The sequence below is a fragment of the Spiroplasma endosymbiont of Halictus nicosiae genome (genome assembly GCF_978018445.1).
This window is the reverse complement of record NZ_OZ389573.1, coordinates 1,557,130-1,614,800: the sequence shown is the minus strand read 5'-3', so window position 1 is coordinate 1,614,800 and position 57,671 is coordinate 1,557,130. Positions and strand designations below refer to the sequence as shown.

Annotated in this window: 82 protein-coding genes, 2 pseudogenes and 1 riboswitch (2 of these 85 only partly in view); of the genes and pseudogenes, 75 read left to right on the top strand and 9 right to left on the bottom strand. The window is 28.0% G+C overall.

Annotation, left to right across the window (positions count from 1 at the left end; genetic code table 4):
- The 14 genes from dnaB to ACZ91P_RS10960 form a co-directional block, all read left to right on the top strand.
- On the top strand, nucleotides 1-522 hold the end of the coding sequence (gene dnaB / locus ACZ91P_RS11025; protein WP_465156089.1) for a replicative DNA helicase. Its footprint begins 855 nt before the window's first position; only the last 522 of its 1,377 coding nucleotides appear in the window; its start codon lies off the left edge, out of view; it ends in the stop codon at nucleotides 520-522.
- A gap of 54 nt (nucleotides 523-576) precedes the next feature.
- On the top strand, nucleotides 577-1,797 hold the full coding sequence (locus ACZ91P_RS11020; RefSeq protein WP_465156086.1) for a lipoprotein: 1,221 nt from the start codon (nucleotides 577-579) through the stop codon (nucleotides 1,795-1,797).
- The gene (locus ACZ91P_RS11015; RefSeq protein WP_465156083.1) at nucleotides 1,797-2,267 is read left to right on the top strand and encodes a 23S rRNA (pseudouridine(1915)-N(3))-methyltransferase RlmH; all 471 of its coding nucleotides are present in this window, start codon (nucleotides 1,797-1,799) and stop codon (nucleotides 2,265-2,267) included. Before ACZ91P_RS11020 ends, ACZ91P_RS11015 begins: the two co-directional genes overlap by 1 nt.
- A gap of 416 nt (nucleotides 2,268-2,683) precedes the next feature.
- On the top strand, nucleotides 2,684-2,827 hold the full coding sequence (locus ACZ91P_RS11010) for a hypothetical protein (protein ID WP_465156081.1): 144 nt from the start codon (nucleotides 2,684-2,686) through the stop codon (nucleotides 2,825-2,827).
- A 663-nt stretch (nucleotides 2,828-3,490) separates the two neighbouring features.
- Entirely contained in the window at nucleotides 3,491-3,631 is a 141-nt protein-coding gene (locus ACZ91P_RS11005) for a hypothetical protein (protein ID WP_465156078.1), read from the top strand.
- Between the two features lie 127 nt (nucleotides 3,632-3,758).
- Nucleotides 3,759-3,917 carry a hypothetical protein gene (locus ACZ91P_RS11000; RefSeq protein ID WP_465156074.1) on the top strand — a complete coding sequence of 53 codons (159 nt, stop codon included), beginning with the start codon at nucleotides 3,759-3,761 and terminating at the stop codon, nucleotides 3,915-3,917.
- A 13-nt stretch (nucleotides 3,918-3,930) separates the two neighbouring features.
- Complete coding sequence (locus ACZ91P_RS10995) at nucleotides 3,931-4,062, top strand: hypothetical protein (protein WP_465156070.1); 132 nt, start codon at nucleotides 3,931-3,933, stop codon at nucleotides 4,060-4,062.
- 60 nt (nucleotides 4,063-4,122) lie between these two features.
- Nucleotides 4,123-4,284 carry a hypothetical protein gene (locus ACZ91P_RS10990; RefSeq protein WP_465156066.1) on the top strand — a complete coding sequence of 54 codons (162 nt, stop codon included), beginning with the start codon at nucleotides 4,123-4,125 and terminating at the stop codon, nucleotides 4,282-4,284.
- 1 nt (nucleotide 4,285) lies between these two features.
- The gene (locus tag ACZ91P_RS10985; RefSeq protein WP_465156062.1) at nucleotides 4,286-4,423 is read left to right on the top strand and encodes a hypothetical protein; all 138 of its coding nucleotides are present in this window, start codon (nucleotides 4,286-4,288) and stop codon (nucleotides 4,421-4,423) included.
- Between the two features lie 47 nt (nucleotides 4,424-4,470).
- The gene (locus ACZ91P_RS10980) at nucleotides 4,471-4,632 is read left to right on the top strand and encodes a hypothetical protein (RefSeq protein WP_465156058.1); all 162 of its coding nucleotides are present in this window, start codon (nucleotides 4,471-4,473) and stop codon (nucleotides 4,630-4,632) included.
- On the top strand, nucleotides 4,632-4,883 hold the full coding sequence (locus ACZ91P_RS10975; RefSeq protein ID WP_465156054.1) for a hypothetical protein: 252 nt from the start codon (nucleotides 4,632-4,634) through the stop codon (nucleotides 4,881-4,883). The genes ACZ91P_RS10980 and ACZ91P_RS10975 overlap by 1 nt, the downstream gene beginning before the upstream one ends.
- Before the next feature lie 20 nt (nucleotides 4,884-4,903).
- A complete protein-coding gene (locus ACZ91P_RS10970) occupies nucleotides 4,904-5,053 on the top strand; it encodes a hypothetical protein (RefSeq protein ID WP_465156049.1) in 150 nt (49 codons plus the stop codon).
- A 748-nt stretch (nucleotides 5,054-5,801) separates the two neighbouring features.
- Nucleotides 5,802-7,148, top strand: a complete 1,347-nt coding sequence (locus ACZ91P_RS10965) for a hypothetical protein (protein WP_465156045.1) — start codon at nucleotides 5,802-5,804, stop codon at nucleotides 7,146-7,148.
- 302 nt (nucleotides 7,149-7,450) lie between these two features.
- Nucleotides 7,451-7,657, top strand: a complete 207-nt coding sequence (locus ACZ91P_RS10960) for a hypothetical protein (RefSeq protein ID WP_465156041.1) — start codon at nucleotides 7,451-7,453, stop codon at nucleotides 7,655-7,657.
- Nucleotides 7,658-7,691: 34 nt separating this feature from the next.
- Here the strand turns inward: ACZ91P_RS10960 and ACZ91P_RS10955 are convergent, their stop codons facing one another.
- The 3 genes from ACZ91P_RS10955 to ACZ91P_RS10945 all read right to left on the bottom strand — a co-directional run bounded on the left by ACZ91P_RS10955 (nucleotide 7,692) and on the right by ACZ91P_RS10945 (nucleotide 9,267).
- Nucleotides 7,692-8,219, bottom strand: coding sequence for a lipoprotein (locus tag ACZ91P_RS10955; protein ID WP_465156037.1), 528 nt, complete (start codon nucleotides 8,217-8,219; stop codon nucleotides 7,692-7,694).
- Nucleotides 8,220-8,651 (bottom strand): hypothetical protein, encoded by a 432-nt coding sequence (locus ACZ91P_RS10950; RefSeq protein WP_465156033.1) that lies wholly within the window; start codon nucleotides 8,649-8,651, stop codon nucleotides 8,220-8,222. It lies immediately after the preceding gene.
- 175 nt (nucleotides 8,652-8,826) lie between these two features.
- Nucleotides 8,827-9,267: a hypothetical protein gene (locus tag ACZ91P_RS10945; RefSeq protein ID WP_465156026.1), complete on the bottom strand. Its 441-nt coding sequence runs from the start codon at nucleotides 9,265-9,267 to the stop codon at nucleotides 8,827-8,829.
- A gap of 412 nt (nucleotides 9,268-9,679) precedes the next feature.
- Between ACZ91P_RS10945 and ACZ91P_RS10940 the strand changes: the two are divergent.
- Nucleotides 9,680-10,211, top strand: a pseudogene (locus tag ACZ91P_RS10940) (hypothetical protein).
- Between the two features lie 143 nt (nucleotides 10,212-10,354).
- Here the strand turns inward: ACZ91P_RS10940 and ACZ91P_RS10935 are convergent.
- Nucleotides 10,355-10,576, bottom strand: a complete 222-nt coding sequence (locus tag ACZ91P_RS10935) for a hypothetical protein (protein WP_465156022.1) — start codon at nucleotides 10,574-10,576, stop codon at nucleotides 10,355-10,357.
- A gap of 289 nt (nucleotides 10,577-10,865) precedes the next feature.
- Between ACZ91P_RS10935 and rpsJ the strand changes: the two genes are divergently transcribed.
- From rpsJ to ACZ91P_RS10785, 30 genes are all read left to right on the top strand, one after another.
- Nucleotides 10,866-11,174: a 30S ribosomal protein S10 gene (gene rpsJ / locus ACZ91P_RS10930; protein WP_465156018.1), complete on the top strand. Its 309-nt coding sequence runs from the start codon at nucleotides 10,866-10,868 to the stop codon at nucleotides 11,172-11,174.
- Between the two features lie 64 nt (nucleotides 11,175-11,238).
- Entirely contained in the window at nucleotides 11,239-12,015 is a 777-nt protein-coding gene (gene rplC, locus ACZ91P_RS10925; RefSeq protein WP_465156013.1) for a 50S ribosomal protein L3, read from the top strand.
- Nucleotides 12,016-12,037: 22 nt separating this feature from the next.
- Nucleotides 12,038-12,664, top strand: coding sequence for a 50S ribosomal protein L4 (gene rplD, locus ACZ91P_RS10920; protein WP_465156009.1), 627 nt, complete (start codon nucleotides 12,038-12,040; stop codon nucleotides 12,662-12,664).
- The gene (rplW, locus tag ACZ91P_RS10915; protein WP_114564653.1) at nucleotides 12,664-12,951 is read left to right on the top strand and encodes a 50S ribosomal protein L23; all 288 of its coding nucleotides are present in this window, start codon (nucleotides 12,664-12,666) and stop codon (nucleotides 12,949-12,951) included. Before rplD ends, rplW begins: the two co-directional genes overlap by 1 nt.
- A gap of 55 nt (nucleotides 12,952-13,006) precedes the next feature.
- On the top strand, nucleotides 13,007-13,843 hold the full coding sequence (rplB, locus tag ACZ91P_RS10910) for a 50S ribosomal protein L2 (RefSeq protein ID WP_465156005.1): 837 nt from the start codon (nucleotides 13,007-13,009) through the stop codon (nucleotides 13,841-13,843).
- Between the two features lie 83 nt (nucleotides 13,844-13,926).
- Entirely contained in the window at nucleotides 13,927-14,202 is a 276-nt protein-coding gene (gene rpsS / locus ACZ91P_RS10905) for a 30S ribosomal protein S19 (protein ID WP_114564651.1), read from the top strand.
- A 28-nt stretch (nucleotides 14,203-14,230) separates the two neighbouring features.
- Nucleotides 14,231-14,569: a 50S ribosomal protein L22 gene (gene rplV, locus ACZ91P_RS10900; RefSeq protein WP_465156001.1), complete on the top strand. Its 339-nt coding sequence runs from the start codon at nucleotides 14,231-14,233 to the stop codon at nucleotides 14,567-14,569.
- 19 nt (nucleotides 14,570-14,588) lie between these two features.
- Nucleotides 14,589-15,347, top strand: coding sequence for a 30S ribosomal protein S3 (gene rpsC, locus ACZ91P_RS10895; RefSeq protein WP_465155997.1), 759 nt, complete (start codon nucleotides 14,589-14,591; stop codon nucleotides 15,345-15,347).
- On the top strand, nucleotides 15,347-15,760 hold the full coding sequence (rplP, locus tag ACZ91P_RS10890; protein WP_004028429.1) for a 50S ribosomal protein L16: 414 nt from the start codon (nucleotides 15,347-15,349) through the stop codon (nucleotides 15,758-15,760). Before rpsC ends, rplP begins: the two co-directional genes overlap by 1 nt.
- A 3-nt stretch (nucleotides 15,761-15,763) precedes the next feature.
- Nucleotides 15,764-16,600 (top strand): 50S ribosomal protein L29, encoded by an 837-nt coding sequence (rpmC, locus tag ACZ91P_RS10885; protein ID WP_465155992.1) that lies wholly within the window; start codon nucleotides 15,764-15,766, stop codon nucleotides 16,598-16,600.
- Nucleotides 16,584-16,844 carry a 30S ribosomal protein S17 gene (gene rpsQ, locus ACZ91P_RS10880; RefSeq protein WP_465158988.1) on the top strand — a complete coding sequence of 87 codons (261 nt, stop codon included), beginning with the start codon at nucleotides 16,584-16,586 and terminating at the stop codon, nucleotides 16,842-16,844. Before rpmC ends, rpsQ begins: the two co-directional genes overlap by 17 nt.
- A 21-nt stretch (nucleotides 16,845-16,865) precedes the next feature.
- On the top strand, nucleotides 16,866-17,234 hold the full coding sequence (gene rplN, locus ACZ91P_RS10875; protein ID WP_465155988.1) for a 50S ribosomal protein L14: 369 nt from the start codon (nucleotides 16,866-16,868) through the stop codon (nucleotides 17,232-17,234).
- 10 nt (nucleotides 17,235-17,244) lie between these two features.
- Nucleotides 17,245-17,565: a 50S ribosomal protein L24 gene (gene rplX, locus ACZ91P_RS10870; RefSeq protein ID WP_465155984.1), complete on the top strand. Its 321-nt coding sequence runs from the start codon at nucleotides 17,245-17,247 to the stop codon at nucleotides 17,563-17,565.
- Between the two features lie 19 nt (nucleotides 17,566-17,584).
- Nucleotides 17,585-18,127: a 50S ribosomal protein L5 gene (gene rplE, locus ACZ91P_RS10865; protein ID WP_465155980.1), complete on the top strand. Its 543-nt coding sequence runs from the start codon at nucleotides 17,585-17,587 to the stop codon at nucleotides 18,125-18,127.
- A gap of 13 nt (nucleotides 18,128-18,140) precedes the next feature.
- Nucleotides 18,141-18,326 carry a type Z 30S ribosomal protein S14 gene (locus ACZ91P_RS10860; RefSeq protein ID WP_465155976.1) on the top strand — a complete coding sequence of 62 codons (186 nt, stop codon included), beginning with the start codon at nucleotides 18,141-18,143 and terminating at the stop codon, nucleotides 18,324-18,326.
- 19 nt (nucleotides 18,327-18,345) lie between these two features.
- Entirely contained in the window at nucleotides 18,346-18,735 is a 390-nt protein-coding gene (gene rpsH / locus ACZ91P_RS10855; protein ID WP_422397489.1) for a 30S ribosomal protein S8, read from the top strand.
- Nucleotides 18,736-18,759: 24 nt separating this feature from the next.
- On the top strand, nucleotides 18,760-19,299 hold the full coding sequence (gene rplF / locus ACZ91P_RS10850; RefSeq protein ID WP_465155972.1) for a 50S ribosomal protein L6: 540 nt from the start codon (nucleotides 18,760-18,762) through the stop codon (nucleotides 19,297-19,299).
- A gap of 21 nt (nucleotides 19,300-19,320) precedes the next feature.
- On the top strand, nucleotides 19,321-19,686 hold the full coding sequence (gene rplR / locus ACZ91P_RS10845) for a 50S ribosomal protein L18 (RefSeq protein WP_465155967.1): 366 nt from the start codon (nucleotides 19,321-19,323) through the stop codon (nucleotides 19,684-19,686).
- A gap of 159 nt (nucleotides 19,687-19,845) precedes the next feature.
- The gene (gene rpsE, locus ACZ91P_RS10840) at nucleotides 19,846-20,319 is read left to right on the top strand and encodes a 30S ribosomal protein S5 (protein ID WP_465158987.1); all 474 of its coding nucleotides are present in this window, start codon (nucleotides 19,846-19,848) and stop codon (nucleotides 20,317-20,319) included.
- 12 nt (nucleotides 20,320-20,331) lie between these two features.
- The gene (rplO, locus tag ACZ91P_RS10835; RefSeq protein ID WP_465155963.1) at nucleotides 20,332-20,769 is read left to right on the top strand and encodes a 50S ribosomal protein L15; all 438 of its coding nucleotides are present in this window, start codon (nucleotides 20,332-20,334) and stop codon (nucleotides 20,767-20,769) included.
- A gap of 26 nt (nucleotides 20,770-20,795) precedes the next feature.
- On the top strand, nucleotides 20,796-22,196 hold the full coding sequence (secY, locus tag ACZ91P_RS10830) for a preprotein translocase subunit SecY (protein ID WP_465158985.1): 1,401 nt from the start codon (nucleotides 20,796-20,798) through the stop codon (nucleotides 22,194-22,196).
- Between the two features lie 18 nt (nucleotides 22,197-22,214).
- Nucleotides 22,215-22,853 carry an adenylate kinase gene (locus ACZ91P_RS10825; RefSeq protein ID WP_465155959.1) on the top strand — a complete coding sequence of 213 codons (639 nt, stop codon included), beginning with the start codon at nucleotides 22,215-22,217 and terminating at the stop codon, nucleotides 22,851-22,853.
- Nucleotides 22,854-22,877: 24 nt separating this feature from the next.
- On the top strand, nucleotides 22,878-23,096 hold the full coding sequence (gene infA, locus ACZ91P_RS10820) for a translation initiation factor IF-1 (protein ID WP_004028446.1): 219 nt from the start codon (nucleotides 22,878-22,880) through the stop codon (nucleotides 23,094-23,096).
- Nucleotides 23,097-23,133: 37 nt separating this feature from the next.
- Nucleotides 23,134-23,247 (top strand): 50S ribosomal protein L36, encoded by a 114-nt coding sequence (gene rpmJ, locus ACZ91P_RS10815; protein WP_465155954.1) that lies wholly within the window; start codon nucleotides 23,134-23,136, stop codon nucleotides 23,245-23,247.
- 17 nt (nucleotides 23,248-23,264) lie between these two features.
- Entirely contained in the window at nucleotides 23,265-23,630 is a 366-nt protein-coding gene (gene rpsM, locus ACZ91P_RS10810) for a 30S ribosomal protein S13 (RefSeq protein ID WP_465155950.1), read from the top strand.
- Nucleotides 23,631-23,648: 18 nt separating this feature from the next.
- Nucleotides 23,649-24,038 (top strand): 30S ribosomal protein S11, encoded by a 390-nt coding sequence (rpsK, locus tag ACZ91P_RS10805; protein ID WP_348736319.1) that lies wholly within the window; start codon nucleotides 23,649-23,651, stop codon nucleotides 24,036-24,038.
- Between the two features lie 15 nt (nucleotides 24,039-24,053).
- A complete protein-coding gene (locus ACZ91P_RS10800; RefSeq protein ID WP_465155945.1) occupies nucleotides 24,054-25,007 on the top strand; it encodes a DNA-directed RNA polymerase subunit alpha in 954 nt (317 codons plus the stop codon).
- A gap of 15 nt (nucleotides 25,008-25,022) precedes the next feature.
- Entirely contained in the window at nucleotides 25,023-25,382 is a 360-nt protein-coding gene (gene rplQ, locus ACZ91P_RS10795; protein ID WP_465155940.1) for a 50S ribosomal protein L17, read from the top strand.
- A 76-nt stretch (nucleotides 25,383-25,458) separates the two neighbouring features.
- Nucleotides 25,459-26,202 (top strand): type I methionyl aminopeptidase, encoded by a 744-nt coding sequence (map, locus tag ACZ91P_RS10790; protein ID WP_465155936.1) that lies wholly within the window; start codon nucleotides 25,459-25,461, stop codon nucleotides 26,200-26,202.
- Nucleotides 26,203-26,347: 145 nt separating this feature from the next.
- Nucleotides 26,348-26,527, top strand: coding sequence for a hypothetical protein (locus ACZ91P_RS10785; protein WP_465155933.1), 180 nt, complete (start codon nucleotides 26,348-26,350; stop codon nucleotides 26,525-26,527).
- Between the two features lie 32 nt (nucleotides 26,528-26,559).
- Here ACZ91P_RS10785 and ACZ91P_RS10780 read toward each other — a convergent pair whose 3' ends face one another.
- A complete protein-coding gene (locus ACZ91P_RS10780) occupies nucleotides 26,560-26,835 on the bottom strand; it encodes a hypothetical protein (protein WP_465158983.1) in 276 nt (91 codons plus the stop codon).
- Between the two features lie 319 nt (nucleotides 26,836-27,154).
- On the opposite strand from ACZ91P_RS10780, the gene ACZ91P_RS10775 reads away from it, so the two are divergent.
- From ACZ91P_RS10775 to ACZ91P_RS10645, 27 genes and pseudogenes are all read left to right on the top strand, one after another.
- On the top strand, nucleotides 27,155-28,129 hold the full coding sequence (locus ACZ91P_RS10775) for a glycosyltransferase (protein ID WP_465155929.1): 975 nt from the start codon (nucleotides 27,155-27,157) through the stop codon (nucleotides 28,127-28,129).
- A gap of 3 nt (nucleotides 28,130-28,132) precedes the next feature.
- Nucleotides 28,133-28,867 (top strand): RDD family protein, encoded by a 735-nt coding sequence (locus ACZ91P_RS10770; RefSeq protein WP_465155925.1) that lies wholly within the window; start codon nucleotides 28,133-28,135, stop codon nucleotides 28,865-28,867.
- Nucleotides 28,868-28,905: 38 nt separating this feature from the next.
- Nucleotides 28,906-31,110, top strand: coding sequence for an ATP-dependent helicase (locus tag ACZ91P_RS10765; protein WP_465155921.1), 2,205 nt, complete (start codon nucleotides 28,906-28,908; stop codon nucleotides 31,108-31,110).
- 126 nt (nucleotides 31,111-31,236) lie between these two features.
- Nucleotides 31,237-31,500 (top strand): HPr family phosphocarrier protein, encoded by a 264-nt coding sequence (locus tag ACZ91P_RS10760; protein WP_465155917.1) that lies wholly within the window; start codon nucleotides 31,237-31,239, stop codon nucleotides 31,498-31,500.
- A 136-nt stretch (nucleotides 31,501-31,636) separates the two neighbouring features.
- Nucleotides 31,637-32,593, top strand: coding sequence for a tRNA (adenosine(37)-N6)-threonylcarbamoyltransferase complex transferase subunit TsaD (tsaD, locus tag ACZ91P_RS10755; protein WP_465155913.1), 957 nt, complete (start codon nucleotides 31,637-31,639; stop codon nucleotides 32,591-32,593).
- A 5-nt stretch (nucleotides 32,594-32,598) separates the two neighbouring features.
- Nucleotides 32,599-33,414 (top strand): MurR/RpiR family transcriptional regulator, encoded by an 816-nt coding sequence (locus tag ACZ91P_RS10750; protein WP_465155909.1) that lies wholly within the window; start codon nucleotides 32,599-32,601, stop codon nucleotides 33,412-33,414.
- A gap of 4 nt (nucleotides 33,415-33,418) precedes the next feature.
- Nucleotides 33,419-33,802: a MurR/RpiR family transcriptional regulator gene (locus ACZ91P_RS10745; RefSeq protein WP_465155905.1), complete on the top strand. Its 384-nt coding sequence runs from the start codon at nucleotides 33,419-33,421 to the stop codon at nucleotides 33,800-33,802.
- Nucleotides 33,803-33,969: 167 nt separating this feature from the next.
- Complete coding sequence (locus ACZ91P_RS10740) at nucleotides 33,970-34,284, top strand: phosphoheptose isomerase family protein (protein ID WP_465155901.1); 315 nt, start codon at nucleotides 33,970-33,972, stop codon at nucleotides 34,282-34,284.
- A gap of 43 nt (nucleotides 34,285-34,327) precedes the next feature.
- Nucleotides 34,328-35,006 (top strand): annotated as a pseudogene (deoD, locus tag ACZ91P_RS10735) (purine-nucleoside phosphorylase).
- A gap of 50 nt (nucleotides 35,007-35,056) precedes the next feature.
- The gene (gene asnS, locus ACZ91P_RS10730) at nucleotides 35,057-36,424 is read left to right on the top strand and encodes an asparagine--tRNA ligase (RefSeq protein WP_465155897.1); all 1,368 of its coding nucleotides are present in this window, start codon (nucleotides 35,057-35,059) and stop codon (nucleotides 36,422-36,424) included.
- Nucleotides 36,425-37,031: 607 nt separating this feature from the next.
- A complete protein-coding gene (locus tag ACZ91P_RS10725; RefSeq protein ID WP_465155893.1) occupies nucleotides 37,032-37,280 on the top strand; it encodes a hypothetical protein in 249 nt (82 codons plus the stop codon).
- A gap of 69 nt (nucleotides 37,281-37,349) precedes the next feature.
- On the top strand, nucleotides 37,350-37,520 hold the full coding sequence (locus tag ACZ91P_RS10720) for a hypothetical protein (RefSeq protein WP_465155889.1): 171 nt from the start codon (nucleotides 37,350-37,352) through the stop codon (nucleotides 37,518-37,520).
- Nucleotides 37,520-37,690, top strand: coding sequence for a hypothetical protein (locus ACZ91P_RS10715; protein ID WP_465155884.1), 171 nt, complete (start codon nucleotides 37,520-37,522; stop codon nucleotides 37,688-37,690). The genes ACZ91P_RS10720 and ACZ91P_RS10715 overlap by 1 nt, the downstream gene beginning before the upstream one ends.
- A gap of 639 nt (nucleotides 37,691-38,329) precedes the next feature.
- Nucleotides 38,330-38,647, top strand: coding sequence for a hypothetical protein (locus ACZ91P_RS10710; RefSeq protein WP_465155881.1), 318 nt, complete (start codon nucleotides 38,330-38,332; stop codon nucleotides 38,645-38,647).
- A gap of 289 nt (nucleotides 38,648-38,936) precedes the next feature.
- Nucleotides 38,937-39,248, top strand: a complete 312-nt coding sequence (gene rpsP / locus ACZ91P_RS10705; RefSeq protein ID WP_465155878.1) for a 30S ribosomal protein S16 — start codon at nucleotides 38,937-38,939, stop codon at nucleotides 39,246-39,248.
- A 25-nt stretch (nucleotides 39,249-39,273) separates the two neighbouring features.
- Nucleotides 39,274-39,525 (top strand): KH domain-containing protein, encoded by a 252-nt coding sequence (locus tag ACZ91P_RS10700; protein WP_465155875.1) that lies wholly within the window; start codon nucleotides 39,274-39,276, stop codon nucleotides 39,523-39,525.
- A complete protein-coding gene (locus ACZ91P_RS10695) occupies nucleotides 39,526-40,017 on the top strand; it encodes a ribosome maturation factor RimM (RefSeq protein ID WP_465155872.1) in 492 nt (163 codons plus the stop codon). It begins immediately after the preceding gene.
- Nucleotide 40,018: 1 nt separating this feature from the next.
- The gene (gene trmD / locus ACZ91P_RS10690; protein WP_465155870.1) at nucleotides 40,019-40,750 is read left to right on the top strand and encodes a tRNA (guanosine(37)-N1)-methyltransferase TrmD; all 732 of its coding nucleotides are present in this window, start codon (nucleotides 40,019-40,021) and stop codon (nucleotides 40,748-40,750) included.
- 25 nt (nucleotides 40,751-40,775) lie between these two features.
- Nucleotides 40,776-41,132: a 50S ribosomal protein L19 gene (gene rplS / locus ACZ91P_RS10685; RefSeq protein WP_465155868.1), complete on the top strand. Its 357-nt coding sequence runs from the start codon at nucleotides 40,776-40,778 to the stop codon at nucleotides 41,130-41,132.
- Between the two features lie 66 nt (nucleotides 41,133-41,198).
- Nucleotides 41,199-42,047, top strand: a complete 849-nt coding sequence (locus ACZ91P_RS10680) for a ribosome biogenesis GTPase RsgA (RefSeq protein ID WP_465155866.1) — start codon at nucleotides 41,199-41,201, stop codon at nucleotides 42,045-42,047.
- 55 nt (nucleotides 42,048-42,102) lie between these two features.
- Nucleotides 42,103-42,993 (top strand): ribosome biogenesis GTPase YlqF, encoded by an 891-nt coding sequence (gene ylqF / locus ACZ91P_RS10675; RefSeq protein WP_465155863.1) that lies wholly within the window; start codon nucleotides 42,103-42,105, stop codon nucleotides 42,991-42,993.
- A complete protein-coding gene (locus ACZ91P_RS10670) occupies nucleotides 42,986-43,609 on the top strand; it encodes a ribonuclease HII (protein ID WP_465155860.1) in 624 nt (207 codons plus the stop codon). The genes ylqF and ACZ91P_RS10670 overlap by 8 nt, the downstream gene beginning before the upstream one ends.
- Nucleotides 43,610-43,664: 55 nt before the next feature.
- The gene (locus tag ACZ91P_RS10665) at nucleotides 43,665-44,426 is read left to right on the top strand and encodes a DNA-processing protein DprA (protein ID WP_465158981.1); all 762 of its coding nucleotides are present in this window, start codon (nucleotides 43,665-43,667) and stop codon (nucleotides 44,424-44,426) included.
- A 259-nt stretch (nucleotides 44,427-44,685) separates the two neighbouring features.
- A riboswitch (purine riboswitch) is annotated at nucleotides 44,686-44,783 on the top strand.
- Between the two features lie 106 nt (nucleotides 44,784-44,889).
- Nucleotides 44,890-45,414 (top strand): phosphoribosyltransferase, encoded by a 525-nt coding sequence (locus ACZ91P_RS10660; protein ID WP_465155858.1) that lies wholly within the window; start codon nucleotides 44,890-44,892, stop codon nucleotides 45,412-45,414.
- Complete coding sequence (gene guaA, locus ACZ91P_RS10655; protein WP_465155855.1) at nucleotides 45,415-46,953, top strand: glutamine-hydrolyzing GMP synthase; 1,539 nt, start codon at nucleotides 45,415-45,417, stop codon at nucleotides 46,951-46,953.
- Between the two features lie 252 nt (nucleotides 46,954-47,205).
- Complete coding sequence (locus ACZ91P_RS10650; protein WP_465155853.1) at nucleotides 47,206-47,631, top strand: solute carrier family 23 protein; 426 nt, start codon at nucleotides 47,206-47,208, stop codon at nucleotides 47,629-47,631.
- A 29-nt stretch (nucleotides 47,632-47,660) separates the two neighbouring features.
- Complete coding sequence (locus ACZ91P_RS10645) at nucleotides 47,661-48,377, top strand: uracil-xanthine permease family protein (RefSeq protein WP_465155851.1); 717 nt, start codon at nucleotides 47,661-47,663, stop codon at nucleotides 48,375-48,377.
- A 170-nt stretch (nucleotides 48,378-48,547) separates the two neighbouring features.
- Here the strand turns inward: ACZ91P_RS10645 and ACZ91P_RS10640 are convergent, their stop codons facing one another.
- Nucleotides 48,548-49,528 (bottom strand): IS30 family transposase, encoded by a 981-nt coding sequence (locus ACZ91P_RS10640; RefSeq protein ID WP_465155849.1) that lies wholly within the window; start codon nucleotides 49,526-49,528, stop codon nucleotides 48,548-48,550.
- 66 nt (nucleotides 49,529-49,594) lie between these two features.
- Here ACZ91P_RS10640 and ACZ91P_RS10635 point away from each other — a divergent pair, with 66 nt between their 5' ends.
- From ACZ91P_RS10635 to ACZ91P_RS10625, 3 genes are all read left to right on the top strand, one after another.
- Nucleotides 49,595-51,331 carry a hypothetical protein gene (locus ACZ91P_RS10635; RefSeq protein WP_465155847.1) on the top strand — a complete coding sequence of 579 codons (1,737 nt, stop codon included), beginning with the start codon at nucleotides 49,595-49,597 and terminating at the stop codon, nucleotides 51,329-51,331.
- A gap of 372 nt (nucleotides 51,332-51,703) precedes the next feature.
- A complete protein-coding gene (locus ACZ91P_RS10630) occupies nucleotides 51,704-53,698 on the top strand; it encodes an outer membrane protein assembly factor BamB family protein (RefSeq protein WP_465155845.1) in 1,995 nt (664 codons plus the stop codon).
- 2 nt (nucleotides 53,699-53,700) lie between these two features.
- Nucleotides 53,701-54,183 (top strand): hypothetical protein, encoded by a 483-nt coding sequence (locus tag ACZ91P_RS10625; RefSeq protein WP_465155842.1) that lies wholly within the window; start codon nucleotides 53,701-53,703, stop codon nucleotides 54,181-54,183.
- Between the two features lie 24 nt (nucleotides 54,184-54,207).
- On the opposite strand, the gene ACZ91P_RS10620 is transcribed toward ACZ91P_RS10625, so the two are convergent.
- The 3 genes in view from ACZ91P_RS10620 to ACZ91P_RS10610 are tightly spaced (at most 13 nt apart) and all read right to left on the bottom strand, a layout consistent with a single transcriptional unit that may run on beyond the window.
- A complete protein-coding gene (locus ACZ91P_RS10620; RefSeq protein ID WP_465155840.1) occupies nucleotides 54,208-56,397 on the bottom strand; it encodes a hypothetical protein in 2,190 nt (729 codons plus the stop codon).
- The gene (locus tag ACZ91P_RS10615) at nucleotides 56,397-57,650 is read right to left on the bottom strand and encodes a hypothetical protein (RefSeq protein ID WP_465155838.1); all 1,254 of its coding nucleotides are present in this window, start codon (nucleotides 57,648-57,650) and stop codon (nucleotides 56,397-56,399) included. Before ACZ91P_RS10615 ends, ACZ91P_RS10620 begins: the two co-directional genes overlap by 1 nt.
- A 13-nt stretch (nucleotides 57,651-57,663) precedes the next feature.
- Nucleotides 57,664-57,671, bottom strand: partial view of a hypothetical protein gene (locus ACZ91P_RS10610; protein ID WP_465155836.1) — the end only. 262 nt of this gene lie beyond the right edge of the window; only the last 8 of its 270 coding nucleotides appear in the window; the start codon falls outside the window, past its right edge — the gene reads right to left on this strand; the stop codon is at nucleotides 57,664-57,666.

Sequence of the window (57,671 nt, the reverse complement as noted above, 5' to 3'; positions counted from 1 at the left end):
AAACAAACAAAATTATTTATTGATGATACACCAGGTTTGAAAGTCATTGAATTACAGTCAAAGTTAAGAAAATTATGTCGTGAAAACGAAGTTGGTTTAGTTGTTATTGATTATTTACAATTACTTAGCACTGGAACTCATTTTGGTGATTCACGTCAACAAGAAGTTTCAACAATTTCGCGGCAACTTAAAGCATTAGCACGTGAATTAGAGGTTCCGATTATTTGTTTATCCCAATTATCACGGTCAGTTGAAAAACGAGAAGACAAAAGGCCAATTATGTCTGATTTACGTGATTCAGGAGCAATTGAACAAGATGCGGATATTATTATGTTTTTATTTCGAGAAGAATATTATACTGCTCACGATTCAAATAATATGGAAGGACCAATGTTAGAAACGGAAAAAGCACAATTAATTTTATCAAAGCATCGAAATGGTCCAACTGGGAGTGTTGAATTATTATTTGTAAAAAAACACGGTTCATTTGCTGATTATGGTTTGCAAAATACAAAAATTTAGGATACTATATTAATTAGTGAAAAATAAATTAGTGTTTAAGAAAAGAGGACTATAATGCGTAAGTTATTATCAATTTTTGCAGCAACAACTTTGGTTACAACATCATCAGCATCAGTTGTTGCTTGTGGTGGTGCACCACAAGGAAATCCTATTCCTACTTTTATGTATAATAAAAATCAAAAATTTAGTCATGCTCCAACAGCAACTGGTAAATCAACAAATGGAATTGATGATGTAACACAATCAGGAAAAGATGAAAATGGTGCTCCTTATGAATACAGTTTAAAGGAAGGGCAATTGGGTTTAATTAATAATGCAATTAACCCTATTTTACATGGTATAAATTTAACAAAAGATAATAGTGTAACAACTGGTAAAGGAGCAAAGTGAACTGATGAACAAATTGCAGCTGGTTTAAAAGGACAAAAGGATGAACTAATTAAAACTGCAAAAACTGATGCGCAGGATCCTTTTGATAATAGTAAAAAAATTAATCAAAAAGTATTATGAGAAGAATTTTTTAACAATTATTCAACTAGTTATGACTCATACTATAGTCAAGTTGCTTTCCTAGCAAATGAAAATAAAACAATCTTAAATAAAACAAATTATAATTTGGTTACAATGACTGGAAATGCAGAAAAGACAAAAAATAAAGATTGAGTTAAAGAACAAACTTGACCAGATGGCAAAAAAACTCCTTATACACCTTCATCATTAAAAGTATTATCACCTATAGCAACGATTCTTAAATGATTAAATGATCCAAAAAATGGCTATAATCAAGGTTATGATCAAATTGATCAAAATCGTGAATATCAATCAGCACGTTATCTTGCAATTGTTATTCCTAATGTGACAATTCGCTTTGAGTTTCAAGGAGAACATAATCGTTTTACTTTTACAGCAACAATTGATAAATTAGTAGGTTATGCAAATTATCTTGTTTACGAAAATCGAAATAGTACAAAAAATAGTTCAACTTATGGTCATCAATGATTTTTCCTAAGTTATGGTTTTTATGACTTTGAGAATTTAAAAGATGATTATCATCACTATAATTTTAATGCGATTCCAGATGCTGCTAAGATTGATCAAAATATTAAAATTGCATTAGGTTTTGTTAAAAAAAATGATGATAAAGGAATTTTAACCGATGAGGAAGATAAGAAAGTTGGTAAACGTGGTCAATTCACAACACCAGAAACAGATTATACTTTCCCAGCTCTAAAATGAACAATTAATGTTGATTCAATTACTGACCAATATAAATAATGGATATTAAAATTCTGGCAATTGGTTCATTAGAAAAAAAGTATCTAATAATGGGCTGTGAAACTTTTTTTGAACGAATTAAGCATTATGCAAAATTAGAAATTATTGAATTAAAAGAAGTTAATAATAAGAATGAACAAGTAACAATTAATGAGCAAACAGCATTAGTAATAAAAAAACTATTAGATTATTCAGAATATTATAAAGTATTATTAGCATCACAAGGTCAAATTTTAACAAGTGAACAAATTGCTGCATATATTAAGGAAGTTAAAGATTTTAAAAAAGCAAAGTTATTGTTTATTATTGGAGGCAGTCATGGTTTTAATAATAATGAATTATTGTCAAAGGTTAATTTTCAATTAAGCTTTGGAGCAATAACTTTACCACATCAATTATGCCGATTAGTATTATTAGAACAAATATATCGTAGTTTTAAGATTATTAATAATGAAAGTTATCATAAGTAATTTTTAAAAAGAACAACCAGATTATATTTTTTTGGTTTTTTTCTGTAAATTGTAAATGCAAATCTAGCACTTTATTGAAAAAGAATAAAGTGATTTTTATTTTGTAAAAAATACTTATATTTATTGGATTAATCGTTAGATAGTATCTTTTACACTTAATAAAATATGTTTTTTCAGAAAAATCCGTCCTTTCTTTTCTTAAAAAATTTTGAATAATTGTTTTATTTAGTTGTTAGTTGTATAGTGTAAACCAATTAGAACAAAACAACTCTTATTAAAGGGTTGTTTTTTTATTTGAAATAAAACAACTCCTAAAAGGAGGTAATTATAATTAAGCAACAAAAAATATGTGATGTTAATGATTGTTATAAAGTAATATCATTCATTACCGAAGAATTTTTATCAAATAAAGTTTTATGAACTTGTGAAAAAATAAAGATTTATTGAATAAAGTAAAAGATAAAACACAAAAGCGGTTTTATAAACGTTTAGAAAATTCAAAAATTATCTTTAATTGAGAAACTGGGTTTTTAAAACTTAAATTTTACAAAACAATTTAATGCAGAGTGGGGCGGTTATTTTAAATAACTAAGTGCTTCCATAAGAACATGAGTTTATACTCATTCTCACAGCCAGCCGAGGCGAGTACTGAAACAGTGTATGAGGAAATATGTAAATCGACGCTGGTTCATTAGAACTAAGCGATAGTCGTGATGTGTCCAAGACTAACATCAAACGACAATAAATATTGAGATGGTGACACAAAGAATTAAATTTGCGTTTAGCATTCGATCCTTTGCATGGATGCGAGTAAATTTAATTTCAAAAACTGAGCGTCAAATCCCAGAGCGAAAGCACAAATGGGCACGGATAAAGGAAGACATATATATGTCTGGCGTCAATATTAAAAAACAACTGTGTATTATTAAACATTCAAATAATTAACATACCGCCACCGCTCACCCCCAGTCAAGCGGATGGCGTAGTAAATAAATAGATAAATACTTATATAACTAATTCTCGCTTGGCACTTTCGCTTGGGAGTGAGTGCTAGCGAGTTAAAACTAGGAGGAATTATAATGACAGAATATAAAAGTAAATATATTAATAAAACTTAGAATGAAATAACAACATCATTTGATTGAGTTAATTGTCAGCCTATTAATTGTCGTATTTCACATCATAAAAATCATTATGATTTGTAATGTTTAGAATAAGCCAAAATGTACTTAAATTTATTTAAAAATAAATGAGATGTTATTGTTTCTTATATGCAACATTACAAAATTAAGGATATTTTAGATTTAGCATCCGATGGTTGAAGAATATTACAAATTGACCAAAAAATTAAAGGAGTAATTTAGGAGGTTTATATGAAAAAGTTAAATAAAAAACCTTAAAAGTTTTTAAGTAAAAAGCAATTACATAAGAAAAAAATTGAGCGTGCTAATGAAAGAACAAGAATAGAAAATAGTAAGGAATTAAATAAATATGAAAAAGTTAAATAAAACTTGTCTTAAACAAAGATATTGAGGTTATTGTTCAAAATGCGATCAAAAAAATAAATTACAAGAATTAATGCTTAAAAGTTATCCAGTATTATTTGAAGATATGACTGATGAGCATTGAGCATTAGGAAAACAAAATTAGGAGAAACTAACCTATGAAATGTCAAAAAATTAATTGTAATAATAAAAATGCTTATTTTGAAAATAATTATATTAAAAAAATTGGTGATAAATTAGAGTGAAATTTAGGTTATAAAAAAGAAATTATATTATGTGAAGAACATTAATTAAAAATTTATCAATTAGAAAATTTAATTGTAAATAAAAAGAATTCGGAGGAATAAATTATGACTAAAAGATACTTATTAATTATTAAAAATGAATATTTAACTACATATTCATTTTGTACTTTTGAAGAAGCAAAAATAACTGCTAAAAATGAAAAGTATTATCCAACAGTAATTATTGATTTAGAAAATGAAAATATTAAATGAAAAGGATGTGAATAATATGTTAAAAGATGAAGATGGTAAGGTTTATACCGAAGAAGATTTATTTAATGAAGCATTAGAAGAATGTCATTCAGAAGAAAGTGCTTATGAATATATTGATACTTTAATTGAAGAAAAGAATTTGGAGGAACTTTAAAATGACTATAACAGAATCAATTAAATTTGACAAACTAAAAGAAGAAAATGAAACACTTAAAAAAATTTGCTGAAAAAGATAAAAAAATTGATCAAAAACAATTATATAAAGAAGATTTTTACAAAAATCCATATTCAACAGGTTCTATCGATTGAATATTAGTTGACAGTTCAAAATATGACAAATTACCTAGTAAGGAGGATAAATAATGAGTGATATTGTAAAAAATACAGTAAATAATATTAAATTTTCGTTTTATATAAAAGGTTCTGATTTTAAAGAATTAAGTTTAAAAGCATTAACAATTAAAAAATGAATTGATGAAAATGGACAAGAATTAGCAGAATTTATATATCGACAACAAGCTTGATTAATAAATGGAGAATATAAATCACAATTCCTAATAACCCTAATTTTGAACCTTCTGCTCGTTATGGTAAACAATTTGCTAGTATTTTAGATATTATTGCGGAAAAGATAATGTTAGATCCATTATTAAATAGTGGTAAATTTACTATTAATACTAATGGAGTTACTGGTGTGGTTGACCAAGAAATTAGTAAAATGCTGGCATCATTTATTGAAAATGACTTGTTATTAGTTGAAGAAAACCCTGATAGTAATTTTTAACCAGTAGACTATATTGCTGGTAATTTTAAAGGTGAGCAATTAACTAAAATATATGATTGATTATTAACAAATTACTATAAAATAAATCGACATCATGTTCCCGCCATTGCTAAGGGCGCACAACAAACTCAGGCAGAAGTTGCTGGTGTAAATATTCAAACAAACGCATCATACGAACAAATCATATATATTAGAGAAATTAAATTAACTGAATTTATTATTAAGTTAATTAAATATGATAATGCTATTTTAAACAGTAGAACATTCAATATTAAAAATATTAACGAGTTAATTGTTGATGTTCGCTTACCAGTAAATGCTATTTTAAACAGACAATTAAAAAAGAAGGAAACTATTATCAATATGCCTAATGAAGAAGGAGAACAAGAATGATGTTAAAATCATCTGAAAAAATGTTAGCATAATTAGCAGAAAATGATAAACCAATTGACTATTCAATTGATAGTATTCCGTTAGATTTTGCTAATCAATCGCAGTACAGCGACCCTAATTTAGAACAATTATTTAGTGAAGACCGTGCTAGAACCTTATATATTTATAAAATTAATAAAATCTTGTTAAGACAAAGCAAAAACCAATCTTAAACTATTCTCAAAATAGTGTTAAAATTGATTTTATTAATAAAGATGAATATATTAAGATTATTGGTTATGAAATTAGTGACTTTAACTTTAAATTACAAGTTCAACAAAATACCACAATTCAAGACAATAGCACAAGTTATGTAATGATTTATGAAAAAGATATTTTAATTAATAATATTTCAAAACAAGATAAAGAATTTTTAGAAACATTAGATTTAAAAATAGTATCTATTAATGAACCAATTAGCGAAGACAATAAAAATGAATGTTACATCATTGAAGAATACAAACGCCCTTATTCACCTGATGGCATTGATATTATTAAATCTACCCACTTAGTTAAAATAACTGATTTTAAGTGAAAAAATCAGAATAGTATTCATTTAGTTTTACAAAAATCATTGCCAGAAGATACAGTATTTACTGGCATTGAAATTAAATACCCTAAATCAATCTTATTTGGAAATATTAAATGTTGAGGTAATATTAATGGTATTTATTCTTATTCTTCATCAATAGTTGAAAATGCTAGTTTAGTACCGTTGCTATCTATGCCTATTGAAACAGAACCTAATTTAAGAGTATTTCAATATTGATTTACCGAAAGTTTTTTACCGTGGTTTATTGCAAAAATATATATTCAACCAGATGATATTTTAAGTTTAATAAAAAATAATGGTTTAGATAAAGTTTTATTGAATTATTTAACATATCGTTATAATTATGACCGTAAATTTCAAGGTGCAAAATATGATGAAAAAGGCAATCCTACAAATAAAGCGGCTGAATTACGCCAAAAATTCGAAGGACAAAAACCAGAAGATGTTATTGATGGTTTATTTGAAAATTGAAAATTAGACAATCCAAGTGAATTACATAAAAGATATGTAAAAAGAATTAAACAAGTGATATACATGTTATCAAATTATACATATAGTAAATATGCAATTAATAAAGGCTATAATGATGATGTTAAATTATTTGCCTCTTATTATTTTGAATTAATATTTAATCCAAGAGAGGTAGAAACTGGATATTGAGAATTTGAACATTGTAAAGTTAAATTAAATTCATTATATTTTAATTTTATTGGTCGCTCTACTCCACCAACATCAATAAATTATTGAGAAGAAGTTGATGCAACGGAAAAACCATTTAACAAAATTGATGATAAATATTATTTTGTTGTGTGGCATGGTAATGTAAATGATGATTGAAAAATTATTAAATTTAAATATGATAAGTATGAAAAAAATAAAGTACTTGATAAGTATAATAATTATGAACTTCAATTATTTCAAACCGGAAAAGCAGAACAAGGTTATTGAAAAAGTATTTTTTTAGTTGATAATAATGGAATATCCAAATATTTTGCGTGAAGTTTTTATCCTAATTATTTTAAAGCAGAGTTTATCGTTGAAATAATGATATTGAGCCAAATCTACCTTTTATTTCACCTAAAACTGGGCAAATTACAGATTGAAATTTAAAGCAACAAGTTAATATTAATAACAACAAAAATAATGAAATTAAAGTAAATGTTAAAAATAATGATATTTCAGAAAACCCCATTTATCAATTAGAAGCAAATTATTTTAATTGGTTATCAATAACAAATGAATTAGAAACAAATAGCATTCCTTCTCTTATTCCTGCTGAAATTAAATTATCAGATGAAGAATATGGCAAATATTTAACTAATTTAATTGTTTCTAACTACAAAATAGAAGAATATTTAAACTATTTTTCACAACGATATAGATTAATTTATTCTAAGGCGGTTTGGACAAGTATGACTAAAAATTTAGTTGAAAATAGTATTAAAATAACTTATGATGTTAAACTATTTATTTTAAATCAAATTGAAATATCTGGGATATGGGATTATTGAAATTATGATATTACAATTTTTACTGAAAAAGAACAAATTAATATTAATAATTTACAATTATTTAATAAAAATAATGAAAAAATTTCATTAATTACATTAGAAATATAAAAAGTCATTTATTAAAATGACTTTTTATATTTTTTTATTCTCTTTTAACTTTTATTTGTCCGGTTTTTGGATCAATAATTAGTGTGTTTGGTTCGCTATCATTATTTCAACGATAAACTGATTTAAAATAATTAGGATAAAAACTTCACGCAAAATATTTGGATATTCCATTATTATCAACTAAAAAAATACTTTTTCAATAACCTTGTTCTGCTTTTCCGGTTTGAAATAATTGAAGTTCATAATTATTATACTTATCAAGTACTTTATTTTTTTCATACTTATCATATTTAAATTTAATAATTTTTCAATCATCATTTACATTACCATGCCACACAACAAAATATCATTTATTATCAATTTTGTTAAATGGTTTTTCTTGTGGCGCCATCCATTCTAAATTGTCTTTTATTTCTTGCTTATTTGTATTTATTTGATTTTCTTCTTTTAATTTTGCTAATTGTTCTTTTGTATATTCTTGTGTTGTATTACAAGCAACTAAACTTGTTGTACTTGTTCAAATTAAAGTGATTGAACTTAAAGGACTTAATATTTTTTTCATTTAATCACATTTAACAACTCTAATTGTTAAAGCTAATAATGTACCAATAATATCTCTAATTGCAGTCCCTAAAACAGGAACAGTTTCTGTACCAACTGTTGCTCGAATTGCAGCACCGGTTCCTGCTGCTGCACCAAGAGATGTTGTGGGGTTATTACATAAAGCACTACCAATTTCCATTGATTCGTGTATTTGAATATTATGACCCATTGTTCGTGGATCGTGATAAATTAAAAAACTACCATTAAATAATAAAGAATTTAATTGATTGCTTGAAAATCTTCTAATAACACCACCATCTGGATCCATATAGTTAAAATATAAATTATTATCTGTTGAAGTATTTCTATAAATACCATTAATTAAAATAAAATGATTACGTCGTGGTTCATTATCATTAAATTTACCTGTAAAACCTAAAGCAACTGGCATACTATTATTTAAACTATTATAAATTAAACTAAGAAAAATATTCAAATTTGTATAATTATTATAATCAACGCCAACTCTAGTGCTTCCAGCAAGTGTGGGGTCATTAATACTTGGATTTAATGAATGTGCAACATATCTTCTAAAATTATTTAATCTATTATTAATAATGTAATTATTAACTGTATTTGTTCAATTTGGTACAATGGTTCCCTCCTCCTAAAAAGTTGAAATTATCTACTGTTTGCAATGTTGTTTCCATATTACCAATTAAATGTTGTTGACATGAATATAATGGAGTATCTGGCGTTCTAAAATTTCTAAGACCTAAAGATCTTAAAATTGACTCTGCTATTACTGGGCCACAAGATAAAGATTTTGTTTGAGCAACAGTTGGTACTGCTACTTCTAAGTTAATATCTAAAAGTTCGAAAACGTAAGTAATTTCATCTTCTCTTTTATTTCTATTTGAAGTTTCTAAATTATTTGAATCTGATTCCATTGTTTCTCTTAGATTGTTGTTATTATTTTCTTTTTGATAAGACCTTGCAGCAATTGTTGTTGGGATTGCAGAGCTACTAATTGTTAATACACTTAATAAACTTAAAAGTTTTTTCATTTTGTATAATTTCCTTTCTTATCTTGAAACTTTTTATCAAGATCTATTGACATTATATATATATATATGCAAGTCAAGCAATTTAAATATATTTTAGAAAGGGGATGAATTATAATGGTTATTATTGTAATTATATTGTACTAAATCTGGGCTCGCGGTTATTTTCATAAGTTTGTGAAAAATGCCTTAAAGTTTAAAAAAACTTTTGCCGCGCTTTTCAAAATACTTGGAAAAAATTCTAAGCGTTAAGCGAAGAATTTTATAAAGGTTCCCAAATTTGTTTGGAAGAACCTCAAAATTTTTTTAACTTGTAAGTCATTTTATCACAAAAATTTAAGAAAATCAACCGCTCGCCCAAAACCTTAAAAAACTATATAATTAATTTTGTATATAAAAGAAAGGATTTTTAAAAATGGATAAAACAAAGCATCATTTTACTTTTAAAGAAAAAGTAATGTTAAAAGATTTATTAGAACTTGATTTTTAAAAAGAAAAAATGGTAAACCCAATATATCTAAAATAGCAAAAATATTGCATAAAAATCGCAATACAATTAGACGAGAAATAAAAAGGTTAAAAGATAATAAATATGATGCTAAATTAGCACACGAAGATTATTTACAAAAACGACAAAAATGTTTTTAATAATCATAATTATTGCTAAATATTTTAGAATGACTAGATGAAAAATATAACAAATTTCATGATTCACCAGAACAAATCTGTAAAAAATATGAAAAAGAGTTTGGTATTAAATTTCCAAAAACCCAAAGTTGAAAGAGCAATCCGCGATTTTAGACATTGATTTTCCAAAGGAATTGATTTAAGTATTTATTCAAGAAATTATTATCAAGAAGTTGCTAATTATAATAAACTCTAAACTTAAAAAATCTTTACATTGACTATCTTCAAAAGAAGTTTTTATACAAATGTTTAATTTTTAATATAATTACCTATAAAAATTTTAATCATTTTATTTTTCAGTCTGCCAAAATTCATAAATTTAAAACAAAACTACTAAATTTTTTTAAAATAAATTATATTGAACATTTATTTTATTGGTGTTATAATGAAATCAAATAAAGTGCTACACTTCATAGTACAATTTACAAATTTTATACATTGGATTATTTTTATCAATGATTTTCTTTTTATCTAACTGTGGTTTTTTGTTTGTTTTGCGGTAAATTTCATGGCTTCGTGATGTTTTACGTGCTAAAGTTTCAAGTTGAATTTTAACCACCTGTGCTTTATGTTCTTGAATTTTTTTATAACGCAAATCATAACCATTGTCCTTTGTTTTTTTCATATAATAGTTTTATTTTCTATTTCTTTTGCCATTTTTCTCCTTACTTTTCGACATGTAATTATTCGAATTTTATTATAATATTAATTATAAATTAGATGAAACAAAGAAGTAAAAAATATAAAATATTTTATTTTTTTTCTTAAAAAAGACTTGCATTATTGCTTATTATCCAATAAAATAAATAAGCATGTATATTTTGTGTGAACATCTTTTTTGGTCTATAACTGATACACTGATAGGCGTTGTCAATGTTTACACAAAAAATATGAATAAATTAGGAGGAAAAGTAATGGCTCAAACTAAAATGAGAATTAAATTAAAAGGTTTTGATCACCGTGTGGTTGATCAATCAATTAAAAAAATCATTGAAGCAGCTCAAGCAGCAGGAGTAGAGGTAAAGGGACCAATCCCTTTACCAACTGATCGTAATATCATTACTATTTTAAGAGCAACTCATAAACATAAAGATTCAAGAGAACAATTTGAAATGAGAACACATAAAAGAATTATTGATATTATTAATCCTGATGGTCCAAAGGTAATTGACACTTTAAAAAGAGTGCAGTTATCAAGTGGTGTGGAAATTGAAATGAAATAAATAACCATTCTTAAATTTAATTTATAGACAAGATATACATAACGTATTTTCAAGGAGGAAAGAAATGAAAGGAATCTTAGGACGCAAAAATGGTATGACACAAATTTTTTCTACCGATGGTAGATTAATACCAGTTACAGTAGTTGAAGTAGAACCTAATGTTGTTTTACGAGTATTGACAAAAGAACAAAATGGTTATCAAGCGCTTCAATTAGCTCTCGAAGATAAAAGAATTAGTTTGGTTTCAAAACCAGACCAAGGACAATTCAAAAAAGCGAATACAACACCTAAGCGCTTCGTTAAAGAAATCAGAAATATGGATGGTTATAATCCTGGCGATATTATTAAAGCTGATATCTTTACTGCTGGGGAATTCGTTGATGTTACAGGAACTTCAAAAGGGAAAGGATTTACCGGTTCAATTAAAAGACATAACTATTCACGGGGACCAATGGGACATGGTTCAGGTTATCACCGTGGTGTTGGGTCGATGGGAGCTATTGCCCCAAATCGGATTTTAAAATCTAAAAAAATGCCTGGACATATGGGAACCGAAAAAGTAACAATTCAAAATTTAGAAGTTATTGCAATTGATACTGAAAAAAATGCTTTATTGGTAAAAGGTTCAATTCCAGGTCCAAAAAAACAGTTTGTAGTTATTAAAGAAGCAATTAAAGGTTTAAAACCAAATACACCAACAGAACTAGTAAAAAGAACTGTTGAAATAAAAACACCAGAGCCCACAGTAAAAGAAGAAAGACCAGTTGAAGGAGTTGTTGATGCAGTAGTTGATACAACGCCAACAGCAGTCACTGATGCACCAGCATCAAAGACAGAATAGTTTTGTAGAAAGGAATTTTAAAATGAAATTACAAGTACTTGATGCGAAGGGAACAAGCGTTAAAGAAATTAGTGTAAATGATGCCATTTGAGGAATTGAGCCACATCAGCAAGCAATGTTTGATGCTGTTATTGCGCAACAAGCCGCGATGCGTCAAGGCACACACAAAACTAAGACAAGAACTGAAGTATCTGGTGGGGGAAGAAAACCTTGAAGACAAAAAGGAACTGGTCGTGCTCGCCAAGGTTCAATTAGAGCACCGCAATGAAAAGGAGGAGGGATTGTTTTTGGCCCAACTCCAGAGAAAAATTATTTAAAACATGTTAATAAAAAAGTTAGAAAATTAGCAATTAAATCTGCATTATCGTTGAAAGTTCAAGATAAAAATATTATGATAATTGATCAATTTGGAATTGACAAACCTTCAACAAAAGTAATGGTTGAAGTTTTAAATAATTTAAAAGTTAATGGTGAAAAACTATTAATTATTACCACAGAAGGTGATGAAGTTAATTTTAAATCATCACGTAATATTGAAAAGGTAAATATAATTACATCAGCTGGGATTAATATATATGATTTATTAAATGCAAACAAATTATTAGTAACAGAACAAGCAATAAAAGCAATTGAGGAGGTGTACGCATAATGCATATTACAAATGTCATTAAAAAACCAATTTTATCAGAAAAAACATATCGTAATATGGCGAATGGGGTTTATACTTTTGAAGTTGCGCGTACAGCAAATAAAGTTCAAATTAAAAAAGCTTTTGAAAAAATCTTTGAAGTAAAGGTTGAAAAAGTTAATGTTATTAATTATGACCCAAAAGAAAAGAAAATGGGAAAATTTGTTGGAGAGACAACATACACAAAACGTGCAATTATTAAATTAAAACCAGGTGAGAAATTAGATTTATTAGGAGAAGATAAATAATTCCAGGATACACTATCTGGGACTGTTTATTGGCGAAATAGGAGGATAAATAAAAATGCCAATTAAGAGTTTTAAACCAGTCACACCGAGTCGTCGTAATATGACGTCATTAGATTATTCCGTGTTGACAACTGATCGCCCGGAAAAATCATTAATTGAAACTCGGAAAAAACATGCTGGTCGTAATAACCAAGGAGTTATTACAACAAGACATAAAGGTGGCGGTCACAAAGTTAAATATCGTATTATTGATTTTAAACGTAATAAGGATAATATTATTGGAAAAATTGCAACAATTGAATATGATCCAAATCGTAATGCCTTTATTTGTTTAGTTAATTATGTTGATGGTGAAAAAAGATATATTTTAGCACCAAAAACCATCAAAGTTGGAATGCAAATTGTTAGTGGTGAAAAAACAGATATTAAAGTTGGAAACTGCATGAAATTAAAAAACATTCGAGAAGGGACTGTTCTACATAATTTAGAATTACGTCCAGGCAAAGGTGGACAATTAGCTCGTTCAGCTGGTTCATCAGTGCAATTATTAGGGAAAGATGAAGATGGTAAATATGTCACAATTCGATTAACATCAGGTGAAGTTCGTAAAGTTTTAGGAGAATGTCGAGCAACAGTTGGTGAAGTTGGAAACGAAGACTACGCCCTAGTAAATTGAGGAAAAGCAGGACGAAACCGCTGACGTGGAATTCGTCCAACTGTTCGTGGGTCAGTTATGAACCCAAATGATCACCCCCATGGTGGGGGAGAAGGTAAAGCTCCGGTTGGTCGAAAAGCACCAATGACACCATGAGGTAAAAAAGCATTAGGAGTGAAAACTCGTAACAAGAAAAAAGCTTCAACTAAATTAATCGTTAGAAGACGTACTAAATAATCTTGCTAATTAGGGTCAATCCGACAAATAATAGTTGAAAGTAAAAATCAAAATTAGAGAGATTATATATAGGAGGTAAAACAATGTCACGAAGTCTGAAAAAAGGGCCATTTGTTGATAAACATTTACAAAAAAAAGTTGAAGCATTGAATACTGCGAATAAAAAAGAAGTTGTTAAAACTTGATCAAGAAGAAGCGTTATCTTCCCAGAATTTATTGGTCATACTTTTGCTGTCCACAATGGAAAAGAACATATTCCAGTTTATGTTACCGAAGATATGGTTGGTCATAAATTGGGAGAATTCTCACCAACAAGAAAATTTGGTGGACATGGCGATGATAAGAAGAAGAAAAAATAATTAAATTCAGAAAGTGAGTATTATATAAATGGATGTAAGAGCAAACTTAAGAAGTATTAGAATATCGCCACGAAAAGTAAGACTAGTTACCGATTTAATTCGGAATAAAAAAGTGGGAGACGCAATAGTTATTCTTAACAACACAAACAAAAAATCATCAGTTCCAGTTCAAAAATTAGTTAAATCAGCGGTAGCAAATGCCGTTAATAATAATGGATTGGATGCTGATCGCTTATTTATTAAAGAAATCTTCGTTAACGAAGGACCAACATTAAAACGTTTCCGTCCGCGTGCACATGGGCGAGCATATGAAATATTGAAGAAAACAAGTCACATCACAGTTACTGTTAGTGATGGACAACAATAAGAAAGGAAGATAACAAGAGATGGGTCAAAAAGTTAGTCCAACAGGATTACGCGTTGGAGTTATTAAAACGTGAGATTCAAGATGATACGCTGAAAAGCAAGAATATGTCAAATGATTGCATCAAGATATCAAGATTAGAAATGCTCTAATGAAAGAATTAAAAGGAGCAAGTGTTTCTAAAATTGAAATTGAACGAACAAAAAAAGAAATTGTTATCTTTATTAGAACTGCTCGTATTGGTGTTGTCTTAGGACAAGAAGGAAAAAACATCGCAAAATTAGTAAAATTAGTACATGTTACAATTGGCGATCGTAAAATAGAAGTAAAAATTAATGTTGTTGAAATTAAAAACCCAGACACTGATGCACAATTAGTGGCAAATACCATTGCTGAACAGATTGTTAATCGTGCTTCATTTAGAAGTGTTCAAAAATTAGCAATTAAAAAAGCAATGAAAGCTGGAGCACAAGGAATTAAAACTTCCGTTTCAGGACGCTTAGGTGGTGTAGATATGGCACGAACAGAAGGATATACCGAAGGAACCGTACCATTAGCAACTTTACGTAGTGATATTGATTATGCTTTAGCCGAAGCTTTAACAACCTATGGCCAAATTGGAGTTAAAGTTTGAATTTGTAAGGGAGAAATCCTAAGTAAAGAATTAGTTTCTACAAGTGATGAAAAACCAAAGTTTGAAAAACGCGACTTTAATCGTTCAAACAATAATCGTCGTGATCAAGGACCAAAATCACACCCTGCTGCTAAAGAGGCAAAATAATGTTATTACCAAAAAGAACAAAATATCGTCGTCCGCATCGTATTAAATATGAAGGAAAAGCAAAAGGAAATACGAAAGTAGATTTTGGAGAATTTGGATTAAAATCACTAGATGGAGCGTGAATTACAAACCGCCAAATTGAAGCAGCGCGGATTGCAATGACACGTTATATGAAACGTTGAGGAAAAGTTTGAATTAGAATTTTTCCTCATATGGCGAAAACAAAAAAACCATTAGAAGTTCGAATGGGTTCAGGAAAAGGTTCACCTGAAGAATGAGTAGCAGTTGTTAAAACAGGAACGGTCATGTTTGAAGTAGCAGGTGTTTCTGAAGAAACTGCCCGTGAAGCATTACGATTAGCAATGCATAAATTACCAGTAAGATGTAAGATTGTTAAAAAAGGAGAAGAGTAAGAGATGAATGATTTAACCAAAAAATCAGTTGAAGAATTGAAAAAACTGGAAGAAGAATCACGTGCTGAATTATTTGCGTTACGATTCCAATCAGCAATGGGGAATTTAGAAAAACCACATCGCATTGGAGAATTAAAAAAGCAAATTGCTCGTATTTTAACAATCTTATCTGCTCGTAAAAATGCTGGGGAAAACACCGCAATTAATGTTAAAGTTAATTTAAATGAAACATATGCGAAAATTGAAAAAGAATCACAAGCATTTGCAAAACAACGCAAGGCAAAAATTGAGAAAATGATGGCTGAGCAACAAGCTGCTGAAGGAGAAATGCGAAGTTTAATGGATTTACCATTAAATGACGCAATGGACTTAACAGAAGAAGCTGTTGTTTCAAGAACAGGAGAAGCAAATGTTCTTGATGAACAAAAAACACCAGCTGCGGCAAAGAAACCAGCAGCAAAAAGTAAAACAACACCAAGCGACAAAACAATAGTAACTGTTAAATCAGTTACTTCGGCTAAAGCAGACATTGAAGTACCAAAAGGAACAAAAAAAGCAGAGCCAATTAAGACAACTAAAAAAACAACTGAACTTGATGCAAAAGAAAAATTAGCAGCAATTAAAAGTTCTGTTGCGATGGATGGCACTGCAAAAGAGCGTGGTTCAGGAGTTAAAATTGATTTAGAATTAAAAACAAAAGACCCTAACGCAAAAGAATATACTTATGGTACAAATTGAAAAGAAAATCGTGATAAAATCTTAACCGCTGGTAAAACAACAAAAAAGCCGATGACAAAACAACTAAGAAAGGGACAGGGAAAAAATAATGGAAAGAAATAGTCGTAAAGTCTTACAAGGACGTGTTATTTCAGAAAAAGCTGAAAAAACAATTACTGTTTTAGTTGAAACATATAAAAATCACCCCTTATATAAAAAACGTGTAAAGTATTCAAAAAAATATTTAGCACATGATGAACAAAATCAAGCCCACATTGGAGATAAAGTAAGCATTATGGAAACGCGTCCTTTATCAAAAACTAAACACTTTCGTCTAATTCAAGTTATTGAAAAAGCAATTGGTTAGTAAGAAGAGGATAATAAAAAAATGATCCAACAAGAATCAAGATTAAAAGTTGCTGATAACTCTGGGGCAAAAGAAGTGTTAGTAATTAAAAATTTGGGTGGTTCATGACGAAAGTTTACTAATATTGGGGATATCGTTGTATGTACAATTAAAAAAGCAACCCCTGGTGGAATTGTCAAAAAAGGACAAGTTGTTAAAGCGGTTATCGTGCGTACTAACCGTGGTTTAAAACGAAGTGATGGAACACAAATTCAATTTTCAGAAAATGCTTTAGTATTAATTAAAGATGATAAAAGCCCACGTGGAACACGTATTTTTGGGCCAATCGCCCGGGAAGTTAAAGATGCTGGTTTTGTAAAAATTGCATCATTAGCACCAGAAGTATTATAGGAGGCTATTTATGAATAAAGTTAAATTTAAAAAAGGTGACTTAGTGAAAGTTATAGCCGGAAAACATAAAGGAACAGAAGGTCCAATCATTCGCCTCTTACGTGAAAAAAGTCGTGTGATAATTGAAGGAATTACAAATATTAAACATGTGAAACCTTCACAAGATAACACTGAAGGAGGAATTCAACAAGTTCCCGCTTCAGTTCATATTTCAAATGTTGCATTAATTGATCCAAAAAATAAAAAAGAAATTACTAAAATTAGTTATCAAATTGCTGATAATGGTAAAAAAGTTCGCATTGCTCGTAAGTCAAAAGCGCATTTAGCGTAGAAAGGAATAATGATTAATAATGAATGTTAATTTAGAAAAAAAATATAAGAATACAATTGTTAAAGAATTATTCAAAGAGCAAGGTTTTCAATCAATAATGCAAGTTCCTGTTGTTAAAAAAATTGTTGTTAACATCGGAGCTGGGAATGCAACACAAAATAGTAAAGTAATTGAAGATATTACAAATGAATTAGCATTAATAACTGGGTTACGACCAGTTGTTACCAAAGCTAAAGGTTCAATTGCTTCCTTTAAATTACGTGAAGGAATGCCAATTGGAGCAAAAGTTACTTTACGTGGGAAAAAAATGTATCATTTTTTAGATAAACTAATCAACATTGCTTTACCACGAGTAAGAGATTTCCGTGGGCTTAATAAAGATGCCTTTGATGGGCGTGGAAATTATACCTTAGGAATTAAAGAACAAATTATTTTCCCTGAAATTGACTATGATAAAGTTAAAAGAGTACGGGGAATGGATATTACAATTGTCACAAGTGCAACAAATGATGCTGATGCTCGAGCATTATTAAGCAAAACGGGAATGCCATTTAAAAAATAGGAGGAAAGAAGATATGGCCAAAAAATCATTAAAAGTTAAACAACAATGCCATCCAAAATTCAAGGTAAGAAGTTATACTCGATGTGGAAACTGTGGACGACCTCATGCTGTGTTACGTAAATTTGATTTATGTCGTTTATGCTTTAGAAATTTAGCAAGTAAAGGACAAATTCCTGGGGTTAGAAAAGCTTCATGATAGAAAGAGAGACTAATTAATTATGATGATTGATACAATCGCTGATATGTTAACAAGAATTCGCAATGCTAATCAACGTTTACACAAAAGTGTAAAAATGCCGTCAAGTAAAATGAAAGTAAGAATTGCTGAGATTTTGAAAGAAGAAAGCTATGTCGAAGACTTTAAAGTATCAGGAGATATTAAAAAAGACTTAACGTTAACTTTAAAATATAAAGGTAAAACAAAAGTTATTTCAGGATTAAAACGAATCTCAAAACCAGGTTTAAGAGTTTATGTAACTGTTGAAGAAGTACCTCAAGTTTTAAATGGGATGGGAATTGCAATTATTTCAACAAACCAAGGAATTATGACAGATAAAGCAGCAAAACAAGCTCACTTAGGTGGGGAAGTTATTGCTTATGTGTGATAGAAATATTTAAAGGAGAGCAAAACAATGTCTCGAATTGGTAATAGAGAGTTAAAAATTCCAGTTGGTGTTGAAGTAACAATTCAACCAAATAATGTTATTGCAAAAGGCGCAAAAGGACAATTAGAACAAGCAATTCCAAGTGTTATTACTGTTGCCGCCAAAGAAGGTGTTGTGACAACAACTAGAGCAAATAATGTGAAACATAGTAAGCAATTACATGGCACAATTAATTCTTTAATTCAAGGAATGTTAGAAGGTGTCAGCAAAGGTTTCAAAAAAGAATTAGAAATTAATGGAGTAGGGTATCGTGCGGCGTTAGCTGGTGATAAGTTAACGTTAAGTTTAGGATATTCTCATCCAATTGAATATAAAATTCCGCAAGGAATTACAATTACACTTTCAAAACCAACACAAATTATTGTAGAAGGAATTTCAAAACAATTAGTTGGGGAAGTAGCTGCAAACATCAGAAATTATCGTAAGCCAGAACCTTACAAAGGTAAAGGAGTTAAATACAAAAACGAACACATTATCCGTAAAGAAGGAAAATCTGCTGGTAAATAGCAGAAGAAAGGAATATCAACAATGGCAAATTTACAAAGTCAAAGTCGTAGTGCAAAACGAAAAAGAAGACATTTTCATGTTCGCACCAAAATTAATGGTACAACAGCTGTTCCTCGTTTAAATGTGTTTAAATCAAATGGGCATTTTTATGCTCAATTAATTGATGATGTGAAGCAAAAAACAATTGTTGCAGCCTCAACATTAAAAATGGATGATTTAAAATCAACAAGCAATATTGCAGCGGCAGAAAAAGTTGGCGCTGAAATTGCAAAAAAAGCACTTGATAAAAAAGTTACAATGGTAGTATTTGATCGCGGTGGATATTTATACCATGGCAAAGTAAAAGCATTTGCAGAGGCTGCTCGTAAAGCAGGACTGAAATTTTAAAAGGAGCAATAAGAAGATATGGCAGAGAATAAAACAGATTTAAAACCAAATACAGGAAACTCAGCTCAACCAGCAGCAAAAAAAGAAGGACCACAACATAATTTTCGGCAAGGCAATCAACGTTTTGAACGTAATAATGATCGTCGTGGTGATGAAAATATGTTTGAAGAAAAAGTCGTAACAATTCGTCGGGTTACTAAAGTAACAAAAGGAGGACGTCATTTCCGCTTTGCGGCAGTTGTTGTGATTGGTGATAAAAAAGGTCGCGTTGGTTTTGGGACTGGAAAAGCAAACGAAGTTCCTGATGCAATCAAAAAAGCAATTAAAGAGGCAAAAAAACAATTAGTAAAAGTGCCACTAGTGGGAACAACTGTTCCACATGAAGTTATTGGTAATTTTGGAGCAGGAAAAGTATTAATTAAACCAGCTCGCAAAGGGACAGGAGTTATTGCTGGAGGACCAGCCCGAGCTGTGATTGAATTAGCAGGTTTAGCAGATGTTTATACAAAATCATTAGGATCAAATACCCCAATTAATATGATTCGTGCAACATTAGATGGTTTAAGTAATTTACGAACAATTGATCAAATTGCAAAATTACGTGGTAAAACCGTAGAAGAGTTACAAAGATAAGAGGACAGAACAATGAAATTAAACGGATTACAGTATACTGATGGAGCTCGTCATAGTAAGAAACGACTAGGACGAGGAACTTCATCAGGATTAGGAAAAACAGCTGGTAAAGGACATAAAGGGCAAAATGCCCGCACAGGTGGTGGTGTTCGCCCTGGATTTGAAGGGGGACAAACTCCTATTTTCCGTCGTTTACCAAAGGTTGGTTTTACTAATTTAACAACCAAAAAATATGTCTTATTAAACTTAAGTGATTTTGAAAAATTAGGATTGAATGAAATTAACCATCAAACATTAGTTGCCAAAAAAGTGCTAAAAAATGAAAAAGAATTAATTAAAATCTTAGGTAATGGTACAATATCTAAGAGTGTTAATGTTAAAGTTAACAAAGTTTCGCAAACTGCAAAAACAGCAATTGAAAAAGCTGGAGGAAAAGTGGAGGTAATATAGTGAAAACTAAAGCGAAAAAAAGAAAAATGACTCGCCATAATCGCGAGGTTGACATTGTTAAATCATCAAACTTTTTTGTTAAAAATAAAGATTTGATTAAACGAATTTGTTTTACTTTATTAATTTTAGTTTTAATTCGTTTAGGTAGTTATTTAACAGTCCCAGGCGTAAAAATTTCACCTGACTTTCAAGATTTATCAAACAATGATCAGTTCTTTAGTTTGATTTCAATGTTAGGAGGAGGAACGCTTGGAAAGTTTTCAATTTTAGCTTTAGGAGTATCACCATATATTACTGCTTCGATTATTGTACAGTTATTATCAACTGATGTAATTCCGCCTTTATCACGCTGAGCAAAAAGTGGAGAACGTGGGCGGAAAAAATTAGATCGCTTAACAAAGTGATTAACAATTCCATTTGCAATTATGCAAGTAATTGCCACAATTTTTACTATGGCAAACCAAGGCATTATTTCTCCAAAATGAGATTCATCTGATTTTGGAACGGGAAGTCCAATCTTTTATTATACATTAGTTCCAACCGCTTTAATTGCAGGAACAATGTTAATGCTTTGATTAGCAGATCAAATGACAATTAGAGGGATTGGTAATGGGGTCTCATTAATTATTTTTGCTGGAATTGTTGCGCAATTACCAAATAATTTACAAACAACTTTTAAATTCTGAATTTCAGGACAAGAAGACATTAACTTATTATTTGATGGAATTTTAAAATTCTTAGTGTATGTTGTAATGTTCTTATTAGTGGTTTTATTTGTTGTAATGTTAAATGAATCAGAACGGAAATTGCCAATTCAGCAAACAGGAAGTGGTTTGGTATCTGGAAATGAAGAAAACCGCCCCTTCTTACCATTAAAAATTAATTCCGCTGGAGTTATTCCCGTAATTTTTGCCTCGGCATTAATTTCAGCCCCAATTACTGTTGCACAGATTATTAGTGTAAGTAATCCAAATAATGGTTTTGTGCAATTTACCAATAATTATTTATCGTTTAGTACATGACCTGGAATTATTATTTATGCAATTTTAACAATTTTATTTACTTTCTTATATTCACAAGTACAAATGAATCCTGAAAAAATTGCTGAGAATTTTCAGAAGGCCGGAACCTTTATTCCTGGTGTTCGCCCTGGGAAAGAAACTGAAAAATACATTAAGGGAACAATTAACCGTTTAAGTATTTTAGGGTCAGTCTTTTTGGCGGCAATTGCAATTTTACCTTATGTGATTAGTAAATTAACAGCTTTACCAAGTGCATTAGCAATTGGAGGAACAGGATTAATTATTATGGTATCAGTCGCATTAGAAACAATGCGTCAAGTTAAAGGACGAATTACGCAACAAGCGTTTATTGATAAAAAGTCGCAACAATTAACGGATGATACTAAAGATTCATATTTATGATAGAAAGCCAGAGGAAAGTTAATGCGAAATTTTATTTTGTTAGGAGCTCCTGGTAGTGGAAAAGGAACTCAATCAGACCATTTAGTTAAAAAGTTTGGTTTTACGCATATTTCAACCGGTAATATTATTCGTGATAATATTAAGCAAAACATACCATTAGGTATTTTGTGTCAACAGTATGCTGACCAGGGAAAATTAGTTCCTGATGATATTATGATTCAAATGGTTGAAAATCATTTGCAAACAGTAACTGGTGATTTAATTTGAGATGGTTTTCCGCGCACAATTGCGCAAGCAAAAAAATTAGATCAATTATTGCAAAAACTAAATAGCAAGGTTGATCATACATTATATTTTGAAATTGATGAAGCAAAGTTAATCGAACGAATTACGGGACGTTTAACTTGTCCAACTTGTGGACGAACATATCATAAAACAGCAGTGCCCCCAAAAGTGGCATGAGTTTGTGATGATGATCAAACCTCATTAGTACAACGCAAAGATGATAATGAAGAAAAAATTAAAATTAGATTAGCGGCATATCATGCTGATACTGCACCGTTAATTGAATATTATTTAAATCAGCAAGTATTAACCGTTATTGATGCTGATATGGAAGGAAATGCTGTCTGAGACCAAATTATGGCAGTTTTAAAATAACGGAGATTTGAGGTAATAGATAAAATGGCAAAAACTGATTTATTAGAAGTACAAGGAACAATTTTAGAAGTATTACCAAATACAATGTTTAAGGTGCAATTAGAAAATGGTGCAACTATTTTAGCTCACGTTTCGGGTAAAATCCGGATGAATTACATTCGCATTTTACCCGGCGATACAGTAGTTGTTGAAATGTCACCTTATGACTTAGAACGTGGGCGTATTGTTTTTAGACATAAATAAACAAAATAATAAAAATTTTGGTAAAGGAGAATACACGATGAAAGTAAGATCATCAGTTAAAAAAATCTGCGACAAATGTCGTGTAATTAGAAAAAAAGGGCGAGTGATGATAATTTGTTCACAGCCAAAACATAAACAACGACAAGGTTAAAAAGGGAGGAAAAGAACATGGCACGTATTGGCGGAGTAGATATTCCAAATGATAAGCGCGTAGTAATTGCGTTAACATATATTTATGGAATTGGAAAACCACAATCACAACAAATTTTAAAAGAAGCAAAAATATTAGAAGATATTCGTGTGAAAGATTTATCAGAAGATGAATTAACAACAATTAGAAATGAAATTGTAAAATTAAAAACCGAAGGAGACTTACGACGTGAAGTTGCCTTGAATATTAAACGTTTAATGGAAATTGGTAGTTATCGTGGAATGCGTCATCGTAAAAGTTTGCCAGCACGCGGACAGTCGTCAAAGCAAAATGCACGAACAGTTAAAGGACCACGTAAAACAGTTGCTAATAAGAAAAAATAGTAGATAAGGAGAACAATTATGGCTGTTAGAAAAAAAACGAATAAGAAAAAAGTCAAAAAAAATGTCCTAAAAGGAATTGCACATATTCATTCAACTTTCAATAATACAATTGTTACCCTTTCTAATGAAGCGGGTAATGTCATTTCATGAGCATCAGCAGGAGCAATGGGTTTTAAAGGAAGTAAGAAGTCAACTCCTTATGCTGCCCAAATGGTTGCTGAAGCAGCTGGAAAAGCAAGCCAAGAACACGGAATGAGTAGTGTTCAAGTTGAAGTAAAAGGGCCAGGCCCAGGGCGTGATGCTGCGGTACGGAGCATTCAAGCAATTGGATTAGAAATCACTTCAATTAAAGATGTAACGCCAATTCCTCATAATGGGGCACGTCCACCAAAAAGACCAAGAGGATAGGAGAAAGATTAGGCGATGAAACAATTTATTAGACCAGAATTTAAATTACAAGCAGAAGATAAAGCCAATAATTACGGAAAATTTTTAGTTGAACCGTTAGAACGAGGATTTGGTGTTACATTAGGAAATGCGATACGTCGAACATTACTATCAGCAACACCAGGAGCCGCTGTTTTTGCTGTTCGAATTAAAGGTGCCTCGCATGAATTTACTGCTATTTCCGGTGTTGTTGAACATGTTACAAAAATAATTTTAAATATTAAAAATTTAGTATTAAAAATTAATCAAGATATTATTCCAGATGGAGAATCAGTAATTTTAAAAGTAGTTTCTTCAAAAGAAGGAGAAATTTACACAAGAGATTTAGTTGTTCCAACTGGAGTAGAAGTTATTAATGGTGATTTATTATTAGCAACAATTGCTAAAGGTGGAGAATTAGACTTGGAGCTATATGCTCGTAATTCACGTGGGTATAAATCATTTACAGATAATAAAAAAGAAAAGAAATATGCTGATTTAATTGTAATTGATTCAAATTATTGCCCAATTCAGCGTGTGGCATATAATGTTGAACCAACAAAGGTGGGGAAAAATGCTGACTTAGAAAAATTAGAATTAGAAATTCAAACTGATAGTTCAATTACGCCAGTTAACGCTGTTGCAATGGCAGCAAAAGTTATTACTGAGCATTTAGAATTCTTTGTTAACTTGAATGAAGCAATTAAAGAAACCCAAATTATTTCATCTGAAGCAGAAGCCGAAGAAGATGAATTAGATCGTAGCATTGATGAACTAGAGTTTACGCAACGTTCACAAAATTGTTTAAAAAGAGCAAAAATTGATACTTTACGTGATTTAGTTTCAAAATCAGAAGATGAAATTCAAGAAATTAGAAACTTAGGGAAAAAATCATTAACAGAAATTAAAGATAAAGTGGCCCAATTAGGTTTACACTTTCGACGTGATTAAAAGAGGTGAAAAAGGATGTCATACCAACAAAAAAGAGGGAAAAATACTGCTTGAAGAAATGGCTTAATGCGTAATTTAGCAACCGAATTAATTATTAATGAACGGTTGGAAGTAACAGAAACACGCGCCAAAGAATTACGCCGTCATGTTGATAAATTAGTGACACTAGGAAAACGACAAGATTTACATGCTCGTCGTCGTGCTGCTAGTTTTTTACGTGATATTGAGGCAAATGAAAAGGAAACCGCATTACAAAAATTATTTAATGGCATTGCCAAAAAATATAAAACTCGTAATGGTGGTTATACACGTATTTTAAAATTATATAATCGTAAAGGAGATAATGCTCCGATGGTGATTATTGAATTAGTCTAACCAAAAAAACTAACTGTTGTGTTGTTAGTTTTTTTTTTTTTTTTATGATAAAATAAAATCTGAAAGGAATTTAACTATGATTACAATTAAAACAGACCAAGAAATTGAATATATGCGCAAAGCTTGTTTAACATTAAAACAAATTCATCAAGAATTAAAAGCGATGATTAAACCAGGAATAACAGGCGTAATGCTTAATCATCGCGCAGAAGAAATTATTCGAGCAAATAATTGCCAACCAAATTTTAAAGGTTTATATGGTTTTCCCGCGGCCATTTGTGTTTCTTTAAATGAAGTTTTAATCCATGGGATTCCAAATCATACACCATTTGTGGAAGGTGACCTTGTCTCTGTTGATGCGGGTTGTTCATATGAAGGTTATAATAGTGATGGTGCTTTTACTGTAATTGTTGGAAAACCGCGCACAGCAGAACATGTGAAGTTATTAACTGTCACTGAAACAGCATTAGCAAAAGCAACCGCAATTTTGAAACCAGGAGTACGAATTGGCGATATTGCTGAAACAATTCAAACATATGTTGAAGGAGAAGGTTTTTTTTTACCAACTGAATTTGTCGGCCATGGAATTGGGCGTGAATTACATGAAGAACCAATGGTTCCTAATGTTGGAACAGCAGGAGTAGGAATGTGCTTACAAGCTGGAATGACGATTTGTATTGAACCAATGGTTCAAATTGGAACTAAAGCAATTAAAATGTTAGATGATAATTGAACGCCAGTGTCAGCTTTAAACTTATGTAGTGCCCATTTTGAAGATACAATTTTAATTACTCCGACTGGATATGAAGTTTTAACTTAATTATTTTTAAAAATAATAATCGTACCGAATCCTTAATAAAGTATTTGACCCATTTTTTAATTTTCTTGTGAATGAATTGAAAAATTGGTAATTATTGTGTACCATAAATGAGTAGGGCTTTATGTTTAACATGAAGGGAGCTATTATGCGATTTAAACAAAGAAATTGAGTTTGAAAAATTAATATTTTTGGCAAACATATTAAAGCTGGAGCAGGAAAACGAAATCCGTTTGATTATTCCCGAGTTAAAAAAATGACCCGAGAATTAATTAGAAAACAACGATTAGAAGCAAAAGCAAATAAAAATAATAACTATCAATTTTAAAAAACCATACTTTCTTAGTATGGTTTTTTAAATTATTTATTAAGTTGATAACTATTTTTAATTTTTTGATAAATCATTGTTTTGTAATCTTTATCAAGAAAGCCAATAAATGTAAAAATACCAACAAAATGATAACCAATACCTAATTTTTTTTCATTTAATTTTGCAAAAGTAATTAATTGGGTTAGACGTTCTAATTGTTTTTCACCTAATTTTTGTTGTTTTGTCTGATCATTTGTGTCATTAAAATAATAAATATAATTTCAGTCATCGGACATATAATTTGCATATCCCTTTTTAATTGCTAATGCTTTTGAGGTGAGAGAAACAATATTAGAAAATCAAACTTGTTGATAATGATTAATATTATAGCCACTTGTTAAAGTTGAAAGCTAATTTTCATCAGTAAATAAGGTGCTCAAGACATCAAAAATTGTTCGAAATATTATTTTATCATCAGTTGTAATTTCTTTTTGTTGCAAAATTTTTTGTAATGTTTCATTTGTCATTTTATGAACCCTTCTTTTTAAACTTGTAAATTATTTTACTTTTCTAATATAATAATTATACTAAAAAGAGATAAAATGTTATAATTATGGCAAGAATTGATTGAGAGAGGGGATTAAAATGTTTTTATCATTTCTTATTGTAGTACAAAATAATCAGACAAAATTAATGAAGACTTTACTATCAATTAAGGAACAAACAAGTGACGATTATGAAATTGTTTTAATTGATGATAATGGATTCCAACCAAAATCACCACTCTTAGAATTTATGAATGAATGCTTTTATAATAATATTGGTAAACAAATTCAAGTAATTACAAATTTACGAAGTCAAGGCTTTTCATATGGTATTAATACTGCTATTTCAATTGCACAAGGAGATTTTTTTATGATTGTTGATGAAGGACAGACAATTCATAAAACAGCAGTTGCAGTTTTAAAAGAAAAAGTTGAAACATATCAAGTTGAACATAAAAAAGTTGATATGCTTGAATTTAGGTTATATTATGCGAATTCAAAGGAAAAAAGTGAAATTTGAAATAAATGTAATGTTTTATTGTCGCCTAAAACTAATAAAGAAGTGTTAGCATATGTTAATTGCTCATTTTTTACAAAGATATTTCGTCGAAACCTTATTTTACAAAAAAATATTACATTACTTGATTATCGTCGTACTGATACTTTCTTTATTTATAACGCATTAGTTTATACTGGGGGATATGTTGCAATTAAAGATGTGCTAGTTGATTATGAATTAGGAATTGTCAATTATAGTGTTTTTGATTTAATTAAACAATGAATTTATATTTTTAATTTATATCGTGATTTAAATTTATATCGTGAATATCAAGAAGAATTAGAGTATGCTTTTATTCGCTTTTGCTTAGTAACATTTTTAGAAATTGTTAGTTTACAAAACAATAAAAGATTATCAATTAAAGCTATCCATAGTGCCGAAAATAAATTAGAACGTCGTTATAAAAGTTTTATGAAAAATAAATATCTTAAAAATGTAAAAGAATCACAATTTAAAATGATTGTTACTGATATTAAAGGTTTTATTAAACATTGAAAACTGGAAAATACAAAATAAATAATGCAAGAATTAGCAAACAATAAAAATTCAGCTGCTACGATAATGTCAAAACCAGAAGAAGAATATCAGCTTCATCAATTAGCGTGTCCAGTTCGTGTGATTTTTGTTCGTTTCTTTGATATTATTTTAACGAGTTTAATTCCCTTAGTATTAACTTTAACGATGAAGTATTGAGATCAAGCTCGAACAATTTGAGCGCTTATTTTAGTTATTGCTGTTACTTTTGTTCTTTTCTTTCTTTATTTTGTTCTTATTCCTTATTTTTGAGATGGTAAAACAATTGGAAAATTTTGTTTTCAAATTAAATTAGTTACGAGTGAGACAAAATTAAAGTTAGCAGTTATTTTTACCCGTGAATTATTTATTACATTTTTACCTTGATTTGTTGTTTTATTGACAAATTTAAGTTTAAATTTAATTTTTGAAATTAGTTTAAGTGATTTGTTTCGGACAACTAATAAAAATCCAATTGCATTAATTATTATTCGAACTATCACAACAATTTATTTTTTATGATACTTTGGTTTAATTTTTGGTTTAGTGTTAAATCCAAATCATCAAATTTTATTTGATCGTCATTTTCATTTATTTACTGTCAAGAAAAAACCAATTCCTAAAAAAGCACCAACAATACCAAAAGAATTAATAACAAGAAAAACAAAACATATTCATTTACAAGAAAACCAACCAGGAAATATTTCTGATGAAATTTTAAAAGAAATTGATGAATTATAGGGTAAAATGTAATTGTTTGTAAAGAAAGGCAGAATATCATGGTCAATGAATTTATTGAAAGTTTAAATCCAAATCAACGCGAAGCTGTTTTAACAATTACTGGACCAGTGCGAATTATTGCTGGAGCTGGAAGTGGCAAAACACGCGTTATTACTAACAAAATTGCATATTTAATTAAATATGCTAATTTGCAACCATGACGCATTTGTACTGTTACATTTACTAATAAAGCTACTAATGAAATGAGAGCCCGTATTGTTGAGATGATTGGAAATAGTGGTAGTGGCCAGCGGCGTTGTATGATTGCAACTTATCATGCCCTATGTGCTCGTATTTTACGAGAAGATATTATTCATTTAAATTATGATCGTCATTTTAATATTATTGATATGGCAAACCAAGATAGTATCATTCGTAATATTTATAAAACATTACCTATGAAATATGATGCACAAGAAGCAAAAATGGTGAAGAATTTTATTTCGAAATGAAAAAATGACTTTATTAGCCCTAATAGTGCAAAAGCATCAGCAAATGGTGATGAAATGCGATGAGCAGAAGTTTATGACACTTATGAAAAACGTTTACGAGAGATAAATAGCGTTGATTTTAATGATTTAATTTTATTAACATATAAGTTATTTAAAAATAATGGAGAAGTATTAAAAAAATGACAAAATCGTTTTGATTATTTTTTAGTTGATGAATTTCAAGATACCAATGAATTGCAATTTGATATTATTAAATGATTAGTCGGTGATAATCACAATATTACTATTGTTGGGGACCCTGATCAAACAATTTATTCGTGACGGGGAGCAAAAATTAATTTAATTTTAAATTTTGATAAATATTTTCCGCATACACAAACAATTTTTTTAAATGAAAACTATCGGTCAACACAAAGCATTTTATCATTAGCTAATAATTTGATTATTCATAATAAAAATCGGATTGAAAAAGATTTATTTACTATCAAAACTTCAGGGCAATTACCAATTTTATATCACGGTGCTAATAGTAGTGATGAAAGTTATTTTGTAGCTGGTAAAATTAAAACTTTAATTAAAGAAGAAAATTATGCTTATAATGATATTTTAATTTTATATCGTGCCAATTACTTATCACGTGATTTAGAAACGGCCCTTGCTGATTATGGTCTTTCATATCGTATTTTTGGGACTTTTAAATTTTATGAACGAAAAGAAATTAAAGATGCACTTGCTTTTTTAAAAATAATTATGAATAATGATTCTTTAGCCATTGAACGGATTTTGTTGTTAACACCAAAAATTGGTCCAAAAGCATTTGAACAAATTATGCAAATATTAAAAGAGCAACAAATAATGTTTACAACATTACTAGAGCAACATTTTGATTTATTGCCATTAAATCTTCAACATAGTTTAAATAAAGTGCGAGAAGCAATTGTCCTAGCATTAACACAATTACCAACTGCTAAATCAGTTGAAAGTTTATTAGTTCTTCTCTTAAATAAAACAGGTTATTTGCAGCGTTTACGAGATAACTATGAAGAAGAACGAGAAGAAAATATTTTAGAATTAATTGCGTCAGTTGGTAAATTTGATCAGCAAAATAAGGAATTAGCAGGAACAGAATTATTAAGTGAATATTTACAATTAATTTCATTACAAACTGATAGTGATAGTGATAATTTAACTGATAATACTATTTCTTTAATGACAATTCATAATGCAAAGGGATTAGAAAAAAAGGTTGTTTTTATTGTTGGTTTAAATGAAGGAATCTTTCCAACAACACAAGCTATTAAAATGGGAACTGAACAATTAGAAGAAGAGCGTCGAGCCTTATACGTTGCCATTACAAGAGCAGAAGAATTGTTGTTTATTAGTTATGCTGATGGTTATTCATATATTACAGGTAATGAACGCTTTGAATCACGATTTATTAAAGAGTTAGATAACGATTTTTATGAAAAAGTTAATAGCGAAAGATTGTTTAGTAAGCAAAAGTCAATTACTATTTTTTATAATAATCAAAGTGAAAAACAATCACGAACTGTCTTTAATCTTAATAAAAACATTGAATCAGCTTTTAAAACTAATCCATGAAAAGTAAATGATATGGTTAGTCATGAATTATTTGGAATTGGAGTTGTTGTTAAAATTATTGCGCAAAATGTCCAAATTGTTTTTTCGCATCCTTATAATGTCAAGATTATTTCAGCAGATAGTCAAGCAATTAAAAAAGTGGAATCATAAAAGAAAATAACAATACCAAATATTTGAAATTTTTATTTAAAAACATAAAAAATTGTTTAGGGATAATATACTTATTTTTGTTTTTTTTGATATAATGAGTTAGTATATTTTAAAGGAGGAAATCTAATGGCATCATTTAAAGCTGTTATCGCTGATCCTGTTGGGATGCATGCACGTCCAGCAGCATTAATTGTAGGAGAAGCAGGAAAATACCAGTCAGATATTACTATTTTCTCAGGAGGAAAAACTGGTAACTTAAAATCAATCATGACTATTATTGCATTGGGAATTTATCAAGGTGCAGAAGTAGAAATTGTTGCAAGTGGTTCTGATGAAGACGCTGCAATTGCAGAGATTGAAAAAGTAATGAAGGATAACAAGGTTATTTAGGGTAATTTTATTAAATATACAAAAATTAAAAAATAATAGATTTATCTATTATTTTTTTGTATATTTTTGTTACTTGTTTCTTTCTTAGTATTTTTTTAAGGAAAAATTATTATATAATAATGAGGAGGTGAATGAAATGGTAATTCTTGCAATTGAGACAAGCTGTGACGAAACTAGTATTGCTATTTTTAAGAATGGAAAAATTTTAGCAAATATTATTTCATCACAAATTAAGGAACATACAAAATACGGTGGAGTTGTGCCAGAACTTGCTTCGCGGTTACATTTAAAAAACTTTTCTTATGTTCTACTTGAAGCTTTGCAAAAAGCTAATATTCATATAACAGAATTACAATACATTGCATATACAGCAAAACCTGGTTTAATTGGAGCACTACATATTGGGAAAACAATAGCAGAAACATTGTCTAATTATTTAGAAATTCCAATTTTACCTTTAAACCATTTATATGGTCATATCTATGCTAGTGCAATCGAAAATGATTTTTTATTTCCTCTTTTAGCAGTGCTAGTTAGTGGTGGCCATACTCAGTTAATATTAATGAAAAAACATTTGAATTTTGAAATTTTAGGCTCATCATTAGATGATGCAATTGGTGAATGTTATGATAAGGTTGCTCGAATGCTGGACTTAGGGTATCCGGGCGGACCTGTTATTGATAAGCTTGCAGCGACAGGAACAACAACACAATATCACTTACCACTATCATTAAATGATCAAAGTTATAATTTCTCTTTTAGCGGATTAAAATCAGCTGTAGCTAATTTAATTGCAAAAGAAGAACGTAATACTAAAATTAACTTGTCTAATTTTTGTGCGACATTTCAAAAAACATGTGTTGATATTATTATGCGAAAAACAAAATTAGCAATTCAAAATTTTCAGCCGCAAATGGTTACGTTAGTCGGTGGAGTTTCAGCTAATAGCGCATTACGAGCAGCAATTTTAAATTTAGCAACACCAAATTTAAAAATAGTTATTCCAAAATTAGAATATTGTACTGATAATGCTGCAATAATTGCTCGCTTAGCAGCACAAGAACTACTGGAAAATAACATAAAAGGAGATTAAATAAAATGGCATCATTTTTATCAAAATTAGAAACATTCGATTCAAAGAATTTTACTAAAAAAGAAAATGAAATTATTAAATATATTAAAGAAAATATGAAGGAAGTAACAACAATGAATATTGAAGTTTTAGCACAACAAGTAAATACTGGTTATAGTGCAATATATGGTTTGTTACGAAAAATGCAGATTAATGGTTATCGAGACTTTTTAATTGCGATTGCTGCTGATATTGAAATTAAATCATTAGATTTTGAAAATATGGAGAGTCTAATGAAGAAAACATATTTTGATATTCTTAATCAAAATGATACGATGATTGATAATAAAAAGATGAATCAAACAATTAATGCAATTAAAAAAGCATATCGAATTTTTGTAATTGGGATGGGTTCAACAAATGCATTGTCACAAACATTAGCGCTAGAATTATATTGTTTTGGTTTTAATGCTTTTAATCTAAATGAAAATGAAGAAGACTTAATGGTTCGTTCTCGGATTATGAATAAAAATGATTTAATTCTAGCTTATTCATTATTTGGTAATAATGAAGCAGTTAACAAAGCATTAACAATTGCAAAAGAAAAAGGAGTAACGATTGTAGTAATTTCTGGGAAAGATATGTCAAAAGCAGTTAAATTAGCAAATTGGTCGCATATTATTTCAACCCCAAATCAACGAGTAAATGATCATAAAATTTATGTTAATAAATTATTACCTTGAATGTATTTTACTGATGATTTAATTAATAAAGTCTGGTCATCAGATATTGTTGATAAAGATTTTGTAATGGCTCAACAAGATAATCGTTGAAATTATTAAAACAATGGATAATATTTCAATTCTCTCAAAATTATCAATGATTCAAGGAACTTGCACAAAAAAAGAAATTAAAATTGCAAACTATATTTGTGAAAATATTCATAATATTCGAAACCTTAAAATTGAAGGTTTATCAAAAGCGACTGGAATCGGTTATTCATCAATTTATTCTTTAATTAAAAAGTTAGGCTTTATTGGTTATCGTGATTTTATTATTGCAATAGTTGCAGAACAAGAACGTTTAGAAACCAATAATTTGCATTTAGATGAAACAGAAAGTATTTTTTTATATTATCAAGATATGCAAGAGCGTAATCAGCAAACTTTTGATGATGTTAAGTTTTTAAACACAGTTACCTTTTTAAAAAAGCGAAAGGAATTTATTTAGCTGGTTTAGGAATTTAATCTTTAGCAGTAAAAGAACTAGCTACCCGTTTATTTAGTTTTGGCTTTACTTGTAGTTTGTTGGTAGAAAATGAAAATAATATTATTACTCGTGCCAGTTTGATCTAACCAGATGATTTATTAATCTGTGTAAGTTTAGAATGAAAAACAATGGCTGTAATAGCAGCAGCTAAGGAAGCCAAAAATAATGGGGTAAATGTAATTGGTGTTACATCAAAATATAATTCGGATTTATCAAAATATACTGATATTATGCATACTGTTGTTTCTTCAACTTTATATGAAAAAAATGAAATTTTTATTTCTTCTTTATTACCATTAATATATTGAAATGATAATTTAATTAAAGCGCTTTTATCTATTAATAAAGAGCACCAATATTTAGAAAATCGGATTAAAAGTAATAAAATTTTAAAAAATATTGTTAAAATTAAAGGAACTAATGTTCCTTTTTATTTTTTATAGTACAATATAAATTAATTATAAAAAATGTTAAGAGGGAATGAAAATGACACCACATATCAATGCTAAACAAGAAGAAATTGCTGAAACAGTTTTAATGCCCGGAGATCCATTACGAGCAAAGTTTATTGCGGAAACTTTTCTCGAAAATATAAAATTAGTGAATGAAATTCGAAATATGTTTATGTACACCGGAATTTATAAAAATAAAACAATTACAATTGCTGGAAGTGGAATGGGATGTCCTAGCATTGGAATTTATTCATATGAATTATTTAAATTTTATAATGTTGATAATATTATTCGAATTGGTTCAGCAGGTAGTTATGATGCTGCACTAAAGATTTATGATATTGTTAACGCAACAGCAGCTTATGGCGAAAATAATTATGCTAGAATTGTAGCAGGAATAGAAGATAATGTTTTAAATTTTTCACAACATCTTTTTGCAACAATTGAAGGAGTTGCTAAAGCAAAACAAATTAAAACTTTTCCTGGAATTGTTCATTCATCTGATGTTTTTTATCGTAAAAATGATGATGATTGAAAAAAATAAAGCCAAGTATAAGACAGTATGTGTTGAAATGGAAGCATTTGCTTTGTTTGCAAATGCCTTAGCATTAAAGAAAAATGCAGCAACATTATCAACAATTTCTGATTCCTTTATTACTGGTGCTGTGACAACAGCAGCTGAGCGGCAAAATAATTTTTACCAAATGGTATAATTAGCATTAGAAAGTGCAATTAAATTATAAAAGAAAAAAGGAGAAAAAATATGACAACAGTTTTAGAGTTATACCAAGATCAAGTTAAAGATCAAAGTGAAGTTACAATTTTGGGGTGAGTTCGTTCTAATCGCAGTAGTGGTAAATTAGGTTTTTTAGTTATGAATGATGGAACAGTTTTTAATAATGTGCAAATTGTTTATAAAGCGGAGCAACTTGCTAATTTTTTAGCAATTAGTAGTTTACGAATTTCATCAGCAATTAAAGTAGTTGGAAAGTTTTGTGTAACAACATCTGCCAAACAACCATTTGAAATTCAAGCATCCGTAATTGAAATTCTTGACGAGGCAAGTGAAGATTATCCATTACAAAAAAAAGAGCATTCTTATGAATATTTACGTGAAATTGCTCATTTACGTGCAAAAACAAACACTTTTAATGCGGTGTTCCGAATTCGTAGTAGTAGTTCTTTTACAATTCATGAATTTTTTAATAAAAACAATTTTATTTATGTTCATACACCAATCATTACCGGAAATGATGCTGAAGGTGCTGGCGAATCATTTATTGTAACAACAAGAACTGATAATAATTATAATGAAGATTTTTTTGGGAAAAAAGCTAGTTTAACTGTTTCAGGTCAACTTCATGCTGAAGGATTTGCACAAACTTTTCGAAATGTTTATACTTTTGGTCCAACATTTCGTGCTGAAAATTCTAATACAACAAGACATGCTGCTGAATTTTGAATGATTGAGCCTGAAATTGCTTTTATTGACCTGGAAGAAAATATGACATTAATTGAAAAAATGATTAAGCATATTATTAATTATTTATTTATTAACAACCATTATGAACTTGACTTTTTAAATAGTAATGTTGATGATAAATTATTGGAAAGATTAAAAAGTGTTTTAAATGATGAATTTGTTTATTTATCATATACAAAAGCAATTGAAATTTTGCAGAAAGCTGTTACAAAAGGTCAAAAATTTGAAAATCCAGATATTTTTTGAGGAATGGATTTACAAACTGAGCATGAAAGATATTTGTGTGAAATAAAAACAAAAAAACCAACCTTTTTATTTAATTATCCGAAAGAAATTAAAGCATTTTATATGAAAATTAATGATGACAATAAAACAGTTGCTGCGTGTGATTTACTAGTACCAGGAATTGGAGAATTAGTTGGCGGTAGTGTTCGTGAAAATGATTATGATAAAATTGTTAGTCGTTGTAATGAACTAAAAATTCCAACGACAGATTTACAATGATATATTGATTTACGAAAATATGGTTATTATAAAAGTGCAGGTTTTGGCTTAGGGTTTGAACGTTTTATCATGTTTGTGACAGGAATGACAAATATTCGTGATGTGATTCCCTTTCCACGTACGCCGCGAAACTTATTATTTTAATTTGATGCATATAAAAATTTTATTTAATTATAAAATTTTTTTTGTTATAATTTTAGCATTGCATAGATAGGGGACATAAAATATTTAACTTAGTTACTTATGATAATATGAAAGGAACATATATAAATTAACGAAGTTATTAAACAATTACGAATTCATAAAGGATTAACTCAACGTGAATTAACCAAAATGTCAGGGTTACAATAATCGACTATTTGTCGAATTGAAAAAGATTGTTCAAAAACAAGTTGAAATAAAATTTTAAAATTACTTCTTACACTAAAATTAGATGTTAAAAAATTTATTGACAAATTATATACATACAATGAATACAAAGTATATGAATTTTTATCATTAATTATTGATAACCCCAAAATTCGTAAAGAGCTTGATCAAAATCCACGATTATTAGCATTAAAAGTATTACGAATTTTTACTAATTAAGAAAAAAGTTAGATAATTTTGTCTTACCATGCAGTTGAATTAACTATGAAAATAAAATAAAGACCTAACAGGTCTTTTGTGTTTTAATAAACGGTTTAATAAAAAAATGATATAATAATGCTATATATTAATTATTAATTATAGCAATGTGAGGAATAAAAAATTGATTTGAAATTATTATTTTATCTTTGATGGTAACGGTAAAGAACAAAATTTACAATGTATTTGTAAAACAGCTACTGATGCAGAACGAACGTTAGAAGATTGTTATTTAGATAACAAATATAATGCAGATATTATTAAAGCAATTTCATTTTGTTTAATATTTACATTTGATAGTACAACTGATAATTACGAACTAAACAAGCAAGGAACAGAAGGCTTTATTAAAAAGTTACCAATTTGTCAATAATGTAATCGTGTTAAAAGCAAATTAGCTCGTTATCAACTTTGTTCAGAATATGAAAGTGAATTAGTTGGTTTGGAAATTTTTCAATGTGATTTATGTAAAAAACATCGTCTTGTTTGAGATGATTTTAATCGCGAATTATTTTGAAAATTATTAGTAAATAATAAAGAATATATAATTTGTTTTAAATGTGCTGCACAAAATTTTCAAAAGGATACAAAAACAGAAGGAATGAAAAGATAGTGAATACAATTAAAAATTTATATATTGTTTTTTACACTGATAATGCTGATACTCCTGACCAAGGGAAAGTTGTTAAAGTTTTTACTGATAGTGAACTAGCAAGAAAATATTTGTTAACAAAAGTTAATTTAAATGGAAAAAAATTACAAAGGATAATAAATGAATTTTAAAAGTGTATGGTTATGTTGGATCTAATTATTCTTATGAATATTCGAAATGAGAAACAACTCAATTTAAAAATATGGTTGTTAATTGTATCCATTGTCATCAATATTTTTTACGAGAAAATAATGCCAATATGTGTGATAAGTGTTTAGGACAAGTGAGACAGGGCTTAAAAGAATGTGAAGTTTGTCATATTTTTTTAATCCAGTTGGGATTAAATTTGTTTCAAATGGTGATGTTTTTCCCTCTTTAGCTTGCCAAGAATGTTCACAAATATTATTACATAATATTAATTATTAGGAGGTTTTTTATGTTAAAGTGAAATACTAAAATTTTATTTTATGTACAATTAAGTTTTTTTTAATTACTGATTTAGTGTTAGCAATAATTAGTCCACAACCTCAATTTCGTGATTTAGGATATGCAGAACGAGTATCAAATTATTATTCGTTTTTTACAACGCAAACTAATTATATTGTTGCTGTTTATTTTTTCATTTATTTAAAAACAAGTTTAAAATTCAAAGTCCTAGTTATTTAATTAAATTAACTGTGACAACATATATTACAATTACAATGGTAGTTTTTTGACTTGGAATTTTTATAAGTACACAAGATGTTAATCAATACAATGTATATGCTTGAATGTCGACAATTGTTTTGCACTTAGTAATTCCAATTAGTATGATTATTAGTTATATTTTAACAGCCGGAACTTTTGAATATAATTTAAAACAACATTATAAATTAGCATTATGATTAATTTTAATTTATCCAGTTTGTTATTTTATTATAATTTTAATTCAAGGAACATTGCGTCATTTAGATAAGAGACCACCTGATACTTGATATCCTTATTTTTTTCTTAATGTTTTTCAAGAATGGGGATGATTAATTTTAACTTTTTCTTTTATTTGTATTTTAACCTTATTAATTGGTTTACAATATTTATATATTTTTTAAAATAATAAGTTAGATTCTAAATATCAAAGCGAAACATTAAACAAACGTGTAAATGAAAAAATATTTGGAATTAGTGAAAAAGGGATGACATTACATAAAAAAGATGTTTTTATCCCACAATCAGTGTTAAATGTTTTTAAAAATGATTTTTCTGAAGAAGGAAAATATGATTAGCAAAAAATAAAGTGTTAAGTTAAAAAACTTGACTCTTTTTTAATTTCAGGTATTATATAAAGGATGTTAAGTTTTATAGTTTAACATGAACGCAGAATTAGAAAGGAAATTATTAATGGTAAAATTACGTTTAAAAAGAATAGGCAAAAAGAAATCAGCATTCTACCGAATTGTTGCAACAGATGCTCGTGTCAAACGTGATGGAAAATATATTGAGTTAATTGGAACATATAATCCTATTAATGGTGATGTGAAAATTAATCATGATCTTGCTTACAAATGATTATTAACAGGAGCACAACCAACTGATACTGTTCGTAATTTGTTAAGTAAAGAAGGTTTAATGACTAAATTGCATAATGAAAAATATGCTGCTAAAACAACAAAGAGTACAAAAGAAAAGGCAGCAACAGATGCCAAAAAATAGTTGTAATTAAGTGTGGTGTTAATTAATGTATATTACTAAACTTAAAAATTTAATTAATCCGTTAATTTGTCAGAATGATAATGAATTATATTATGAAATTCGTCAAATGCCATCGACAAACGTAGGAGAAATTAATTTATTAGTAATGTATAATGAAGAAGTGTTAGGATATGTTGTTGGTAAAGCAGGAATAATTGCTAATAGCTTAAGAACTTTATTAAATATTAGAGCACATGTTGATCAAAATAAAGTTAATATTAAGTTTGAGGTTTTATAGATGGAAAATTTGTTAAAAATTTTTAAACTTAAAAAGCCCCATGCAATTAAAGGCGAACTTAAAGCAACTTTATTAATAAACATTAAAAATATAAATAAATTGCTTAATAAATTAATGTTTATTCAAGTTCAAATGATGTATACGCCAGTAACATTAATTAAAATTACTGCTACTAAGCAAGATTATATTTTAAAGTTTAAAGAGTTTACTAATATTAATGAGGTAATAGCTTTTAAAGAATGCTATTTATTTGCTCAAAAAGCAAATTTGAATTATACAGAAGTTATTAATCAGGAAAATTTAATTAATTTTACAGTCTTTCATAATCAAAAAAAAATTGGGATTTTAGTAAATCAATTTGAAACTAAGGCACATCTTGTTTTTGAAATTAAAACAACAGATGGTACATTAATGATGATTCCAAATGTTGATGCATATGTTGAACAAGTTGATCTGCAACAAGAAGAAATTATTTTAAAAAAGGTGATTTAAAATGAAAAAGTTTACAGTGTTAACTTTATTTCCAGAAATGTTCAATAATTTTATGACAACATCAATTATTAAAAAAGCACTTTATGAAAAATTAATTGCAATTAAAATTGTTGATATTCGTGATTATAGCATTGGCAAACATCAACAAGTTGATGATTACCAATATGGTGGTGGTGAAGGAATGGTTTTAATGATTGAACCATTAGTAGCAGCGATTAAAGCTAACCAAACAAAAGATAGTGTAACAATTTTGTTAACACCACAAGGTAAGCAATATGTGCAAGAACAAGTGCAACAATTTGCAGCAAATGATAATGATTTAATTTTAGTTTGTGGACATTATGAAGGCTTTGATGAAAGAATTTTATATTATATTGATTATGAATTATCAATTGGTGATTATATTTTAACTGGCGGTGAATTAGCTAGTATGGTTGTAATTGATAGTGTTACTCGTTTATGTAAAAATGTAATTAATACACAATCACATCTCAATGATTCTTTTTCTAACAATCTATTAGATTATCCTGTTTATACAAAACCAGTTGAATATGATGGCCATTATATTCCTGAAATTTTATTAAGTGGTCATCATCAGAAAATTGACCAATGACGAGAATATGAAGCATTAAAAAAAACTTGATTAAAACGTCCCGACCTTTTAGAAAAAAAAATTTTAACCACAGAACAACAAATATTATTAGAAAAAATTAAAAACGAAAAAAAGGTTTAACGACCGTAGAAAGGAAAAAACAGTTATGAAGATGAATTTAACAGAAGAAATTACAAAAAATCAACTTCGTAGTGATTTGCCACAATTTTCTTCAGGAGATACAATTAAAGTACATTATAAAATCCAGGAAGGAAATAAGTTTAGAATTCAAGCTTTTGAAGGAGTAGTAATTAAGTTACAAGGTAGCGGAATTGCAAAATCAGTTACAATTCGTAAAATTAGTAATGGAGTTGGCGTTGAAAGAAAATTCCCTTTACATTCGCCATTAATTGATAAGATTGAAATTGTAAAATATGGACGAGTTCGTCGTGCTAGAATTTATTACATGCGTAATCGAACTGGTAAAGCTGCTCGAATTAAAGAGATTATTAAAACAAAATAACCCTAAAAGACTGATAAAGTCTTTTTAATTTGTATTAAAATAATAACACAAGGAGGAAACACAATTATGTGTGATAAGAAATTTTCAATTCCCAAAGAATTTATTAAAAATAATAAGAGGGTTTATAAACTTGCTGAAGCAGCTGATGTTATTATTGAAGTAGTTGATGCAAGAATTGCACATTCTGGTGCTAATCTTTTAAATTATGCGAAATTAAATGATGTGAAAAGAATAATTTTATTTTCAAACACACAAAAAGCTGATGTTGAGCAAACAAAAAAATGAATGGAATATTATCATAGCCAAGAAATTTATTGTCAAATGTTATTATGTCATGAAGAGCAAACTAGTAAAGAATATCAGCGGTGTTTAGCTAATTTTAAGAAACTTTTAAAAAAGTATGCTAATAAGAAAATATTAATTATTAGTTTACCAGATAGTAATAAAGAACTTTTATTAGAAAAAATATTTGATAATAATGAAACATTTGAAAAAGGAAGAGGAATATTTTTTAGCCGTGAAAAAATTTATCGTTATAATAATGTTGAATTTATTGACACAGTACCAATTACAGGGATTAATTTTTCTCAACCAGATGTTTATTGAAATACACAAATTTTAGGACTTTTTAAAATAGAGGATAATACAGAAATAGTAGCAATTAAAGCATTCCAATTGTTATTAACAAAATATCAAAAAAAATTAGAAACAGCATATAGTGTTCGAATTCAACCAAAATCATCAGTAAAACAAATTGTTAAAGAATTTATTAAATTAATGACAACAAATTTATCTTTACCTGATAGTGAAACAACCGATAATTTACTTCTATGTGCTAAATTTTTAGAAGATATTAAAAAAGAAAAGAAAATTCCCGCAATTTCATTGGAATGAGTTGAAGATTATGTTAAATAATTTTTATTTAAAATGATAAAAATTATTAAAAAAAGATTAAAAGGAGGAAAATAAAATGACAACAAATATTCATTGGTTTCCTGGCCATATGGCAAAGGCAATTAAACAAATTGATGAGCAAAGTAAATTAATTGATTTAGTAATTGAAATTGTTGATAGTCGAATTCCGTTTTCCTCTTCAAATCCATTGGTTGATAACTTACGTGGTTTAAAACCAAAGTTAATTATTTTAAATAAAAAAGATTTAGCGGACCCAGTTGCCTTCAAGGCATGACTTGAATATTACCAATCTCAACAGATTGCTGTTTTACCATTAAATAGTAAGCATGGCAATATTACAAAATTAATTATTGAAAAAATTTATTTTGTTTTAGCTGATAAAATTGAACGTGATCAAAATAGAGGAATTAAATCATCAAAACTAAAAGTAATGGTAATTGGTATTCCTAATGTTGGAAAATCTACTTTTATTAATGCTTTAATAAAACAAAATTCAACTCGAGTTGGTAATAAACCAGGTATAACAAAAGGCCAACAATGATTAAAATTAAATCATCAAATTGATTTAGTTGATACTCCGGGAATTTTATGGCCTAAAATTAATGAGCCACAAGTAGCAATGAATTTAGCTTTTACACGGTCAATCAAAGAAGATATTTTACCAAAAGAAGAAATTTGCTTAGCTGCAATAAAATGAATGCATAAATATTATTTTTCTTTGTTAGCGAAGCAATATCATCTTTTACCAAGTGATAATTTTGATATAACAGATGAACAAAAACTTTTTGAATTATTATTAGTAATGCAACAAAATCGTTTTCATAAAGTTGATGAATATAATGTTAATAATATTGTTACTGATTTTTTAAATAATTTATGAAATAATAAGTTTGGTTTAATGTCTTTTGAGTTTCCACCTGGAAGAGGAACAATTAATTATGAATAAATTTGAACAAGAGATTTTAATGTCATATCCTAATACAACAATTATGGCAGGAGCTGATGAAGCTGGCCGCGGGTGTTTAGCAGGTCCTTTAGTTGTTAGCGCTGTTATTTTACCGCTAAATTATGTTAACGATGAAATTAAGGATAGTAAAAAATTAACACTAAAGCAACGAAGTAAATTAGCAGATGAAATTATGTCTATTGCAATTAGTTATACGATTGAGATTATTTCTGTTGCAATGGTTGAAACTTTGAATCCCAAGCAAGCAAGTATTATTGGTATGCAACAAGCAATTGATAATTTAATGGTTAAACCAGATATAATTTTAACTGATGCAGAAAAGTTAGGACCATCTTATCATCACCAAGCAATTATTAAAGGAGATAGTCTTTCACAATCAATTGCGGCAGCTTCAATTTTAGCAAAAGTAACAAGAGATAATTTAATGCTCAAATTTGATCAAAATTATCCACAATATGATTTTAAAAATAATAAAGGGTACGGAACCAAAAAACATTTATTAGCATTACAAGAATTTGGAATTATATCATTGCATCGGAAAACTTATCGTTCTGTTCGTGAAGCTATGTTAAAAAATAATGTTAATTATAAATAAAAATAATAAAAGTAAAACTGTTAATATTATATTTCTTATATTAAGAAAATTCTAATTATTAAATAGAAAGGAATTAATATGCGTCAAGTTTTGCTTTTTTTTTGCTTTAAAATATGATGGGGACTGACTTAAAATTTATCAAGCCTTAGAAACAAAAGAAAAAATTGCTTATGAAGATTTAATTAATATTGAAACTAAAATAACATGTCGTTATGTTACTATTATTGATCGTAAATATCCAAAATCATTATGCAATATTTATCGACCTTCCTTTGTTTTATTTTATGTTGGTGACTTGGGTGTTTTAAATGGTCAAAAACATAAATTAGCAATTTGTGGAACAACAGCACCAAATAAAAGAGGAATAATGACAACTAAGATGTTAACAAAGAAAATATTAAAGCGAAAAATAACTTTAATTGTTACTTCAGAACCAGGCATTAATGAATGTGTGGTTAAAAATCTTGGTAATGGAAGTAGTATTTTAATTCTTAAAAATTTAAATGATTATGAACAAATAACAAAACAATATCCTAATACAAAATTTCAAATCATTATTGCTGAAGTATACCAAAATAATGTTAATAAAAGTCAGTATGAACTTTATCGGATTATGTCAGGATTGATGGATGGTGTTATCATTGTTCAATCAAGTTTAGATGATGAAACACATCGAATTGTGTCATTGGCTAAACATGATGAGAAAGAAGTTTTTTGTTTTCCAGCTCAAATTACTGTTGCTAATAAAAACAATGGTTTTATTAAAGACGGAGCGCAATTAGTAGAAAATGTTGATGACATTTGTGGGAAATTATAATTTTGTAAAGGAACATAGATTAATTTATGTAATCATGTTAACAAATAAAAAAAATAAAAATAAGAATTCATTTTTAACAAAAATGTATAATGTATATACCATATACATTTTTTATTTATGCAAATTATTTTAAACTCTTTTCACAAAAAAATAACTCTATGAGATGGTAATTAAAATTTATAATTATTTAATTAAATTACCTAATTAAAGTTTTATAAATTATCTTGCATTAATTTTAAGAATAAGTTATAGTTAACGTGTGATAAAAAGATAAAATGCTGATATATGTTAGTATTATGGACTAATGTTTCTACATCTTACCGTCATTAAGATACTATAGGGCATAATTTTTTTTGTTTTATTTTCGTAAATTTAACAAAAATAATTTGCATAACCTATTTCGCACATTAGCAATGATAGTTTATGCTTTTATTTTTTTATTTTGTAAAGGAGAATAACAATTGTGCAAATAGACAAATTAGAATTATATCTACCAGAGGATAAAATTCAAAATAAAATTAAGGATTATGCGGAAAAATTAAATAAATTATACGAAGGTAAAACATTATATTGTATTGGTTTACTAAATGGAGCATTATTTTTTATGAGTGATTTGTTAAAACAACTTAAAATTCAAATTGTGATTGATACAATGAGTATTTCAAGTTACATTGGAACTCAGTCAACAAATAAACTTACTATTTATAAGGATATTTCAAAAGATATTACTGGACAAGATGTTTTATTAATTGAAGATTTGATTGATACTGGTAAAACGTTATCGGCTGTCATTGAACAAATTCAAGCAAAAAAACCAAATAGTTTACGAGTAGTTTGCTTAGCAGATAAAATTGCTATGCATCCAAATTTTAATTATCCCTATGATGCACTATTTATTGTTCCAAATGAGTTTATTGTTGGTTATGGTTTTGATTATAATGACCAATTTCGACAATTATTAAATGTATACATATGGAGAGGTGAATAAATGAAAACAACAAATAAAATTATTATTTTAGATTTTGGGTCACAATACACTCAATTAATTGCCCGTCGGATCCGTGACTTAGAAGTATATTGTGAAGTATGACCATATAATACAGCATTAAAAAAAATTAAAACAACACCAATGAAAGGAATTATTTTATCAGGTGGGCCTGCTTCTGTTTATACAGAAGATGCATTTTTAATTGATAAACAATTGTTTGAATTAAAAGTTCCTGTTTTAGGAATTTGTTATGGAATGCAATTAATAAGTCATTTACATGGAGGGACAGTACAACGAGCAACAAAACAAGAATTTGGTTTTTCAGAATTAATTATTGATAATCAAGAAGATTTATTTGCGAACATCCCTGTTAAATCACAAGTGTGAATGAGTCATGCTGATCATATTGAAGGCATTCCAACAAATTTTATTAAAATTGCTCATAGTGAAAATTCAATTAGTGCAATTAAACATTCAGAAAAGAAAATTTATGGTTTACAATTTCATCCAGAAGTAACCCACACTTTAATTGGCCAACAATTATTAAGCAATTTTGTTTTTAACATTTGTGGTTGTGACCCAAAATGAAAAATTACAGAGTTTATTTCAGCAGCAACAACTGAGATTAAGAATAAAGTTGGAACTGATAATGTAGTTTTAGCATTATCAGGTGGTGTTGATTCTAGTGTTTGTGCAGTTTTATTACATAAAGCAATTGGAAAACAATTAACATGTATTTTTGTTGACACCGGATTATTACGCCAAGATAGTGGATGAAATGATTTACAAAAATTTCAAGAAAAATTTAAATTAAATATTATTAAAATTAATGCGCAAGAAAGATTTTTAACTGCTTTAAAGGGAGTTACTAATCCAGAAGAAAAGCGAAAAATTATTGGAAATTTATTTATTGAAATTTTTAATGAAGAAGCAATAAAAATTAAAAATGTTAAATGATTAGGACAAGGAACAATTTATCCAGATGTGATTGAATCTGTCTCAGTGAAGGGACCATCTGCCACAATTAAATCGCATCATAATGTTGGGGGATTACCAAAGGATTTACCATTTCAATTAATTGAACCATTACGTGAATTATTTAAAGATGAAGTTCGCCGAACTGGTGAATCATTGGGCATTGATTCTAAATTTGTGTATAAGCATCCATTCCCAGGACCAGGTTTAGCAGTCCGAATTATTGGTGAAATTACCGCAGAAAAAGTAGCTTTATTAAAAGCAGCTGATCAAATTTTTATTGATGAATTATATCAGGCAAATTTATATGATCAAGTTGCACAAGCATTTGTTGTTTTATTACCTGTTCAGTCAGTTGGTGTAATGGGCGATGTACCAACATATGGATATACTGCTGTTGTGCGCAGTGTTGATACAACTGATTTTATGACAGCAAATTGAAGTTGGCTGCCATTTGAATTATTGGAAAAAGTATCAGCTCGAATTGTAAGTGAAGTTCATGAAATTAATCGAATTACTTATGATATTACATCAAAACCACCAGGAACAATTGAATGGGAATAAAAAAATATTAATAATTTTTTACATTAATATTAAAAAATGTTATCATTATTTGCAGGAATGTTGAGGTACAAAATGCAAATTGGTTTGACGAAAGAATTTGAAGTTTTTTTACAAAAAAAGAAGATTCTTTTTGATATCTTTAATATTCTACAAAATAAAAAAATAATTAATGTTAATAATGCAATTTACTAGTTAGTAATAATTTACAAACTAGTTTTTTTATGCAATTTTAAAAAAGAAGGAGAAAAAATAATGGAAAAAGAACAAACTACTTTAATTGAAAATAATATTAAATTATTATTAGGTCCGCATGATCGCCCAAAAAGCTTTTTGCAATGGTCAATTTTAGTATTACAGCATGTTTTTGCTATGTTTGGTTCAACGGTGTTAGTACCATTAATTATTAATCAAACAGCTGGAGTTGAAGTTATGAACATTGCAATGGCCTTGTTTTGTTCAGGGGTTGGAACATTAATTTATATTGCAATTACCGCTGCAAAAGTACCAATGTATTTGGGAAGTTCGTTTGCATATATGGGAGCAATGGGAGTGTGTTATCCTTTGTATGGCAATGCGGTTTTTATTGCCGTAATGATGGTTGGTGTTATTTATATCACTTTTGGAGTATTAGTATATTTTATTGGTAATAAATTTTTAGAACAAATTCCCCAGCAGTAATTGTTGGACCATTAATTATTATTATTGGAATGTCTGTTGCCCCAAGTGCAATTAATAATGCTGGTTTTAATCCAACTGCTTGAAAGCAACCTTATTCACATTGGATTGGGATTGGAATTGCTATTTTTACCTTTTTAGTAACAGCAATTATCGCTTTGAAATGTAAAGGATTTGCTAAGGTACTTCCAGTCATTATTGGTGTTGTCGCAGGATATTTATTATGTGTAATTCTTCATTTCGCAATTGGAACAGAATATCAAATTTTAGATACATCAAAAATTACTGACCCAAGTCAATGGCAATGATATCCATCGTTTAAAAAAATTTGAGATTTAAAAGCAAGTAATATTGGGCCAGCTATTTTAGCAATTAGTCCCTTGGCAATTATTGCGATTGCTGAACATATTGGTGATCATATTAGTATGGGGCAAATCACAGGAAAAAATTTTGTTAAAGACCCTGGAATGCATCGGACATTAGTTGCTGATGGAGTTTCAATTATTTTTGATGGTTTAGTTGGTGGACCAGCAAATACAACATATGGTGAAAATGCTTCAGTAGTTGGGATGACACGAATTGCTTCGGTATGAGTAACAAGATTGGCTGCCTTGTTTGCAATTGGATTATCATTTATTGCTCCAGTGAATCAATTAGTACAAATGTTGCCAGCACCAGTAATGGGCGGGATTAGTATGATTATGTTTGGTTTGATTGCTACAAACGGAATTCGAGTGTTAATTAATTAGGCGCTGTGTAGATATAAACGGCAAATTTATATCTTGTTAAGTTAATAATAAAATATTTTTGATAAATTGCAACAACTTTTTCAGAAAAAATTAAATTTTTGTAATTTTATCTTATTTTATTCATATTTAAGCACACTAAAAAATAATTTATTAAATTTTAACTAATAAATTTATTTAAAATTTTGTAAAAACATTGTCTTTGCACTTAGTCAATTTAAACATGGTCGGAGTTTATCATTTATAACATTAACTACTCAATCTATCATTTTTTGACTAATATTATTAAAATCAATTCCCTTAGAAAGTCAATATCTAAATTCACCGTTCATATGCTCAATTAATGGTTTTTGTTGTGGTTTACCGGAGTCACAAAAATAAACTTGTGTCTCAGCAAATATTTCCATTTCTTTTCATTTACTAAATTCTTTTCCACGATCTGTTATTATTCCTTTAATTTTTCCAATTAAATTATTATTTTTAGCAATATCTTTAAATTTTTCTAAAACTTCATTAGCAGTATTATTTTTTAATTTCATTACAAAATAATTTTTACTTGATTGTTCTACTAAAACTAAATTACTAGATTGATGGTCTTTTCCTACAACAGTATCCATTTCAAATCATCCAACATTAGAAACTTTATTTTCAATATCTCAAATTGATTTAAAGTTGGTTAATTTACCACGATTATCAGTTTTTCCTTTTGTTTTATATTTTTTACCACGATGGGGTAAATTTTCTTTTTTTAATCCAAATTCACCTAAGCGAATTCATTTATACAATGTTTTAACACAAGCAGGAAATTTAACACCAAACTCCAAGAAATAACGATAAATTAATTGTTCGGGTGTATCGTGGTATTTATTAAATCTTATTTTAATAAAATATAACTGCTCTTTTGTAAATTTAGGTAGTTTTTTAATGCATTTTTTACGTTTTTGTTTATAATCTTTTTGTGCTTGATATGGATTATAATCTTGTATATTTTTAAATCGATTTATTTCTCTTTTAACAGTATTAACTCCACGACCCGTTTGTCGTGATATTTCAGATAAATTAATTGTGCCATTTTTCTTTTTACAAGTATCAGATAATAATAAATCTTTAAATAAATATCGTTCATCAAATATTAAATGTTTAAATTTTCTCATTTTTATACAAATTCCTTTCATTTTTTCTTATAATGTATTATCTTTAAAATAAAGAGGTCAATAAATATGCAAGAATTTAGTAAAATTAATAACAAAAAACGAATTACTAGTTATAAACATTTAAATAAAAAATATGATTTAAATTTTAGTGACTATAATTTTGGTTTTGATTGAGAAGTATTTAAAGACTTTGTTGGAGATAGTTATGCCCGATATTTTACTTCGCCAACTTTTTTTAAGTTTGTTTCAGCGGGGCGTGGTACTAATAAAACATGAAATCATTTAGCAGAAAAATTATTTTTTGCTTGTAATTTTACCGATGCTTCATCTAATATTCTACGAAGATATGCCAACACTCACGAAGATACTACATTTGGCGATACAATTAATGTCTGTAACTATTTATATGATAAATATGGGATTGATATAGGACCCGACAATGAAAATGGTATTGTTTGACCTAAAAATGTTAAAGAAGGTGGCGAAATTGTTTTTCCTAGTGGTGTTCGCATTGCTTTTGCGGGTTATGCAAATGGTAATAAAATTATGGGAAAAGTTGGTAAAGGTAGCGGTATTATATCAGCATGGACAGATGAAATGATACATGCTGAAGAAAAAGAAATTTTAACTGATAAAGAACTAGATAAAAGATATAATAATTTAAGAGTTTCAATGTTTCGTTCTAAAAGTTTAAAAGTATCTTATGAAAAATATACTGATGAAAATGATAATGAACAATATAATTTAGATAATCCTATTCCAGTAAAAGAATTATCTTGGACATTTCAAGAATGAGACAACATAGCAAAACAATACATAATAGTAACAACATATTTTCATAAAACATATTCTAATCAATTTACTTTTAATCCTTTTGATAAATACCATGTCTTTTATGAAAAATTTGTAACGCCATATTTACCTTTAAATGAAAGGATTAAAAATATTTTAAAAGAACACAATCAAGTATATTCAGAAAACAAACAAGCATTTAATGGTTTGGGTATTTTTAATTTACGATTAACAATGGGTGCTGTTTGAAATAAAATACCTAATATTACTAAAAAACTTGTTTTAACAAACAAAGAAGAACGGCCTGATTTATTTGAACTTGAATACTACGGATTTGAATATAACGATAATGACCCCAGTATTTATGTTTTACGAAATTATCGTAAATATATTAAAGAATATAATTTACAAGATTTTTATAATCCAAATACAAAACAATATCAATTTGATAGTTATTCAATTGGCGTTGATTATGCTAATGGTAGTGAAGACCACACGGTGTTTTTATTTAGTGGTTATAAAATTAATGAAAATAATGAATATGATAAATATTTAATTGAAGAAAATGTTGTTACACCAAAAAATTCCATGAATTTAAACGAAATAGTTGAACATTACGGACAATGAATAATTAATACATTTGATAAATTTGATGGTTTTGAATATGCTACATTTCATTATGATATTAATGCACACGACTTTATGCAAAAATTACAAGAAGATATTTACCCTTATTTAGGCTATAAAATTAAGATGTTTAAAGCCAAAAAACATCAGACATCTTTTAATAAAGAAGCAGGTATAATCAATCGCGTAACATGAATAAGAAAAATGTTTGTTCAAGGCAAAATATATGGTATTTTAGATAAATTTCCATTTTTAGATAAGTGCATTAGTGAACTAAGATTTAGTGATACCAAAACAAACACACCCAATAGTAAAATGTACCACGACCCATACGATGCTTTGTTTTATGGTTCTTATCCATATCGTTTTAAAATGGGATTATAACTAATTTTGTTATTGGGCGAGCGGTTGATTTTCTTAAATTTTTGTGATAAAATGACTTACAAGTTAAAAAAGATTTTGAGGTTCTTTCAAACAAATTTGGGAACCTTTATAAAATTCTTCGCTTAACGCTTAGAATTTTTCCCAAGTATTTTGAAAAGCGCGGCAAATTTTTTTTAAACTTTAAGGCATTTTTTACAAAATTATAAAAATCACCGCGAGCCCAGATTAGTGTAATATAACTAGGATAATAATCATATTTAACCTCCTTTCTAAAATATATTTAAAAAAAGTGCTTGTATATATATATATATATATATAATGTCAATAGATCTTGATAAAAAAGTTTCAAGATAAGAAAGGAAATTATAAAAATTGAAAAAACTTTTAAGTTTATTAAGTGTATTTACAATTAGCGTAAGTACTGTACCCACAACAATTGCCGCTAATCCTTATCAAAAAAAAGAAAATAATTTAGAAAATTTAATAATTAGAAATAAAAGACAAAATAATGAAAATAAAATTACTGGAATAACAAAAATTGTAATTACAACAAACGGGGGTATTTATTCTTCTGGTGTTGTCTTAAATAATAAAGTGTACTTTGGTTCATGAGATAATAATGTTTATGAATATAATCCAGCAACCGGACAACAAAAAATAGTTATTAATACAAATGGGGGTGTTGTTTCTTCTGGTGTTGTCTTAAATAATAAAGTGTACTTTGGTTCAGGAGATAATAATGTTTATGAATATGATCCAGCAACCGAACAACAAAAAATAGTTATTAATACAAATGGGGGTGGTGTTGTTTCTTCTGGTGTTGTCTTAAATAATAAAGTGTACTTTGGTTCATGAGATAATAATGTTTATGAATATAATCCTGCAACCGGACAACAAAAAATAGTTATTAATACAAATGGGGGTGTTGTTTCTTCTGGTGTTGTCTTAAATAATAAAGTGTACTTTGGTTCAGTATGAAATAATGTTTATGAATATGATCCAGCAACCGGACAACAAAAAATAGTTATTAATACAAATGGGGGTGTTGTTTCTTCTGGTGTTGTCTTAAATAATAAAGTGTACTTTGGTTCATGAGATAATAATGTTTATGAATATAATCCGGCAACCGGACAACAAAAAATAGTTATTAATACAAATGGGCGTATTTATTCTTCTGGTATTGTCTTAAATAATAAAGTTTATTTTGGATCTTATGATCATAAGGTATATGAATATGATCCAGAAACAGGAAGTCAAAAAATTGTTATAACAGCTGGTAGTGCAATTGAATCTTCTGGTGTTGTCTTAAATAATAAAGTTTATTTTGGATCTTATGATCATAAGGTATATGAATATGATCCAGAAACAGGAAGTCAAAAAATTGTTATAACAGCTGGTAGTGTAATTGAATCTTCTGGTGTTGTCTTAAATAATAAAGTGTACTTTGGTTCAGCGGATGGTAATGTTTATGAATATAATCCATTAGAATTAATTGAGTCTGATATTATTAATTTGCAAGAACAAATAAGAATAGGATCATATATATATTATAAAAAACAAAATATTAACTCTAATATTAAAAATATTTCTAGTATAAATTTAGATAATTTAAATTATATCGAAACAAAAGCAATTAAAACACTTTCAAAACAACAACAAAAAATATTATTGCCCTTTTATAATTATCACGAAGAAAAATTAAATACCTCAGAAAAGGAAATAATTTATAATTCTCCAGACGATGAGATAAGTGAAGAAATTACAAAATCAATTGAAATTCAAAAAGGATTAAGTATTACACAGGGAAAATCAGAAACAACAACTAAAACAACAGGAAATATAGGCAGTTTTGGAATAACTGTTGGAGTAGACGCTGAAGCAAAATTTTTTGGAAGTGGATTTAGATTATCTGGTGAAACTAGAACAGATTATAGTTTTTCAAATGAAAGTTCTTATTCTACAGAAATAACATTAGAAAATAGTTTTAATTCTTCAAATATAAGAAAAGAAGAAAAAAAAGGAATTAGTAAAAAAACAATTAAATCTCAACAAATTTCAATTGCCCCTAATAAAAAACTTATTTATAATAGTAAAATTTATAAGTATAATTGTGAAGATATTTGAAATTTAACAAAAAAAATTAATGGTTCAATTAGTGCATTAATTAATAAAAATAATAATTATGAAACATTAAATATTTCTATTAAAGAAATTATGATTTTATTGAAAGAAAATGATCTTTTGCCAAAAGAAATTACTATAAATAATCAAGATAATTCAATTACGTGAACAGGAAAAATTGTAACAAAATATACTTGTGGTTTTGAACAAGATTCTAGCAGTGAAACAAAAATAGTTAATTTATAAAAATGAAAAATATATTAACTTTTTTATGTACAATCACTTTAATTGGAACAAGTACAACAAGTTTAGTTTCTTGTAATACAAATATAACCGAAGAACAATTACAAGAACTAAAAAACAAAAAAAATATAAATACAAAAGACGGTATTTTAGAATGAATAGCACCACAAGAAAAACCATTTAATACAGTTGATAATAAATATTATTTTGTAGTGTGGCGTGGTGAAAAAACTGATGATTGAAGAATTATTAAATTTAAACACTCTGATTTGCAAGAAAAGATTTTAGATAGTTATAATAGATTTAAACTTAAACTAAAAATAGGTCTACATCCTTACCCAGATTTAGTTATTGATGTAAATATTTTTAATCATGAGTGATGAGAATTTAATATCAATATTTATTTTAAATCTGTTTATCGATGAAATTCATATTCACAAGAACCTAATTTAATAGTTAATAAAGGCGGTGTAATCCAAGTTAGTTAAAAAGTCATTTATTAAAATGACTTTTTATATTTCTAATGTAATAAATGATAATTTTTCATTGTTCTTATTAAATAATTTTAACTTATTAATATTAATTTGTTCTTTTTCAGTAAAAATTGTAATATCATAATTTCCATAACCCCATATCCCAGATATTTCAATTTGATTTAAAATAAATAGTTTAACATTATAAGTTATTTTAATACTATTTTCAACTAAATTTTTAGTCATACTTGTCCAAACCGCCTTAGAATAAATTAATCTATATCGTTGTGAAAAATAGTTTAAATATTCTTCTATTTTGTAGTTAGAAACAATTAAATTAGTTAAATATTTGCCATATTCTCCATCTGATAATTTAATTTCAGCAGGAATAAGAGAAGGAATGCTATTTGTTTCTAATTCATTTGTTATTGATAGTCAATTAAAATAATTTGCTTCTAATTGATAAATGAGGTTTTCTGAAATATCATTATTTTTAACATTTACTTTAATTTCATTATTTTTGTTGTTATTAATATTAACTTGTTGCTTTAAATTTCAATCTGTAATTTGTCCAGTTTTAGGTGAAATAAATGGTGTGTTTGGTTCACTATCATTATTTCATCGATAAACAGATTTAAAATAAATATTGATATTAAATTCTCATCACTCATGATTAAAAATATTTACATCAATAACTAAATCTGGGTAAGGATGTAGACCTATTTTTAGTTTAAGTTTAAATCTATTATAACTATCTAAAATCTTTTCTTGCAAATCAGAGTGTTTAAATTTAATAATTCTTCAATCATCAGTTTTTTCACCACGCCACACTACAAAATAATATTTATTATCAACTGTATTAAATGGTTGGTCATCAGGATGAACTTCTTCTCAATAATTTATTGATGTTGGTGGAGTAGAGCCACCACTAAAATTAAAATATGATGAATTTAATTTAACTTTACAATGTTCAAATTCTCAATATCCAGTTTCTACCTCTCTTGGATTAGATATTAATTCAAAATAATAAGGGGCAAATAATTTAACATCATCATTATAGCCTTTATTAATTGCATATTTACTATATGTATAATTTGATAACATATAGATAATTTGTTTAAATTTTTTAACAGCACTGTCATTAAGCGATGTAGGATTATCTAGTTTTCAGTTCTCAAATAAACCATCAATAACATCTTCTGGTTTTTGTCCTTCAAATTTTTGGCGTAATTCAGCCGCTTTATTAGTAGGATTACCTTTTTCATCGTATTTTGCCCCTTGAAATTTACGGTCATAATTATAACGATATGTTAAATAATTCAATAAAACTTTATCTAAACCATTTTTATTTATTAAATCTAAAATATCTTTACCTTGAATATAGTTTTTTGCAATACTTCATGATAAAAAACTTTCGGTAAATCAATATTGAAATACTCTTAAATTAGGGTTTGTTTCAATGGGCATTGATAGTAAAGGTACTAAACTAGCGTTTTCAATATTTGATGATGGATAAGAATAAACACCATTGACATTGCCTCAACACTTAATATTTCCAAATAACATTGATTTAGGGTATTTAATTTCAATCCCAGTAAAAACAGTATCTTCGGGCAATGATTTTTGTAAAACTAAATGAATACTATTTTGGTTTTTTCATTTAAAGTCAGTTATTTTAACTAAATGAGTAGATTTGATAATGTCTACACCATTAGGTGAATAAGGGCGTTTATATTCTTCAATGATATAACATTCATTTTTATTTTTTTCACTAATTGGTTCATTGATAGAAACTATTTTTAAATCATAAGATTCTATAAATTTTTTGTCTTTTTTTGAAATATCATTAATTAAAATATCTTTTTCATCAATCATTACATAACTTGTACTATTATCTTGGACTGTGGTATTTTGTTGAATTTGTAATTTAAAATTAAAATCACTAATTTCATACCCGATAATTTTAATATATTCATCTTTGTCAATAAAACCGATTTTAACGCTATTTTGAGAGTAGTTTAAGGTTGGTTTTTGCTTTGTCTTAACAAGATTATTAATTTTATAAATATATAAGGTTCTTGCACGATCTTCAGTAAATAACTGTTCTAAATCGGGGTCACTGTACTGCGATTGACTAGCAAAATCTAATGGAATACTATCAATTGAATAGTCAATTGGTTCATCATTTTCTGCTAATTGTGCTAACATTTTTTCAGATGGTTTTAACATTATTCTTGTTCTCCTTCTTCATTAGACATATTGATAATAGTTTCGTTGTTTTTTAATTGTCTGTTTAAAGTAGCATTTACTGGTAAACGAACATCAACAATTAACTCATCAATATTCTTAATATTGAATGTTCTACTGTTTAAAATCGCATTATCATATTTAATTAACTTAATAATAAATTCAGTTAATTTAATTTCTCTAATATATATCATTTGTTCGTATGATGCGTTTGTTTGAATATTTACACCAGCAACTTCTGCCTGAGTTTGTTGAGCCCCCTTAGCAATGGCGGGAACATGATGGCGATTTATTTTATAGTAATTTGTTAATAATCAATCATATATTTTAGTTAATTGCTCACCTTTAAAATTACCAGCAATATAGTCTACTGGTTGAAAATTACTATCAGGGTCTCCTTCAACTAATAACAAGTCATTTTCAATAAATGATGCCAGCATTTTACTAATTTCTTGGTCAACCACACCAGTCACGCCGTTAGTATTAATAGTAAATTTACCACTATTTAATAATGGATCTAACATTATCTTTTCAGCAATAATATCTAAAATACTAGCAAATTGTTTACCATAACGAGCAGAAGGCTCAAAATTAGGGTTATTAGGAATAATTTGAATTGGAATAAAATTAAGTGGCAATATTTCTTCTCTTTGTAATGTTGTATAGTTTTTTCATTTAGTATCATCAATATATAGGTCGGTAATAGTACTATATAATCGTGTTTTTAACTTTCTAATAACTTTTACTTGTTTAGTTACATAATCAATTTCTAATTTTTCAGTAATAAAAATACTCTGGTCATTTTTAAGAAAAGGGTCATAAACAAAAGTGCAAGATACTAAATTACCTAATTCATCATATTGGTCATTGTAAAAATCAATAGTAATAAAATTAAGTTTTGAAGTATTAGCAAAAATAAAATATGCACCCTTACCATTCTTATTAATTTTATATTCGTTATATCAATTTTTATTAGTAAAGTCTTGCATCTTTAAAAAGTTATTAATTAATTTAGTATCTAATTGTTGATTAGTAAGTGGATTATAAATGCTAATTTCTAAATCACGTGGATTTAAAAAATTAGCATTATCTTCACAAATTCTTTTTTCTAAAATTTCATTATGTTTTTGAACAGTAACATTTTTACGATTAGTAATCGTTGATGCTAAATTAAGATAATAACTATCAATATCATAACTCTTTTTTAATTTCTTTTTTGCTGGCAACAATCCCATTTATAACACCTCTTTATTTTG